This window comes from Acinetobacter nematophilus (assembly GCF_026344175.1).
GTDB classification, from domain to species: Bacteria; Pseudomonadota; Gammaproteobacteria; order Pseudomonadales; family Moraxellaceae; genus Acinetobacter; species Acinetobacter nematophilus.
Window position 1 is genome coordinate 115344 of the sequence record NZ_JAPKMY010000007.1, and the last position, 57671, is coordinate 173014.

Below are 57671 nucleotides of genomic sequence, written 5' to 3' on the forward strand. Positions count from 1 at the left end.
CGGTTATCGCACTCTGTGGTACAAACTGTCTGCATGGGTGATTTCTGCGGTCATTGCTGGGATTGCTGGTGCACTGTATGTCCCACAAGCAGGGATTATTAATCCAAGCGAAATGAACCCCGTCAACTCCATTGAAATGGCTGTCTGGGTTGCTGCAGGTGGACGTGGCACGTTAATTGGGCCAATTCTTGGTGCAGGCTTAATCAATGGGGTGAAAACTTATTTTACCGTAGCCTATCCCGAAGCATGGTTATTGATTCTAGGGGCACTATTTATTGTTGTGACTATTTTTCTCCCGAAAGGTGTGATTGGGCTATTTGAACGTTTTAAAAAAGGAGATCACTAATGTCAGCGCTCTTATCAGACTTAGGTTTAAATGCTCAGCATGGTGGCCAAATTGGTGAAGGCTACGGTCGACCTAAAGCCGAGGGGGCCGATTTTAGCCATGGTATTGCGCTGTACTTAGAAAAAGTCAGCGTATGGTTTGATTCCTTTCGGGCCTTAAACGATTTGTCCCTTTATATTGAAGAAGGTGAATTACGCTGCATCATTGGTCCAAATGGCGCTGGAAAAACCACACTGATGGATGTCATCACAGGCAAAACCCGTCCAACAGAAGGCTCCGCTTTTTTTGGTCAAAACTATGATTTAGCCAAAATGAGTACTGAGCAAATTGCTGAAGCCGGGATAGGTCGCAAGTTTCAAAAACCGACTGTATTTGAAAATTTTACGGTCATGGAAAATCTGTTACTTGCCGCACCTAAAGATAAAACAGTGAAAAAAAGTTTCTTCAGTAAGTTAAGTCCTGATGCTCAGTTGGCATTAGACGAATCTTTACAGCAGATTCGTCTGCAAGAGTTTATCCAAAAGCCAGCAGGCTTATTGTCACATGGACAAAAACAGTGGCTTGAAATCGGGATGCTGTTGATGCAGCGCCCAAAACTGATTCTGTTGGATGAGCCTGTTGCAGGTATGACCGATGCGGAAACTGAACGTACTGCTGAATTGTGTTTGGAATTAAAAAAGAATCATACTTTACTGGTGGTTGAGCATGATATGAGCTTTATCGATACCATCAGTGAAAAAGTCACCGTGCTTGCGCAAGGTGCAATACTCGCTGAAGGCACATTGGCAGAAGTACAGGCGAATGAAGATGTGATTGAAAAGTATTTAGGGCGCTAAGGGAGACGTATTATGTTACAAGTGAAAGACATCAATCAATTTTATGGCGGAAGCCATATTCTCCGCGATGTTAGCCTCAATGCGCCAATCGGTGAATGTTCGGTGGTTTTGGGAAGAAATGGTGTAGGAAAAACCACGTTATTAAAATGTTTGATGGGAATCTTGCCAATTAAGTCTGGTCAGATTCTCTTGGATGGTCAAGATATTGCCAAAATGAGCCCTGAACAGCGGGTGAGAGCAGGGTTGGCTTATGTTCCGCAAGGGCGGGATATTTTTTCTACATTGACGGTAGAGGAAAATATTTTGATTGGCATGGCAAAATTTTCCGGCGCAAAAACCCGTAAAGTTCCTGAGCATTTATATGAAGTTTTTCCAGTCCTCGATGAAATGAAACATCGCCGTGGAGGCGATTTATCAGGGGGACAGCAACAGCAATTAGCCATTGCACGAGCTTTGGCTTCAGAACCCAAAGTGCTGATCTTAGATGAACCGACCGAAGGAATCCAACCGTCAATCATCAAAGATATTGGGCGGGTGATTCGAAAATTAGCAGATCGTGGGGAAATGGCGATTGTATTGGTCGAGCAATTTTATGATTTTGCTGAGGAGCTGGCAGATAACTATACTGTTATGGCACGTGGACAGGTGGTTGCACAAGGCATCGGTGAAGAAATGCCTGAAAAAGGAATTCGCGACTTAGTGGCAATTTAACAAAACCGTGAAAACATTTTGTGCACCTCCTTCAATAAAGGGAGGTGGGTTAAGCCCTGTATTATCGAGGTTCAACTTTCTGATAATAGCCCGTTGATGAAACATTCATACCAAAGCCACAATCGGTCTGTTCAGTTAATTCTTTCACTTCAATAAAATTTCCTAAAGACGGGCTATAAGTAAAATTGATAGCAATTCGACAATTTTTATAACGATAGCCTGCTTTCTTCGCTTGAAGAGGCATTTCTGTTTCAAACTCGCCAATATTAGGACCATAAATTAGGCTTCGAGGTCCCATCCATAAACCAGTGAATTCAATGTGATATTTCTGATCACGCTTTTTAACATTAACCCGGTTCCACTCACCAAAACCTGCATAACTGACATATTCTCCGGTAAAGTCATTATTTGCTTGAGGGACTGCTAACTTTTTTAAATTAAATTGACTGGTTTTTGTGGTTTTGATTTGAAACCATGCTCTTGCCCATAATGGTTTATTGAGTTTGCTATACGTTAAACCCACATTATTATTGGCAATGTCGATGTCATTGTCTGAAACTTGGATGCCCGTCTCTTCTTGACCAACCGACTGACAAAAATCGCTCCAGGATGCTTGCTTTTGAAACTGATCGAGTGCTTTTTTATAGTTTTTCTGGTTATAAAATTTTTGCCCCAATTTACGATATTGACTGAGTTTGGCACAACCCTGTTGTACTTTGGGATCATTGTAGTCATCAGCATAGCTTGATGTATGAAGGATCAGAGCCAATGGTGCCAATAAAAACATTATTGTTTTATTCATAGATATTCGTTCTGAAGTTCAGCAAGATTGTTTATGGTTATACAACAGATTTTGAATAATTTACAAACAAACCTTGAGATTTGTTTTTGCTAAAACGTTCTTCAATTTGTCATACAGTTTGATTAGACGAATTTGCTAGTATTGGGTATTTTGTTTGGACAGTCTTTGCCTAAAACACGACCCACTTCCTTAATTCAATCAGTCTTAGCCTTCATGAAGAGACGTTGGTGATCCATCAAAGTTGAGTTGCATGAAGACTAAATCTCGCCACACACCAAATTTTTGTCCAACTTGAGGCATATAGCCAGTCTGTTTAAATCCGAGTTGCTGATGTAGATAAATCGATGCTGCATTTTCGTGATCGATTGCGGCTACCATCACATGTACGCCTTGCTGTTGGGCATGTTCAACGAGTTTGAGCATGAGACGTTTTCCCAGCCCTTGCCGTGCATAAGTTGGATCAATATAAACAGAATGCTCTACAGTTTGCTTATAGCCATTAATTGCTCTGAAACTCGAATAATCTGCATAACCTGCAATCGCATGTGTAGAGATTTCTTCTACCACAAAAATCGGGAATTGATTTTGTTCTAATTCTAAAAACCAGTGTTGATAATCATCTAAGGTTTTTAATTGACTGTTCCAAGTGGCTAAACCTGTTTTAATTTCTTGATTATAAATCTGCATGATCTCAGGCAGGTCTGAGATTTTCGCAGGACGGATCTGAAAATTCATGAATCTCGATCAAAAGAAAATTTGTCTGTTTATTTTAGAAAGATTTATTTTTAAGGGCAATAAAAAAGCAAGGTTGAAACCCTGCTTTTTTATTAATACATAATCAATCAATTAAAAGTGATATTTCACAAGTGCACTGACATTATTTTCATCTTTACCAGGGACGCCATATTTATTGTGCCATACAGAATGTTCCACACCAAGGTACAGACGAGTATCTGGAGAAATGTGCTTACCTGCATTCCATTTCCATTGTGTGGTCCAGTTCAATTCACTTGAGTGAGCAACTTGATCTTTCTCTGCAGTTGACCAATCTAAGAAACCATCTACGAGAAACTCTTCAGAAGCAATTTTAAATGGAATTCCATAAGTAAATGTCAATTGGTAGTCATCTTCTTGGATTTCATTATTGGCACGATAGAAATTTAACTGTGCGTATTGGAAATATGGAATCGCTAAATCTACACCAACACCATAGAGGTAATTGTTCATATCTTTACCACCTTCCCAAGTGGTTGCGATCAATACATCTTTAATTGGGCCAAGTTCAAGTTTTTTTCCTGAAACTGCACCTAAACTGAGACGTGGTGAAACTTCAAAATAAGTGTCTGATTGACCATCACTGTGAGTACGGTCTGCAAATGCAAAAAAATCACCGTATTTTAGCTTTGCAGCATACTCAAAAGTGATTGTAGATTGTTTTTCATCTGGTGTTAATTCATAGTTTTCACCATACAGACCAGTAATACTAAAATCTTGCCAAACTGGCGCAGCTTGAGCCAAAGTTGCAGTTGAAGCGATTGCACAAACCGCAGCGAGATGTGTAAGTTTCATGAAAAATCTTTCCCCCAAGAAAAGCGCTTCAAGGATACAGATTCCGCGATAAAAATAAAGCTAAAAATAGATGGAATGTAAATAAATATGTAAACATCAAGTAGGGAAGTGTGCTGAAAAGGTGAATCGAAAAATAAATTAAAAATTGAACTTTTGGATTTGATCCATCAGTATAGTTTTATATAGAGTTGATTGATTTAGTCAGGATTGATGCTAAAAAATTTAAAAAAATCATTAAATTATAAAGTAAAGTAACAAGATGTCATTTTTCATATTGTTTTCATAAAAAAGTTAAAAATCCGCTTGCATATTTTTCAATATGGCCTGATATTGAAGATATAAGAACACCTATCTGCAGATCATTAAAAGTGTTCATCTTTCCAATAGAGGAGTTCAGGTTCCAATTTATTGAAGGTGAAAAGCTGTTTTAAACAGTAGGCTTTGAATGAGCCAAAAATATAAGTTTTGCACTGTTTTAGATGAAGAAAGAGGTTTTTTTATGAATATTGAAATCCGTACAGATAAAAATATTAGAAATAGTGATCGTTTAATTACTTACGTACGCGACGAGCTAAATCAAGAATTCCAACGTCATAGCGAGCGTATTACCCAGTTTTCAGTTCATATCAGTGATGAAAATGGGGACAAAGGTGGGGATGATGATATTCAATGTATGATCGAAGTGAAAGCGGCAGGTTTAAAACCGGTGGTAGTAAAACATCGCGCTAAAAATATAGATCTTTCATTACATGGTGCGATTGATCGTGTAAAACGTAGTTTAGAGCATGTTTTGGAGAAAACTGAAAATCCACGTGGTGGTAAGTTAGAACTTGCAGATGCAGATGAAGCATGAGTATAAAAAAGGCCTTCGGGCCTTTTTTTATGAATCAAAAATAAAAATTGCGATGCACTTTGTCATAAGTTAACAATAAATGCCATTTAAACCAAAAAAATGAAGGATTAAATTTTTTCAAAGCTATTTTTAAAATATTCGTCATAATATTGATAGGAATAGAATAGTGAGATCAAAATGTTATCAGCACAACAACAAGTCTTTATACAGGCTTTAGAAGATTTAGACCTTGCTCAAGTTAAACGTTTGCTCGCAGATGGGTTCGACCCTAACTTTATGGAGCCAGAAAAAGGGCCAGCAGTATCTATCTGGTCAGATGGATTATTTAAATGGTGGGAAAAAGTCTGTGATGCTTATGAAGCAGGGGAACCCTTAAGTGCAGAACAGAAAGCTCAAGATTTACAACCACATTTGGATATTTTAGATGCTTTGATTCATGCCAAGGCAAATTTTTATTTATGGGATGCAGAAGAGTGTTATGGTCCTTTATGGGATGCAGCAAGTGCTGCATGTGTGCCCGTAATTCAAAAGCTGTTAGATCATAAAGTTGATCCAAATACCAAAGATGATGAAGGAAAAACCATTTTATCATCGATCAGTGATTTGTTCTTTGATTGTGAATTTGATCAAATAGATTGGTCTCAGGCTTTACCTGAAGAGAAAGAATCTTTAGAGTTACTACGTAGTCGCGGTGCGAAAATGTCCAAAGAATTATCGTAAATTTTGAGTCTTCATATGGCAATTTTAAATAGAATCACATTAGCCCTTGCTTCGAGTCTAAGTATAAGCGCAATGGCAGCAGAATTTTCTTTTGATCGTCCTGGATCAGGTTTTGGAACAGGAATTACTCCAGTAGGTCAATTGGCTTGGGAGCAGGGTCTACCAAGCGCAACCTATACTGAAACTCGAGTAGATGGTGCAAAAGCAAAAACTGTGACCCTCAATGGTGATATGCTGCTTCGTACAGGTTTAACCTCAAGTATGGAGTTGCAGTTAGGTTGGCAAGGCCCAGCTTGGACACAAACCAAGTATAGAGGCATGAAAGACGATGACTCTGGTTTGGGTGATGTTTCTATCGGAATTAAAAAAGCCATTGATTTAAAAGATGATAAGTTGTCTATGGCGATCTTGGCGCAAGCATTGATTGCAACCGGAAATGATGGTTTTTCTGAAGAGGACGATATCTATAGTATTGGCACATCTTTGGATTATCAGTATAACGATTTGGTCAATACGGGTATCACCATGAATTATGCGGTTCAAGATGGGCATTGGTCAGTCACAGCGATTCCTACAGTAGGTTATAAAATTACTGGCAATCTTTCAGGTTTCTCAGAATTCGTTTATTCGAAAACTGAAAGTAAAAGCTATGAATATGGTTTAGGTTCAGGTTTGATCTATGCTGTGAATCAACGTACTCAGCTTGATGGCAGTATCGGTGTAGATTTAAATGGGCGTGATCGTAGCTATAAAGCAGGTTTGGGTATTTCTTATTTATTCTAAGTCATACCGTTCAGAGAAAAAGGAGCAGTTAAATTGCTCCTTTTTTTTGCTGAATTTTATATTTTAGACAGGCGAAAAACTCACTATGCTCTTATTGAAGCGTATATAAATAGAGGAAGATAAAAATGCTAGAACTTTTTATTGGTGATAAAAACTATTCAACTTGGTCTATGCGCCCTTGGCTTGTGATTCAACATTTTAACATTCCCTTCATGGAACGCTTAATTCCTTTTGATCACTTTGATATGGATAGTCAATTTAAACAAAGTATTTTAAAAATTAATCCTACAGGCAAAGTGCCTGCCCTGACGGATGATGGCTTTTTAATTTGGGACTCTTTGGCAATCTGTGAATATCTTGCTGAGAAATTTCCCGAAAAACAATTATGGCCACAGGACATCAAACAGCGCGCACGTGCTCGATCTATGTCTGCGGAGATGCACAGTAGCTTTACTGCACTACGCAGTAGATGTGGCATGAATATTGATGCAGATTTAAAAGAGGTGGGTTTAAAGCTCTGGCAAGATCATTCGTTACAGCAAGATGTAAATCGTATTCTACACTTATGGTCTGAACGCCCACAGCTTGATGGTTTTTTATGTGGTGAACGCTTTGGTATTGTTGATGCATTCTATGCACCTGTTGTGATGCGTTTCAAGACTTATGGCATTCCTGTGCCAGACAACGGCCAGCGCTATATTCAAAAATTATTGACGGTGCCTGCTGTACAGCAATGGATTGCAGAAGCTAAAGCTGAGTTTCGATTTGTAGCATGTGAAGAACAATATCGAACATGATCTGCCTGAACACCAACGTTAAGCGATTTCGTTGATCGGTGCGTGATACAAGCGCACTTGATTACGCCCTGATTGTTTTGCCTGATAGAGTGCTTTATCTGCGAGGTGAATGACTTTACTCACATTGTCATCATCAACAGAAGTGGCGATGCCAAAACTTGCAGTGAGTTGTACATAATGATGATCAAGCGATTCAAGGACTTGATTTTGTATGGCCAAGCGGCAACGTTCAGCGATTGCTTGAGCAACACTTAAAGTGGTTTCTGGTAAGGCAATAATAAATTCTTCTCCGCCATAGCGTGCGACAATATCGGATAGGCGAATATGTGAAACTAATAACTGAGCGACTTGGCATAATGCTTCATCACCAAAGTGATGACCATATAAATCATTGATTTCTTTAAAATGGTCGATATCAATTAGGATAATTACATAATGAGTTTGTGTGGTTTGGATCGCATTAAGTTTTTCATTGAAAAAGCGGCGATTATATAGATTGGTCAATGGGTCTGTTTCACTGAGTTTTTTTATCAAAGACTCTCTATGTCGCCATTGTGAAAGTAAAATTTCACATAAAACTAAACCTGCAATTAAAATAGGAACAATAAAATACAGCATGGAACCTACCCAAAACAGATTGTCATGGCGATTATTTTCAAATATTCGTGTACTAAAGATTGGTGCATAAGGAATGATGTGCCAATAGGTAAAGAACATCATTGAAATATAAATCACCAAGGCGGTTACAAGCTGAATATAGATAATTTTTCGATTAAATAAAATCAGCCCTAAACCTGAAATACACACGAATGCAAACACAGTGGCTGGACTATAAATACCCACTAAAAAGCCATCTGTCAGCATTAGAATAATAAAAATATTGATAACAATATGAGGTAAATAAGTATTTGCCCATTTTTTATCTTGAAAAAAATAGCAAAATGCGATCAGAAAAAAAAGCAATATGGTTGAGGCGGTATTGAGAATCAGTTGTGAGCGGATCAGTGAGATATTCACCCATTGCCAAATTTCTGGATTCAATACAATAAAGACCTTCCATGCGATCCAAGAAAATTGTAAAGCGATCGTGAGAAAAAGGATCAAAATACATTTATGTAAACTGGTCCAATTCATGATGATGTTTGAATCAAATTGTGTTTTCAGTTTTTTAAAAAAAAGATTAATGCCTAAATTTGATTCTGCCATCCATATTTATTCCTCTATTTTGTCAGTCAGTCATAATTGTATATTGATGATATTTACTAAATTATAGTGACTATAATCTAGGTTAACAAAACATTCTTATGCATGATTTGTTAAAAAATTTTATAAAAAAACAAACATTAAAAACAATGCATCAATGATTTAACAAATCTTTTATTAAGATCGAACCCCTGTACTTGAATAAAATTGATGACGATTGGTTTTTGCTACGTGCAGTGCTTCATCAGCCTGTTGTAGGATAGTATTGCTCATGCTGTCTTGTTTCGAAACAGAAACGCCATAACTGCTTTGAAGTGACAAAGTTTTGTTGTTAATTTTAAACTCGTGATTGTTGATCAGATCTGTTAAACGCAATGCAATTTGTTGAGCCTGTGCTTGGTTGACATCACTTAAAATTAAAATAAATTCGGACTCACCATAGCGACCGATTAAATCTGTTTCACGAATATTTTGTGATAACTCCACAGCAATAGCTGCTAAAGCTTTATTCGCCGTCTTTAAATTATATTGCGTTTTAACTGTATTCAAATTATCAACGCTCAGTAAAATAATCCCATAATGAGAGTCACTTTGAGGGTGCAATTCTTTTAAATAGCTGTTAATTGCAAATTGGTTATATATACCTGTCTGTGGATCAATTTCTAACTCATGATGAGTAGAGTTTTTATGAATAAGTTTAGCAATAAAAGAGTGTTTCAACACTTGATTGAATAATGAGTGAATTTTACGCCGTCTTTCAGAATAAATTTTATTACGCATCATCTAATCCATCCATACTTGGATTTTTATTTTGTGATTCTGAGAATGTATCAAGTTATTCAGTCAAACTCAAATTTAAGTTGATGTAAATAATTGATGAATATAAACATAATTTATAAAAGGGTGATTAATTTTGCAGTAAAAGTTAACAATATAAGAAATAGTCTTATTCTCTTTAAACGAGAATTAAAAAATAAGGATTTAGATAAAAGATGAAATATAGCAAAATCGTATTTAAGCTGTTTGTATAAGGATTAATTTTTGTGATTGATAAAAATAAAAACAACAGTGAATTGTGTTGATTCACTGTTGTTTTTTGTTTGAGGCAATATTTTAAGGACTAATCCTGATCAACTTTATGTGCAAATTCTGCGAGATCGGCTAAAGATTGCTTTGCTTCCTCAAACCATGGACTAAACATCTGAAAATTATGCCACATGCCTGTATAGAGCTTGTAATTAACCTGAACATTTGCTGCTTTGGCTTTTTCTTCAAAACGTTGTGCATCTGAAAGCAAAATTTCTTTGGAACCAATTTGTACAAGTGTTGGAGGAAGACCTTCAAAATCTCCAAAAATTGGGGAGAGTGCAGGCAAAGAGCGATCTAAATGTTTGGGCACATAAAAATCAATGCCAGACTCAAGTGCTTCTATAGAGAGCAGTGCATCATGCTTTTGGTTATAACGTAGAGACTCTCCTGTGAGGGTCAAGTCTAGAAATGGAGACATCAGGATTAATGCGCTTGGAAGTTGCTGCTTATTTTCAACTTTAATTCTTAACGTCAATGCCAGAGCCAAATTTGCACCACAAGAATCCCCTGAAACGATGATGTCTTTTGGTTGAATGCCTTGATCCAAAAGTTGTTGATAGACATCGTAAATGGCGTCCCCGGCTTCAGGAAACTTATTCTCAGGTGCAAGTGGATAATCAAGATGTAGCACTTGCATTTGTGTTCGTGCTGCAATTTCGGAAAGAAAAGCACGATGTGTTTTCAGCGATCCTACAAAAAAAGCACCACCATGAATATGTAGAATCATTTGAGTTGATTGTGCTTGAGGTTTGATCTCTTCTGCTCGAATTCCTGCAATCCGTAAAGGACGTATTTGAACATCTTTACGTTGCGGGAAAACGCGTGCAAGTTGTTCTATCGCAAAACGCGCTGTAGCAGGAGGAAGATTAAAGCGGCTTGGAAATTTGAAGCTGGATTTAAGAATAGATTCTGTAAGATATTGTTTCAGGGCTGAGTTCATCTTCACGTTTATTCCATATTGTTAAATTTTCGACTTTATTTTTGTTGATTTACCAACATTTGTTACAAGGGTACACTATATAGTCACATAGAAGAATTGCTAAATTGACGCAAGTTTTTGATACTATAGATTGTCAATTAGACTAGGGAAAACAAAACAATGAAAAAAATTGTACTCGCATTAGGCGTATTATCGGCAACAGTTCTTGCAAACGCTGCAGATCCACTCAATGGAACAGTTTGGAAAACAATTGATGATACAACGAAACAACCAAAAGCAATTGTGAAATTCACTGAACAAAAAAATGGAACATTGACGGCAACGATTCAAAGCATTTTAACACCAGGCGAAGAAAACTCTTGCAGCAAATGTGAAGGACCTTATCACAACAAATCATTGAAAGGCGTGACCATCGTTCATGGCCTGCAAAATGTCGGTGGTAAGGCTTATGACAATGGTACGATTCTTGATCCTAAAAATGGCAAAACGTATAAACTGAAAGGCGAGCTTGCTGGAAATCAATTAAAGTTGCGCGGATATATGGGTATCTCGGCTTTAGGTCGTAACCAAACTTGGGTACGTGCAAACTAAGACGAATGCTTGAACCAAATAAAAAGCCTGTTCACTCGATCAGGCTTTTTTTCGTTTGTTCTGTAGAATGGTCATGCATTGGTTTTTAAGGCTTTGATTTGATCTTCATCATAACCCACCACAAATTGACCATTCTGATCAATCACAGGACGTTTAATCAAACTGGTATGAGTAGTGAGTGTGGCAATTAAGTTTTCATCACTGGATAAGGCAAGCTGTTGTTCCTGTTCACTGAGTTTTTTCCATGTTGTTCCCTTTTTATTGAGAATCACATCTTTTCCTAATCGATCCAGCCATAACTGAACTGTATCTTTGTCGATACCCTGTTTCTTATAATCATGAAACTCATAGTTCAATCCGAGTGCTGTAAGCAGATCAAACGCTTTTTTCATTGAGTTGCAATTTTTAATGCCATAAATTTTCAACATGTCTCAACCTAATTTACAATCGCATCATTTAACTGAAAGAGTATCAAAATTGTCGATCTAAACGGTATAGAATAGATAAAATATTTTGAAACAAGGGCTTTCTGTCATAAAAAATTAATATTGTGAGATTAATCTTTTGAATAAGTTGGCATGAGATCGACTGAGATAAAAGATTTTAAAATAACCAAGCATTAAAAAAGCAAAAATAAAAAAGAGAAAACCCGCATCTAATCATCCTGATTATGCGGGTCTCATTACAACGTCCAATGTCACATCCTTGCAAAATAAATACTCTACATATTTATTTCTTTTCGTCCTACGGCGTCCTATCCCTTTGCTGTCATCCTGACAATGTCCCTGTGCCGTGGAAGCTATAATGCGCTTATTGAGGTGAAGAAAATATACGATAACACGACAAATTTTGTAGGTTTTTACCGTATATTCAGTGTACGAATGTACACTAATTAAGTGAATTTTGATTAAAATCCACTCAAAATGACTTAAATTTTGTAGTCAATCACCACGGGGGCATGGTCGCTATACCATTCGTCTTTATACACCCAGGCGTTGACGGTACGGTCTTTCCAGTCAGGCGAGCAGGCATGGTAATCGATCCGCCAGCCCACATTTTTTGCTCGCGCTTGTCCACGATTGGACCACCATGAATATAGTTCAGCTTCTTTGCGGACTTCACGGAAGGTATCGACATAACCTAAATCATCATAAATATGATCAAGCCAAGCACGCTCATGAGGTAAGCAACCAGACGATTTTTGATTACCCGACCAGTTTTTAATGTCGATACGTTTATGCACAATATTGTAATCACCACAGACAATGATGGATCTGTCTTCATCTCGCCATTGTTTTAAAATTTTTGCATATTCTTCTAAAAAATGATCTTTACGTGCCTGAGCCTCATCACCAGATGAGCCAGAAGGCAGATACAGTGAGCAAATTTGTACCGGTTTATCCAAGCCAATATCAAATTCCGCTTGGATAAAGCGCCCTTGACTGTCTGCAAGTTCAAAACCAAGACCATTGCTGATCGATTTAAAAGGCAATCGACTATAGATCGCCGTACCTGCATAACCTGATTTTTGCGCAGGAAAAAGATGGGTAAACCAACCTTCTGGTTTAAACTTGTCTGTCCATTGTTCATGTGTGATGCGGCTTTCTTGGATACAGATCACATCGGCATCTGACTTTTCCATCCATTCGAGTAAGCCTTTGGTGACGGATGAACGTAAGCCATTTACGTTAATTGAGACAACTCTTAAAATTTTTTGATCACTTGGATAGCTACTCTTTGGTATCATGCGCAGTCATAACCTCAATGTATGAATTTTGGAGCACCTCATGTCAACGCCAGCTCAGTTTAACCCACAAGCTTTTATCGAACTCGCATTATCACGTGGTGTGCTTAAATTTGGTGAGTTTACTTTAAAATCAGGTCGTGTGAGCCCTTATTTTTTTAATGCAGGGTTACTCAACGATGGTGAAGCATTATCGCTTCTTGCTCAAGGTTATGCAGATAAATTAACACAATGTAACAACGTCGAAGTGATTTTTGGACCTGCGTACAAGGGAATTCCTTTCGTTGCTGCGACTGCTGTAGCACTGTCTCAAGTTCACAACCAGAGTGTACCTTGGGGATTCAATCGCAAAGAAGCAAAAGATCATGGTGAAGGTGGTGTATTGGTTGGTGCTTCAGTTGAAGGTAAAAAAGTGTGGATTATTGATGATGTCATTACAGCTGGTACTGCAATTCGAGAAGTTGTCACGATTCTTAAAAATGCAGGTGCAACAATTGCGGGTGTATTGGTTGCACTTGATCGCCAAGAAAAAGGTCAGGGTCAGTTGTCTGCGATTCAGGAAGTTCAGAAAGAACTTGAGATTCCAGTTCATGCTTTAATTACCATGAAAGACCTGATGGCTTATCTGGATGCGAAAGGCGACAAAGATGCTTTAGCAAAAATGGAAGCTTATCGTGTGAAATATGGCATATAAGCTGAAAAATTAGATAAGATAAGGAGCATCAGCTCCTTATTTTTATGGTCAATGAAGGATTAGGTACCATATTCAATGTTAATTCTTGTGATACTCGTTGTTGTGGCGGTGCTGGGCATTATTTTAGCCAAACAGATCGATCAACGACGCTGGCAACGATACCAATTTGAAAGGGATATGTATTTTCGACAATATCCTTTTCAGTGGAAAGGTTTAGAGCAGTTTGAACTGGTTCTAAATATCAATGCGCAAGCGCAAAAAAAATTGATCAATCAACTGATGTTAAGACCGTCAAATGACAGTTATATCAGAAAATCATCCATTCAGCGTGAACCAGAATACCCGAGACAGCATTATACGATCAAAGTGATGGTGCAAGATTTCACGATTGGCTATTTAGAAACAAAGTATGCTGAATTATTTGGAGCGAGTCTCGATCAAACAGATTTTGAAATTGGTCGTCCAATTGAAATAAATGCTGAAATTATTGTTTTTGAAAGGGATGATGAATTTTCCTGTCGCGTAAAATTAGACTTACCACGCAATCCAAAAACTGCATATCAATATTTAATTGAAAATAACCAACAACAATTTAAAGAAAAAAGTTCGAAATAACCAAGATGAAAAGAAGCATAGGGGGCTGTTGCTGACAGTCCTGTATAATAACCTTTTGATTTGAATCAAACAGATACCAATCAGTATGATCAACGTTTTGAAAAAATGATCTTGATGGTACCTTACTCAGCCTTCATACAATTTCGAAATCAACCTACGACCCACGCTAGGTGTATGTTTTGTTTTGATATGAGGAGTAAAGTACGGCAGAGGACAACCCTCATGCAAAATTTTAATGACCTTAAAGTGATGGCATGATCCAGATACAAACAGCTTATCTTTCACCCTTATGTAAATTGAGTAAATAAATACTTTGAGCAATATGTTTTTGATTTTGAAAAGTATGGGCAATACGATGGGTTTGAAACTCTTCGGTGGTGAAATTTAATGTATATTCTTGAATAGCGTCTAAACCCACCAAATGTGTGATCAACTGATTGTGTTGTCTAGAAATCTGGATCTGAAGAGCAAGGTTGAGGTTGTTCTGAAACTGCAAATCCTTATATCCATATACCACAGTGGCATCACTGCCTAAAGGTGTAAAGCGTTCATGTTCCTGATAAATATCTATGGAATGGGAATGCCTTTCGACAATCCCCAAACCAGCTTTTAATGCAGTGATATAGAGTGAAGATGAAATTTGACAAATTCCACCGCCTAGATCTTCTGAAATGACCCCATTCACTAAATTACGACCTGCTTTGTAGCCATTTTTTAAGGTAGGGGCTTTCACCAAATGCCAAAATGAAAAAATCTGTTGTGGCTGAATGATTACGCCATTTAAGGCTTGAATGGCAAGGTCAATATTATGGATTTTATTTGCGAAATAAGCATTTGATTTGATTTCTTGCAATGTTGAAACTTGATATTTCGATGGCCATAAATTTTGCTGTGTCAACGCAAAATCTGCTGAGGAAAATAGATGTTCACGACTATACCTTCGCAACTGCTGGTAACGTAATTTCCATGATTTGGGTAAATATTTTTTCATGTAAAGTTATGCTAGTGGTCGGATGAAAGGGTGGATTGTTTTTCTAAAACAACAGCCAAGTAAGAAGCATATTCTTTTAAAAATGAACGGCAAAGTAGATTATCCAAGGTTTTGAAGAGCGGGCGGAAACGTATGGGAATACGGTGAATGGGGAAGAATAAAAAACCCTGATAGGCAATGATTTTCCACTGAGTGCCTGCAATTTTTTCAATTTCCGACAAGGTCATTTGATGGGCTGCATGCCAGTTGCCCTGTTGGTGCTTGACTGCCTGTCTACGCTTGGCGGAAGGAAAGTCGAAAATAAGTTTCCCCTTTGATTTTAATTTTTGATGTGCCTCATTTAGAAACTGGATGGTGGTTGCATGATCTTGATGCATGATCACATGAAAGCTATAGATAGCATCTAAGCTATGGTTGGCGATGGGTATGTCCGTTAACCGACCTTCAAGCAGTAGCTTGTTGGGATACTTGGTTTTGGCAACTTTAAGCATTTCAGGGCTAAAGTCTACCCCATAGTCGGCATATTCCAATAGGCGACCAGTACCACAACCCAAATCCATACATCGTTCAGGGGATATGTTTTTAAGTGTGTGATTGAGAAAATCTCGTTCCTGTTGGTCTAAATATTGTCCATAACTGTTGTTAAAGCGATTGTTGTCATAGTTTTGAGCGAGTTTGTTATAGTAAGTTTTTATTTCTAATTCAGAATTTTTCGACATCGGGTAGCTCTTTTTATTTGGCGCATGCATAAATTTATAAACTATTTTTGGGGAAATCACACTGTTTGCAATCGATAGGTGTTGCAATTTTTTCCTGGCGACCCTGCGCAGTCATCGCCCAAGGGCGATTTTGCCAAGGTGGAAGATGGCGCATATGTTGGCGGTGACCACAAGAAAGTAAAGCAACATAATGATTTTCTACATCTATTTCAAAACCAATGATGGTTTGCAACATTTTGATCATCTTATTCACAATTATTGCCAATAGTTTAGCGAAATTTCGGAAAAGAACGGCATAATCTCCGCTATACTGCATGCAATCCAAAATTTTATCAGAGTATCAAAATGCGTGTACTTGTTGTGATGGATCCCATCGAAAGTGTAAACCTCAAGAAAGACTCAACTATGGCGATGCTATGGGCTGCGGCACGTCGTGGACATGAATTGGGTTATGCATTGCAACAAGATTTATATATTGATCAAGGCAAAGCATTTGGTTTGATTTCACCTCTTCAAGTTTTTGAAGACTACAATCATTATTATGAGTTGGGTGAAAAGACCAAAGAATCAATTGCTGCCTATGATGTGGTATTGATGCGTAAAGATCCTCCTTTTGATATGAACTTTGTATATACCACGTATATTTTAGAGCAGGCAGAACGGGAAGGTGCGTGGATTATTAACAAACCACAAAGTTTACGTGACTGCAATGAAAAACTTTTTGCAACACAATTCCCTGATTTGCAAGTACCCACTTTAGTCACTTCACAACAAAGTCTGATTCGCGAATTCTTAAAAGAACATGGTGATGTGATCGTTAAGCCTTTAGACGGTATGGGGGGGATGGGGATTTTTCGCTTATATCAAGATGGGGTAAACATTGGTTCAACCATCGAAATTTTAACTGAAAATGGTACACAACCAATTATGGCGCAACGCTATATTCCTGAAATTGTAGAAGGTGATAAGCGCATTTTAATGATTAATGGTGAGCCAGTGCCGTATTGTTTGGCGCGTATTCCACAAAATGGTGAAGTGCGCGGCAATTTAGCTGCGGGTGGTTTAGGTGAGGCGCGTCCATTAACAGAAAATGACAAAGCCATTGCTGCGAAAGTTGGTCCATTTTTAAAAGCAAAAGGTTTGGTCTTTGTTGGCTTAGATGTGATTGGTAATTATGTGACTGAGATCAATGTGACCAGCCCAACCTGTATCCGTGAGATTGATACTCAATTTGGTACCTCAATTGCAGATGACCTGTTTGATGTACTGGAGACGGGCAAATCTGCTTAAACACCATATTCATTGCAATGACATCTTATATTGAGATGATCGATTGATTTTTAAATGCTGCTAAAAAAATAGAGTCGTGACAGACTCTATTTTTTTTGCGTGGCCAGGATAAATCATGCAAAAATAAAAAAAATAACATTGAATTCGACTTTTTTTAGCAGATTAATGACAAAAGTAGTTTAAACTTTCAAAACAGTAGAAAAAAACAATGAAAGGCTTGGTGAAAAAAAGTAAATAAACTTTTCCCCATAGCGGATTGTGATTACAATTGGTTGTTTAAAATATTCGTTAAACATTTATTTTTTGCATTGAAGAATTAGACCGTGACCAAACCTCAGCAAAGCACACCGAAACACGTCATGATGATGGCGGCGGGTACAGGCGGACATGTATTTCCTGCCCTAGCAGTTGCAAAAGAATTGCAACAACAAGGCAGTCAAGTGTCTTGGTTGGCAACACCAACAGGTATGGAAAATCGACTCTTAAAACAACACAATATTCCAATTTATCAAATTGACATTCAAGGTGTGCGTGGCAACGGAATTGTTCGTAAGTTAGCTGCTCCGTTTAAAATTTTAAAAGCAACCTTAAGCGCAATGCGGTATATGAAACAGCTCAAAGTTGATGCTGTTGCTGGTTTTGGTGGCTATGTTGCAGGACCAGGTGGTTTGGCGGCACGCTTATTGGGGATTCCAATTCTGATCCATGAACAGAATGCAGTTGCAGGGTTTACCAACACCCAACTTTCACGTATTGCCACAACGGTATGTGAAGCTTTCCCAAATACATTCCCCCAAAGTGAGAAAATTGTGACGACAGGAAATCCTGTACGAGCAGAGATTACCGGAATTTATAATCCATCCTTTCGTTATAAAGAACGAGAAAATACCCATGAACCCTTACATATTTTGATTGTAGGTGGTTCTCTGGGTGCGCAAGCATTGAATGAATGTGTGCCTGAAGCATTGAAGCAGCTCAATGTGCCATTAAACGTATTTCATCAGTGTGGTCAAAATAAGCAGGACACGACCCAAGCCTTATATGCTAACGCCCCTGACAATATACAGGTTGAGGTTCAGCAATTTATCGAGGATATGGCACAGGCTTATAGCAATGCAGATTTAATCATCTGCCGTGCAGGAGCGCTAACGGTGACTGAGGTAGCAACGGCAGGTGTGGCTGCGATATTTGTTCCATTGCCAAGTGCTGTGGATGATCACCAAACTGCCAATGCCAAGTTTTTGGAAAAAACGGGTGCTGCGAAAATTTGCCCACAAAGTACCATGACACCAGATTCCTTAAAAGATTTACTCACGCCGTTGATGAACCGTCAGTTATTAATGGAAATGGCAGTTAAAGCCCGTCAACAAGCCCAACCAGATGCGACACAACGTGTGGTTGATTTAATTCAAGATTTGTAAGTTAGAGTTGATTATGTCACCAACAAGCCCAGCTGATAAAGCAAAGAACCTGATTAAAATTCCAGAAATGCGCCGTATTAAGCATATCCATTTTGTGGGTATCGGTGGCGCAGGCATGTGCGGCATTGCAGAAGTATTAAAAAACCAAGGTTATAAGGTTTCTGGTTCTGATATTAAAGCATCAAAAACGACAGTACAGCTTGAACAGAACGGTATTAAAGTTTTTATCGGGCATGCAGAAGACAATATTAAAGGTGCAAATGTGCTGGTGGTTTCCACAGCAATTGATCCAGAAAATCTAGAAGTCAAAGCCGCAATTGAAAATCGTATTCCTGTGGTGCGTCGCGCTGAAATGCTGGGTGAGTTAATGCGTTATCGCCATGGAATCGCTGTTGCGGGGACACATGGTAAAACCACAACCACCAGTTTGGTCACATGTATGTTGGCAGAAGAAAATATGGACCCAACTTATGTGATTGGTGGCTTGTTAAATCGCACAGGCGTAAATGCTGCATTGGGGGCGAGTCGTTTTATCGTTGCTGAAGCCGATGAATCAGATGCTTCGTTCCTGCATTTAGAGCCAATGGCTGCGATTGTTACCAATATCGATGCAGACCATATGGACACCTATGGTGGTAGTTTTGATGTATTGAAAGATACTTTTGTCAAGTTCTTACAAAAAATGCCGTTCTATGGTTTGGCTGTGGTATGTGGTGATGATGCCAACATTCGTGAAATCATGCCGCGGATCGGTCGTCCAGTCGTGACCTATGGTTTCAATGAAGATAATGATATTCGTGCGATTGACATTGATCAAACGGGTATGCAGTCAAGTTTCACCGTATTGCGTAAAGGTCGTGAACCTTTGCGTTTAACAATCAACCTTCCTGGTTTGCATAATATTCTCAATGCATTGGCTGCGATTGGTATTGCCACTGATGAAGGTGTATCTGATGCTGCGATTGCACGTGCTTTGGAAAGCTTCAGCGGTGTAGGACGCCGTTTTCAAGTTCAAGGTGAATATCCACTCGATAAAGGTACCGTGAAACTGGTCGATGATTATGGTCATCATCCGAAAGAAGTTGAAGCAACGATTAAAGCCGCTCGAGCGAGCCATCCAGATCGTCGTTTAGTCATGATGTTCCAACCGCATCGTTTTAGTCGTACCCGTGATTGTTTTGATGATTTTGTCGATGTGTTGTCACAAGTCGACCAATTGTTACTATTAGAAGTATATCCTGCTGGGGAGAAGCCAATTGTTGGGGCAGATAGTCGTTCTTTGGCACGTAGTATCCGTTTGCGTGGCGAAGTTGAACCGATCTTAATTGACCCTGTAGAAGGTAATTTACAAAATGTGATACAAAAAGTGTTACAAGCGAATGACTTGTTATTAACACAAGGTGCAGGTAACGTGGGAGCAATTTCTGTAGAATTGGCTCAAAACCAACTGTATTTAAAATAATTGATTTGGCTGTGTTTAAATTTGGATTTGAATACAGCCTTAAAAATTGAAATTGACTAACTTATAAGTTTAAGGATTTAAACGTGTCAAATGCTTCTAAATTCGGCAAAGTAGCGGTATTGCTTGGTGGTAAATCTGCTGAGCGTGAGGTGTCATTAGATAGTGGTAAAGCTGTTTTAGAAGCATTATTACGTTCAGGTGTGAATGCTGAGGCTTTCGACCCGCAAGAGCGTAGTGTGACGGAACTTGTGGACTATGATCGTGCATTTATTGTATTGCATGGTCGTGGGGGCGAGGATGGTCAAATCCAAGGTGCCTTGGAATGGATGAATGTTCCTTATACAGGGACAGGTGTACAAGGTTCTGCGATTGGTATGGATAAAGTCAAAACCAAACAAATTTGGCAAGGTTCAGACCTGCCAACCGCACCTTACCGTATTATTTCAAAAGATTCTGATCTCAATGAAGTGATTGAGAGCCTGGGTTTACCATTAATCATCAAGCCTGTTCACGAAGGTTCAAGCGTGGGAATGAGTAAGGTTGAAAAAGCACAAGACCTGATTGCTGCAATTGAAAAAGCGACGGTACATGATGCTGTAGTGATGGCGGAAAAATGGATTACAGGGCGTGAATATACCATTTCATTCCTAAATGGTTTGCCATTACCCGTGATTCGTTTGCAACCTCCAGCAGATGTAGCATTCTATGATTACGAAGCAAAATACAACCGTAATGACGTGGAATACGGTATTCCATGCGGTTTAAGTGAAGTTGAAGAAAAGAATCTTCAAGCGCTGTGTTTGCGTGCTTTCCAAGCTGTAGGTGCTAGCGGATGGGGACGTATTGATGCGATGCTGGATGAGCAGGGTAATTTTTGGCTATTAGAGGTGAATACTGTTCCAGGTATGACCAGCCACTCTCTTGTGCCTAAAGCTGCAAAAGCAGTTGGTTATAGTTTTGATGAATTGTGTATCGCGATTTTAGCGCAAACACTCACGGAACAAGCTCACTAATTTATGGCTCAACTTCCTGCTTCGATGCGTCGCAAACGAGCGGCGATTACATCAATACACGATAAGCCACCAACACGTCAGGATAAACTGCTGAACTTGGGTAGCTGGTTGCTTATGGTTGTTGCTATAGCTGTATTATTTGCAGGAATCTATGGTCTCTATAAAGTGATTACCGATGCGCGAGTTGCAACACTTGAAGTGCTAGGAACTGGCTCTTCGATTGAATCGCAAGCGATTACACAGCACTTGAAACCTGTTGTGAAAGATAATTATTTTACCTCGGATTTGGAGCAAATTCGAGATAAAGCACTGGAAGTATCGTGGGTAGACCGTGTAGTGGTTTCACGTGCATGGCCAAATGGTATTCGAGTGCGCGTTATGCCGCGTCATGCAATCGCACGTTGGGGAACAGGGCGATTACTCAGTGATGCTGGAGATGTCTACAGTGAAGCAGTGGTGACCAATCATTCCAATTTGCCATTACTTCATGGACCACTCAGCCAATCCAAAGTCATGATGCGCCGCTATAATGAAATTAACCAATTATTTCACCCAGTCAATTTACGTTTAAAAGAGCTTTATCTCACTGAACGTATGACTTGGTTTATGCAGTTTGATTCAGGTCTACGCGTGATTGTTGATCAGGATCAAACCATGAGTAAGCTACAACGTCTTAGTCACTTGGCACAAACAGATTTAAAACCCGTATGGTCGAATATTTCTGCAATTGATCTGCGTTACCGAAATGGTTTGGCAATTCAGTGGAAAAATTCAGTTCCACCTAAAATTACCAACGGTCAGTTTGTTGTAACCAGTAATGACATAGGCGTTGCAGGTGGGATCGTTGCACAGCCATAATATGTGGCTTGAAAAAGAGGCGTAGAGCCAAACATAAACAATGAAGATAATGGTAGCAAAGTGATGAATGAAGCTGTTCCCTCAGTTGTTGCAATTGACATTGGGACACATAAAGTTTCAGTACTGATTGGTAAAGTACATGCCCCTGATAATATTCAGGTTATTGGCATGGCAAGCGCACGTAATAAAGGAATGAATAAAGGCAAAATTGTGAGCCTTGATAAAGTCACAAATGCAATTAAACAGGCCGTTCAAGAAGCTGAAGATATGGCTGAATGTCGTATACATTCAGCATGGGTGTCGATTCCAAGTACTGAATTACAAAGTCATTATGCAATTGGACGTACCCCGATTTCAAATGCCGAACGCACCATCACTACAACTGAAGTGGTACGTGCCCTAGAGTTGGCAAAAGCCAGTCATATGGCAGCCGATCATTATTTGGCGAGTGCTGTACCTTTAGGGTTTGAGTTGGATGACTCCAGTGAATGGGTGCAGAATCCGATTAACTTATCTGCCAATAGTATGACTGCGCATTATCAATTAATGATGATGCCGATCAGTACGATGCAGAACTTGGATCGCGCCATGAAAGGCGCCAATATTTCTGTTGAGAAAATGGTGGTTTCATGTTTGGCAACTGCTGAGGGCAGTTTGCTGAAAGATGAAAAAGAATATGGTGTTTGTCTACTCGATATTGGCGCAGGTACCACCAATATCGCTGTTTATATAGAAGGCCATTTGGCTTTAGCCAGCACCATTCAATGTGGTGGCGAAAATGTAACACGTGATATTGCGACAGTGTTGCAAACCACAACTGAAGAAGCTGAACGGATCAAGTTGCTTCATGGTTGTGTCGATATCCATCAAGTCAAACCTGATCATATGATTCAGTTTGAGGCAATCGATGGTCCGCAAACCATCAGTCGCATAGAACTTGCTGAAATCATTATTGCACGTTATGAAGATATTTTAACCAAAGTGCGCTACGAATTGGAACAGCGAGGCGCCCTGCAAAGCCTGTATCATGGTGTTGTACTGACAGGTGATGTTTGTCAAATTGAAGGCATGGTGACTTTGGCGCGTCGTATGTTGGGCGTTTCTGCACATCTAGGCAATCCACCTTTACAAGTGGTCACCGACGATCAGAACTTACCTTCACTACGTCGTTCAATGTATGCTACAGCGGCAGGTTTACTTTTATTTAGTCAAAGTGACATGCAAGAGGCAATTGAGGAGCCTGAAGTTCAAGGGGGAAGACCATTCTTTGACCGAATTGTGAATGGTTGGAATGCCTTGAATAACAAATTAAAAGGTATTTTTTAGGTGTATTTTTTTTGGGAATATTGTTAGGAAGTTGTAAGTGTTCTAGCCAATACTTGACAAGCTCTGTAATGAACAGCATCCTAAAAACAATTTTTATTATTGAAGATCAAGGCAGTATACGGGCTTAAGTGACTGCCACATTATATTAGGAAATCTAAAGGTCATGGCCTCATTTGAATTTTTAGACGATGGACAAACCGATAACAACGGTCAAGCCCGTTTTACTGTGTTTGGTGTTGGTGGCGGCGGTGGTAATGCTGTACAACACATGGTGCAATCTGACATTAAGGGCGTGAAATTTGTCTGTGCAAATACAGATAAACAAGCTCTGGATCGTATGAATGCGCCTTTTAAAATGCAACTTGGTGAGCAAAGTACACGTGGTTTAGGTGCAGGAGCGAACCCAGATGTAGGTCAAATTGCTGCTGAAGAAAGCCGTGAGCAAATTCGTCAGCATCTTGAAGGTGCGGATATGGTGTTTGTCACTGCCGGTATGGGTGGGGGGACAGGGACAGGTGCTGCACCCGTTGTTGCTGAAATTGCTCAGGAAATGGGAATTTTAACTGTAGGTGTTGTGACTACGCCATTCAATTTTGAAGGTCGTCGCCGTCAGCGTTCAGCTGAAAAAGGGATTGAGGCATTAGAACAACATGTTGATTCTTTAATTATTATTCCAAATCAACGCCTTCTCAGCGTTTATGGTGACATCTCTATGCAGGATGCTTACCGTAAAGCCGATGACGTTTTGTTGAATGCTGTTCGTAGTATTTTTGATTTAGTGGTGCGACCGGGTCATATTAACCTTGACTTTGCTGACTTAAAAACTGCAATGAGTACCCGTGGTTATGCCATGATGGGTGAAGGTAAAAGTAGTGGTCCAGATCGTGCTGAAGAAGCTGCGCGTTTGGCGATTCGTAGTCCGTTACTGGATAATGTAAATATCATGAATGCTAAAGGTGTGTTGATAAACATCACTGGCGGTGCGGATGTGACTTTACGTGAAACAGAAGTAATCACAGATGTAGTTAACCAAATTGTTGACCTTGAAGAAGGTGAAGTGTTCTTTGGTACCGTATTTGATCCAGATGCACGTGATGAAATCCGTGTGACTGTGATAGCAACTGGCCTGACTCGTAACGCAAGTGACGCGACTGAAGCGAGACGTAGAACACATGTAAATAGTGCAGCACAGACACATTTACAACAAGCACATCCTCATGCTGTGGATGAAGATGATATTCCGGCGATCAATAAACAGCGTCAGGAAGAAGGTGTACCTGTGACGGCACCAAGTTCAAGCGGTCGTTCTACGCCAATGAGCATTCAAGATTATTTGAAAAATCAACAGCGTAAATGATTGATAAATATTAAAAATATTTAATATTGTCGAAAAAGGTAGTGAGATTCATTACCTTTTTTGTTTTTTATCAATGGCTAAATGTGCTAACGTATAGCGGATTTGAGAACGAAGACCGAATTAGCATGTTGAAACAACGTACCCTGAAGCGAGTCGTTAAAGCGAGTGGCATCGGACTACATAGTGGACAAAAAGTCATGATTAACTTTTTGCCTCATGTGGCGGACGGGGGTATTGTATTTCGACGCATCGATTTAAATCCGCCTGTTGATATCCCGGCTGATGCCCAGCTGATCCAAGAAGCATTTATGTGTTCAAACTTGGTCAGTAAAGAAACCAAAATCGGCACGATTGAACATGTCACCAGTGCGATTGCAGGTTTAGGGATAGATAACCTGATTATCGAAGTCTCGGCGTCTGAGATTCCGATTATGGATGGAAGTGCGGGTCCATTTATTTACTTACTCATGCAAGGTGAGTTGGTTGAACAAGATGCACCGAAGAAATTCATTCGTATTCTCAAACCTGTTGAAGCATTGATTGATGATAAGCGTGCAATTTTTTCTCCCCATGATGGCTTCCAAATTAACTTTACCATCGACTTTGATCATCCAGCCTTTGCTAAAGAATATCAATCAGCAACCATTGATTTTTCAACTGAAACATTTGTATATGAGGTCAGTGGAGCTCGTACCTTTGGCTTTATGAAGGATTTAGATTATTTAAAAGCCAATAATCTAGCATTGGGTGCAAGTTTGGATAACGCTGTGGGGTTGGATGATACTGGCGTCGTTAATGAGGAAGGATTGCGTTTTGCTGACGAGTTTGTGCGTCATAAAATTCTAGATGCTGTTGGCGATTTATATTTGCTTGGACACCAAATTATTGCCAAATTTGATGGTTATAAATCTGGTCACGCCCTGAATAATCAACTTTTACGCAATGTGAAAAGTGATCCAAGCAGCTATGAAATTGTAACATTTGATGACGAGAAATTGTGTCCAATTCATTTCGTCAATGTGACATAAGTCATTGTGTTCTCTAGATTGTGTTATAGTATAACATTAATAAGTGTGAATTAAGTCATATTTTAAACAGTTTCAAATCTTAATTTTATCTATTCTGTTTACTTTTTATTGCTTGCCAAACGTAGTAGAGCTTGGCTAAGCTTAGGGTCGTTCACGAAACTCGCGGCATTTTGTAACATTTCGGATGTTGCAGGTTGCATTGAGCTTGCCGTTTTATGGGGTTGTAAGGACGTTTCAGTATTGTTATTTTCAATATGTAATCGGACTTGTAGTTTTTGTAAATCACGTAGTTCATTGATTTGTGATAATTGAGAAATATACTGCTTTTGAAGGTAACCGAGTTGACTAATCATGGCTTGATTTTCACCGGTAATCGTCAAAATACCGTATTGATAACAGACAACTCGCCAATTCTCAGGTTGAGGAAGTAGCGGTTGAATTAATTTAGTAAGTTTTTGCCATTCAGCAACTTGCTTTGTAAGAAACGATAAGTTTCCTGTTTTTAAGTGTTGTCTTGTTGGTTGGAAGACGTTTTTGGGTTCAGACATACATAGTTCCTACATATTTATGTCCTATCTTAAGCGCTCGTTTCAACAGATATCAAGGATGAGATCACACAAGAAACTTGACTAAGAACAGTTAAAGAGGTTTTTATGCACACGCGACGTATTTTATTAGCTTTTACTCTAGCTGCTTCAGCTGCTACTGCGACATTTGCAGACTTGATTCAAACTCCAGATCGTTTAGAAAAATTATCCAAGACACTTTCTCAAGGTTCTTACAATCCAGATGATTTAGACCTTCCTGCTTCGGCAAAAATGAATGTCACGCTACGCAGTTCAGATGCTCCAATTGAGTTAAACAACGCAAGTATTGCTAAAAAATACGGTTCTAGTTCAAATTCCACTTCTCGTTATTCAGCAGGTTCTCCATATTCATGGTTAGTGACTCATCCACTTCCAGACATGAAGCGCGTGAGTTCTGACTTTGGTGGTCGTACCATGGGCGGTCGTGCTGAACATCATTCAGGTTTAGACCTTTCTGCACCAAGTGGTACACCAATCTATGCCACAGGTCCCGGTATTGTAACCAAATCAGGTTGGGGGACAGGTTATGGTCAATATGTTGAAATCAATCACGGTAATGGTTACATCACGCGTTATGCACATGCTTCTCGTCTGATTGCTCGTGTAGGCGATCAAGTCAAAGCAGGCGAGCATATTGCAAATGTAGGCTGTACAGGTCGTTGTACAGGTCCTCATTTACATTATGAAGTTGTAAAAGATGGTCAACGCAAGAATCCTTCTTCTTACCTAGCAATGTTGCCATAAAACAATTACACAATTCATTGAGTGGCTATGTTGTATATCGAGGATGATATTCAGTGTCGCGTTGAATTGAATCCTGTATTCAGACTAGCATTAAATTGAATTTATATTGTATAAAAAACCGCCATTATTGGCGGTTTTTTGTTATTTTAAGTGTCATTTAGTCAATAACTATTTAGTTCCTAAATAATACCTACAATCTGCATTCGTCTGTAACGATAACTTAACAGGCCTAAAACATGATACATATAATATATAGAAAACTATTCAAGGAGTAAGTGGAAAATGGCGTATTACGGTGATAGCGACGCTCAGGAAACACAAGAATGGCAAGATGCCTTTGATTCAGTGCTCCAGCATATGGGGACTGAACGTGCTGCGTTTTTATTAGAAAAATTATATCAGCAAGCCATTTCAAAGCATGTTCCCATTCAGCGTCTAAATACTCCTTATTTAAATACCATTCCTGTAGAAGAATCTCCAGCAATGCCGGGCGACCAAGATATGGAACGCCGCATTCGTGCATTGATTCGTTGGAATGCCTTGGCAATGGTATTGCGTGCCAATAAAACAGGTGATGACTTAGGTGGTCACTTGGCAAGTTTCGCTTCATCTGCAACATTATATGATGTTGGTTTTAACCATTTCTTCCGTGCCAATAGTGATAGCTTTGGCGGCGATATGATTTATTACCAAGGACACTGTGCGCCTGGGATTTATGCGCGCTCATTCTTGGAAGGTCGTTTAACTGAAGATCAATTGAGTAACTTCCGTCGTGAAGTGGGCGGTCAGGGGCTTTCAAGCTATCCACATCCTTACTTGATGCCTGATTATTGGCAATTCCCAACAGTTTCGATGGGCCTTGGTCCGATCATGTCCATTTATCAAGCACACATTCAAAAATATTTAATGAATCGTGGTTTGATCAAAGAGGAAAACCGTAAGGTTTGGGCTTATCTTGGCGATGGTGAGATGGATGAGCCAGAAAGTTTGGGTGCGATCTCGCTTGCAGGTCGTGAAAAGCTCGATAACCTAATCTGGGTGGTCAACTGTAACTTACAGCGTTTGGATGGTCCTGTTCGTGGTAATGGTAAAATTATCCAAGAGCTTGAGTCATTATTCCGTGGCGCCGGTTGGCGTGTGATTAAAGTGGTTTGGGGACGCCATTGGGACCCACTGCTTGATAAGGATACTTCTGGTGCTTTGAAAGCACTGATGGATGAAACTCTGGATGGCGAATATCAACGCTACCAAGTCAAAGGCGGTGCGTATACTCGCGAAAAATTCTTTGGCAGATATCCAGAAGCGGCGGAATTGGTGAAAGGTTTGAGCGATGAGGATATTGATAATCTAAATCGTGGTGGCCATGACCCCTATAAAGTTTATGCAGCTTATGCGGCAGCCATGACCAGCAATGGTCAACCTACAGTAATCTTGGCGAAAACTGTGAAAGGTTACGGTTTGTCTGATGAAATCGAAGCAGTCAACAAAACGCATCAAATCAAGAAAATGCAGCTTGATTCATTAAAATATGTGCGTGATCGCTTCAATTTGCCATTCAATGATGAGCAGCTTGAAGAATTGCCATTCTATCGTCCTGGTGAAAACTCGCCTGAATTGAAATATATGAAAGCACGCCGTGAAGCTTTAGGTGGTTATCTACCAGCGCGTCGTAAAGAAAGTGAAGCTTTGGCGATTCCTGAACTTTCAGTATTTGATGGCGTGTTAAAAGGCAGTGGCGGTAAAGAACAGTCTACAACGATGGTAATGGTGCGTTTGATTGCAGCATTGTTAAAAGAAAAAGCGATCAAAGACCGTGTCGTTCCAATTGTACCTGATGAAGCTCGTACTTTCGGTTTAGAAGGAATGTTCCGTCAGTTGGGTATCTATGCTGCACATGGACAAAACTATACGCCTGAAGACCAAGAACAGCTCATGAACTATCGTGAAGCCAAAGATGGTCACATGTTACAAGAAGGGATCAATGAAGCAGGTGCGATGAGTGCTTGGTCAGCATTGGGTACCAGTTATTCAACCAATAACTTGCCAATGATTCCAATGTATATGTACTACTCTATGTTTGGTTTCCAACGTATTGGTGATATCGCATGGGCTGCAGGTGACTCTCAAGCTCAAGGTTTCTTGTGTGGTGCAACAGCAGGTCGTACGACATTGAACGGTGAAGGCTTACAGCACCAAGATGGTCATTCACATATCTTGGCGGCAACCATTCCAAACTGTGTGGCTTATGATCCTTGCTTTGGTTATGAGTTGGCTGTGATTGTGCATGATGGTTTACAACGTATGTATGTCAATCAAGAACGTGTGTTCTATTACTTGACGCTCATGAATGAAAATTACGACCAACCTGCATTGCCTGAAGGTGCTGAAGAAGGCATCAAACGTGGTATGTATTTATTCAATCAAGATGAAAAAGCTACAGTTCAGTTGTTGGGTTCAGGTGTAATTTTACGTGAAGTCATTAAAGCGGCACAGATTTTACGTGATGAATACCAAATTCATTCCAATATATGGAGTGTAACAAGCTTCAATGAGCTAGCACGTGATGGTATGGCTGTTGAAGAATACAATCGCTTACACCCACTTGAAGATGGTAAAGAGTCTTGGGTATCTCAACAGTTGCGCGATACCGATGGTATCGTGGTTTCAGCAACAGATCATATGCGTGCATATAGTGAACAGATCCGTGCTTACCTCCCGGATAGCCGTCCATATGTGACTTTAGGTACAGATGGTTATGGTCGTTCGGATACGCGTGGCAACTTGCGTAGCTATTTCGGTGTAGATGCGGCTCACATTGTGGTGGCAACATTGAAAAAACTGGCTGATGAAGGTGAAGTGGACGCACGTTTAGTGAAAGATGCAATTTCTTCATTCGAACTTGATGTTGACCGTCCAGTTGCATGGTTACCTCAGGCACATCCATTTGTGCAAGAAGTTGCAGCTTATACTGAATCTACTGAGGAGAAATAATGATGCAAATTACAACTCCTGATATTGGTGTAGATAAGGCAACCGTTGCCGAAATACTCGTCAAGGTCGGCGATACCATTGCCGTGGATGACAGTATTGTTTTGTTGGAATCCGATAAAGCCTCTGTTGAAGTGCCGAGCACTTCAGCAGGTGTGGTGAAGCGTATTGCGGTTGCTGAAGGTGATGAAGTTTCAGAAGGTGCAGTATTGATTGAAGTTGAATCTGCTGATGCAACTGCGACAGAAGCAGCTGTAGCACCTGCTCAAGAGCCAGCAAAAGCCCAAGCTGCTGCAGAAGTTAAAACTGAGTCTGCGGCGCCTGCGGCATCTACAAATACGGCATCACAAACAGTTGAAGTGAAAGTTCCAGATATTGGTGTGGAAAAAGCTTTGGTTGGCGAAGTGCTGGTAAAAGCAGGCGATGAAATTGCTGTGGATGACAGCATCGTTGTTGTCGAGTCAGATAAAGCAACAGTCGAAGTTCCGAGTACAGTTGCAGGTACAGTTGAAAGTGTTGTCGTGAAAGAAGGTGACAGTGTTAAAGAGGGTGTGGTGTTGATCACAGTGAAAACTGTAGGTGGTTCAGCATCTTCAACAGCACCGTCCGTTGAAGCAACACCACAGCAAACAGCACCTGTAAAAGCGCAGGAGCAAGAACAGCCTGTAGCGACTCAATCTGGCAAGGTTGAGGTCACTGTGCCAGATTTGGGCGTAGACAAAGCCACTATTTCTGAAATCTTGGTCAATGTGGGTGACCGTGTTGAAAAAGACCAGAGTCTGTGTGTTGCAGAATCTGATAAAGCATCTGTAGAAGTTCCAAGTACAGTTGCAGGTGTGGTCAGCGCCATTCATGTGGAGCTGAATCAGTCTGTGACTCAGGGTACGGCATTGGTGACGATTGAAGCGGAAGGTCAAGCGACTCCAGCACCTCAGGCGAAACCGGCATCCGAGCCGGCGCCAGTCGCAGCTCAAGCGCCAGTTACTGCATCTGCAAAAGAAGCAACGGTTGCTGTAGACTCAGGTGAGAAATTATCAAAAGCACAGCAAGCTGAAAATGCTAAAGTCTATGCAGGTCCAGCAGTACGTAAACTTGCGCGTGAACTGGGTGTTGTACTTTCTCAAGTTCAAGCTTCAGGTCCACATGCCCGTGTGATGAAGGACGATGTTTTTGCTTTTGTTAAAGCAAAACTGACTGCACCACAGGCAGCACCGCAAGCTGCAGTTGCCCAGGTTGCTTCAGGCTTGCCTGCGTTACCGGACTTTAGTGCCTTTGGTGGCAGTGAAATCGCCCCAATGACACGTTTACAGCAAGTGTCTGTACCACAGTTGTCATTGAACAATTTTATTCCACAAGTGACACAGTTTGATTTGGCGGATATCACTGAGCTGGAAGCTTGGCGTGGTGAGCTCAAAGGTAAATTTAAGCAAGACGGTATTAGCTTAACGATTCTTGCCTTTATTGCAAAAGCCGTGGCGTTCTTGTTGAAAGAGGAACCTTATTTTGCAGGTCATCTTGCTGACGATCAAAAGTCAGTGGTATTGCGTAAAGAAATTCATATGGGAATCGCAGTAGCAACACCAGATGGTTTAACGGTTCCTGTGTTACGTAATCCTGACCAAAAATCAATTAAGCAAATTGCGATTGAATTGGGTGAACTCAGTAAAAAAGCACGGGATAAGAAACTCTCTCCAAAAGACTTACAGGGTGCGAACTTTACCATTACCAGCTTAGGCTCAATTGGTGGTACGGCATTTACACCATTGGTGAATTGGCCACAGGTTGCAATTTTGGGTATTTCACCTGCAACCATGCAACCCGTTTGGAATGGTTCAGGCTTTGATCCAAAATTGATGTTGCCACTGTCATTGTCTTATGATCACCGTGTGATTAACGGTGCGGATGCAGCTCGATTTACCAATAAATTGACCAAGCTGTTGTCTGACATTCGTAATATCCTGCTTTAAGTTTTTAAATCGTGGAAAACCTCGCTTTATGCGAGGTTTTTTATCCCTAAATCTGTAATTTTTTTAATATTTGTCTGTCGCTTAAAATATTTAATTTTTAAAAATTGAAATGCATCTACAAAGCATTGTAGAATAGTTGTACTTCATTGGGGAGTAGCCGCTGTTTTTTATCCAAAAGATAATAAACGGGTGATGATCAACATAATTACTCAACAGAGTATGGTCATCATAGCAAAGAACCAATTTAGCTGAAGGCGTGTACTCAGCTATCTTTTGTTGGCAAGACCTTTGATTTATCACTCCGCGTTGGATAGGCGACTATTCATATTGGCTAGCAGGAGGGGTAAGTCATCGGTAAATATTGCTAGCCAGAGACTTTGACATGTTAAATGCCTTCCTCATCTCTTTGGTGGTTGTTGCTTTATCCGAAATGGGCGATAAAACACAACTACTCGCATTACTTCTTGCTGCACGTTTCCGTAAACCTATTCCGATTTTATTCGCGATTCTGCTTGCGACATTGGTCAATCATGGTGTTTCAGCTGTGCTTGGACAATGGATTACCACGGTACTCAGCCCAACTGTTCTGTTATGGATTGTTTCACTCGGCTTTATTGCCATGGCAGGCTGGATGTTGATTCCTGATGAACTGGATGATGAGTCTGAAAGCATCAATAAATGGCAAAAATATGGGGTCTTTGGTGCAACATTTGTGCTGTTTTTCCTTGCTGAAATCGGTGACAAGACTCAGATTGCGACCGTGGCACTTGCTGCGCGTTTTGACAGTATAGGATGGGTTACTCTAGGAACCACACTGGGCATTATGTTGGTCAATGCACCTGCTGTATTTATTGGCAATAAGTTGGCGGATAGATTACCAATTTCTTTAATCCATAAAATTGGTGCAGCGATATTCTTTATTATTGGTGTTGCGGCATTGGTTCAACATTACTTTTTTTAAGGCGATTTTTTCAATGCAGTTTTAAGCTGTGAGTGAATAAGTGCTTTTTCAAGATAAAAACTCAACCCAGTGTTGGGTTTTTTATTATTTTGAGAATAATCACACAAATAATCATAAAACTTAGGTTGTATATTTATTGTAACTTTGAAGAAAACCTTATATGTTGTATGGGATAAATAAAGATTTATTTTAAAAAAGGTTTTGGGGTTCTGGGTATGGCTTTAGATCGCACCACATCGCAAGTTTTGTTTGATAATGGCACACATAAATGTATCAGTTTTACCAGTTTGGTAAAAGGTGAGGGTGTACAAGCCAATCAATTTTTGATTCTCAACAATGAACGTGCTGCAGTTTTGGATCCAGGTGGTGATTTAACCTATGTGCCTTTAACCATGGAGTTAAATAAGTATACACGCCTGCAAAACCTAGACTATGTGATGGCATCTCATCAAGACCCTGACATTATCACCTCGATGCCACGTTGGTTGGTATATACCGATGCCAAAGTGGTGGCCTCTAAATTGTGGGCACGCTTTTTACCCCACTTAAATTCCGCTTTTATGAGTGATCGTATGAAAGGGGGGTGGTTAGAACGTTTGATTGAGCTCCCTGACCAAGGTGGGTCAATTCCTTTAGGCGAAACTCGAATTATTGTAGTCCCTGCGCATTTCTTGCATTCAGTAGGGAATTTCCAGTTTTACGATCCCATCTCTAAAATTTTATTCTCGGGAGATATGGGTGCATCTATCGTTGATGATGCTTCTACACCGATTGATGATTTTAATAGCCATATTCCAAGTATGCGGGGTTTCCATCAACGTTACATGTGTACCAATCGGGTCATTCGTTTATGGGTGAAAATGGTCCGTCAAATGGATATTGAAATGATTGTCCCTCAGCATGGCAAGCCTTTTATCGGAAAAGAAATGATCAATCAGTTTTTAGACTGGATTGAGAATTTACAGTGTGGCGTTGATTTGATGGATGAAACCGTGTTTACCTGTCCTCAATAAAAAAAACTCAAAAAATCTGTTGTGTTTGGATACGACTTTTTTTAGGATTTTCTGGCCAAAATCTTAAACTGATAACGAGAATCTTAAAAAAATGTTGTCACAAATCTCAGCACAGGATGCGTGCTTAAGCTGTGGGGCGTGTTGCGCCTTTTTCCGAGTCTCATTTTATTGGGCAGAGGGAGAAGCAATGCCTCCTGATTATGTAGAACCGTTAACTGCAGTATATTCCTGTATGCAAGGGACCAATCAAAAACAACCCCGCTGTATTGCATTGGATGGAGTGGTTGGGCAGCAGGTCAGTTGTACCATGTATGAACAACGCAGTTCATCTTGCAAAGAAGTGCAGGCTGGAGACGCACAATGTGCCAAAGCAAGGCAGGCGCATAATTTAATTCCCTTGATTGATATTAATGTCATGACACCAAGTAATGATGAAGATTTTGATCAGGTGTGTTAAAAAGCATTTATTTTAATTGCGCATGAAATGAAATTGAGAATGTTTCATGTTCCTTTATGATTCAGCTTAAAGTATCGAATATACATCAAAATGATCAAGAGCATGGTTTCTTAACTGTTATGCTCAAGTGAGCGAACACTGATTGCAGATGGTTTTTCAAAGATGGCTCTGTATTGGCGTTCAACCTGCGAAAGTTGGATTGAATACAAGGAAATATAAAGGCTTAATACTGCTTGAAACCCAAAATATTATAAAGCCTCAGGCATTGAGCATGAATTATCTTTATTCTTCACAATAAAAAATGAAAATTGAACGGAAATTTGTATATAATAGCTCACGGAAATTACCAGCGAGACTGTTATGTTGACCATCGTTCAAGAAGCGTTAACCTTCGATGATGTCTTATTACTCCCTGCCTATTCTACTATTCTCCCAAAAGATGTCTCTCTAAAGACACGCCTCACACGCGGCATTCAACTGAATATACCTATGGTTTCAGCAGCAATGGATACAGTGACTGAGTCACGTATGGCGATTGCAATGGCGCAAAATGGTGGTATCGGTATTTTACATAAAAACATGGATATTTCTGCACAAGCTGCGGAAGTTCGCCGTGTGAAAAAATTTGAAGCAGGCATGGTGAAAGATCCTATCACCGTAACTCCTGAAACAACGATTCGTGACTTGATTGCGATTACTCAAGCCAACAATATCAGTGGTGTGCCTGTTGTTAAAGACGGCAAGGTGGTTGGCATTGTGACAGGGCGAGATACTCGTTTTGTGACCAATTTAGAGCAACCTGTAAGTAACATCATGACAGGACAAGATCGTCTTGTGACGGTTCGTGAAAATGAATCTAAAGAAAATATCCAAGCATTATTACAACAGCACCGTATTGAAAAAGTGTTGGTGGTAGATGATAACCATGCCTTGAAAGGTTTGATTACTGTCACTGATTTCCGCAAAGCAGAATCTTATCCAAACAGCTGTAAAGATGAATTAGGCCGTTTACGTGTCGGTGCTGCTGTTGGTACGGGTGCCGAAACGCCAAGCCGTGTTGAAGCGTTGGTCGAAGCAGGTGTCGATGCGATTGTGGTCGATACTGCACATGGTCATTCCGCAGGTGTGATTGAACGGGTACGTTGGGTAAAAGCAAACTTTCCACAGGTTCAAGTCATTGGTGGCAATATTGCAACAGGTGATGCAGCATTGGCATTGCTTGATGCTGGTGCAGATGCTGTAAAAGTCGGGATCGGTCCTGGTTCAATCTGCACAACACGTATTGTCGCAGGTATTGGTATGCCGCAAATTTCAGCGATTGATAGTGTTGCAAATGCACTAAAAGATCAAATTCCTTTAATTGCTGATGGTGGGATTCGCTTCTCTGGTGATATGGCGAAAGCGATCGGTGCAGGTGCAAGTACCATTATGGTGGGGTCACTCATGGCAGGTACTGAAGAAGCACCTGGTGAGGTAGAATTCTTCCAAGGTCGTTACTATAAAGCTTACCGTGGTATGGGCTCTTTGGGGGCAATGGCAGGTGCAACAGGTTCTGCTGACCGTTATTTCCAAGACTCTAAAGCAGGTGCTGAAAAGTTGGTTCCTGAAGGTATTGAAGGTCGTGTACCTTATAAAGGACCAATGGGCAATATTGTACACCAAATGATGGGTGGTTTACGTTCGTCAATGGGCTATACGGGTTCAGCAACCATCGAAGATCTTCGTCAAAATGCAAAATTCGTGAAAATTACTGCGGCAGGTATGCAAGAGTCGCATGTACATGATGTGACGATTACTAAAGAAGCACCAAACTATCGAGTGGGTTAATCTTTTGTAATATTTTGATTGAAAAAAGCCGTCAGTTTATGACGGCTTTTTTATTTTGGTGTAAAGTATAAACGTGAAAAATTGATGGTTATACAACGCATAATAAGTGGGTAAAAAATGAGTTATTTCGGTACTGACGGGATTCGTGGAAAATTTGGTGAACTCCCAATTACCCCTGAATTTGCACTTAAACTGGGGTTTGCCGCGGGCAAAGTATTAAAGCAAATTAGCCCAAAAACAAAACCTATTGTGGTTTTAGGTAAAGATACACGTTTATCTGGTTATATTCTTGAAGCAGCATTACAGGCAGGATTAAATGCAGCAGGTGTGTATGTACACTTGCTTGGACCATTGCCTACCCCAGCGATTGCGCATCTAACCCGTGCTTTGCATGCCAACTTAGGTATCGTGATTTCGGCGTCGCACAATCCTTATTTTGATAATGGCATTAAGTTTTTCTCTGATGAAGGTAAGAAATTACCGGATACCATTCAGGAAGCGATTAATCGTGAATTGGAGAATGATATTGTCATTGAGGATACTGCGAATTTGGGTAAAAGTGTGCGGGTCAAAGATGCCAATGGACGTTATATCGAATTTTGTAAATCGACGTTTCCTTATCATTTTAATTTACGCCATTTAAAAATTGTTGTTGACTGTGCCAATGGCGCAGCTTACAGCGTGGGTCCTGCGGTATTCCGTGAGTTGGGTGCCAAAGTCATCGCACTCTACAATGATCCTGATGGTTTAAATATCAATAAAGATTGTGGATCAACACATCCTGAAAACTTACAAAAAGCCGTTGTTGAACATCAAGCGGATTTAGGAATTGCTTTTGATGGCGATGCTGACCGTGTTGTATTGGTTGATCGTCATGGAAAGCTAGTCGACGGCGACCATATTCTTTATATCTTGGCCACACAGTCCTCACAGAAGCCAGCAGGTGTTGTGGGTACAGTGATGAGCAACATGGCTTTAGAGCTGGCATTGGAAAAGGCAAAAGTTCCTTTTGTACGTGCAAAAGTGGGTGACCGCTATGTTTTACAAAATCTGGAAGAAAACAACTGGGTCATCGGTGGTGAGCCATCAGGTCATATTTTGACTTTAGACAAAAGTACCACAGGGGATGCCATCATCGCTGCATTGCAAGTATTGACGGTGTTGGTTGAGCAAAATAAAGCTTTAGATGAGCTGGTTGCCGACTTTAAAGCGTTGCCCAATGTGTTGGTGAATGTTCGTCTTGAGCAAATGTTTGACCCATTTGCAGTACCCGCGTTGGTCGCAGAATTTGATAAAGCAGAAACATTACTCAAAGGGCGTGGTCGAATTTTAATTCGTAAATCTGGGACTGAACCGATTATCCGTGTTATGGTAGAAGGTGATGATTTGCAAGAAGTAACTGATTTAGCAAATCATTTGGCAGATGCTGTACGTAAGAATGCTGCCTAAAAATAGTCTCTAATCTGTAGAAGGTTTGGGTTCATGAGTGATGTGATTAAAGATTTAAGCGAGCTTCGTTTAACCTATCAAAAAGGTGAACTACATGAGGAGCAGGTGGATGCTCATCCACATGAACAGTTTCTCAATTGGTTTAATTTGGCTTTAGAAGCCAAACTTCATGAACCTTATGCAATGTCCTTAGCGACTGCAAATGCACAAGGTCGTCCGCATGTGAGAACAGTGTTATTGCGTGGTGCAACAGAAGCTGGTTATGACTTTTATACCAACTATGACAGTCAAAAAGGTTTGGATTTAGCTGAAAATCCTTATGCAGAACTTCTCTTCTACTGGCCTGAGCTGGAGCGTCAAGTCCGTGTCAGTGGTCAAGTCGAGAAAATATCTGAGCAAGAATCTACCGATTATTATCATAAGCGCCCCCGTGATAGCCAAATAGCTGCACATATCAGTACACCCCAAAGTGGTGTCATTGAGAACCGTGAACAGCTCCAACAACGCTTTCAAGCACTGTATGATCAGGTCGCGGAAAAAGACCAACTGACAAAACCAGAGTTTTGGGGGGGCTATCGTCTGCAACCCGACTATTATGAGTTTTGGCAGGGTCGTCCAAACCGTTTACACGATCGTTTAACTTATGAAAAAGCTGATGGATTTTGGAAATTACAACGTTTGATGCCTTAAATGCAAAAAATACAGATTAAACAACGACCCCTTCTGACACGCCCTGATCATTTTCAGGGCGTATCCCCGTTTATTGCTGAACTTTTGGCAAGACGTGGAGTGCAATCTGAACAGGAACTTGATTTAAAGCTGAAATATTTACTTGCACCCAAAATGAAAGGTTTGGAGCAGGCGATTCAGATCATTGACCAAGCCATAGATGAATACAAGAAAATCGTCATTGTGGGGGATTATGATGCCGATGGTGCGACCAGTACCGCACTCATGATATTGGCATTAAATGAAATGGGGGCAAATGTTCAATATCTAGTCCCTGATCGGTTTAAGTATGGTTATGGTTTAACGCCTAAAATTGCCGATTTAGCTTTTGAAAAATTTCAACCTGATTTATTGATCACTGTAGATAATGGTATTTCCAGTCATGCAGGGGTTGATCAAGCGCATTTATTGGGTATGCAGGTCATCATTACCGACCACCATTTGACCACAAAGGAAACACCGCAAGCTGAAGCTGTTGTGAATCCGAATCAGTTGGGATGTGAATTTCCAAGCAAGGCATTGGCGGGTGTGGGTGTTGCATTCTATCTGTTGGCGAATTTAAGCAGTCATCGTGCCAAACTCGCCAAATCCACCGCGAAAATGCAGCAGTATCTGGATTTGGTTGCTCTGGGTACTTATGCTGATGTGGCGAGTCTGGACTATAACAACCGTATTTTGGTGGATGCTGGTGTGAAGCGAATCCAGCAAAACCAATGTCGTGCCGGAATCAGTGCATTATTGGATATCGCAGGGCGTGATCCTGCCGAGTTAAAAGCGTCGGATTTAGGTTTTGTGTTGGGGCCACGAATTAATGCTGCTGGACGTATGGAAACCATGGATATCGGCATTGAATGTCTATTGGCGGCTGACATGCAAACGGCTTATGCTTTAGCACGCCAATTGAATGATTTAAATTTAGAACGCCGTCAAGTTGAGTCTGAGATAAAACAGGAAGCTTTGGCAGAGCTGGAAAATTTACAACTTGATCAAGATCACTTACCAGCGGCACTTGTCATGTTTGAAGAACATTGGCATCAAGGCGTGATTGGTATTGTTGCAGGCCGTTTAAAAGAACAGTTTCATCGTCCGAGTATTGTCTTTGCTGCGGATAAAGATGGCATTCATATCAAAGGGTCTGCTCGCTCGATTGAAGGCATCCATATTCGAGATGTGATTGAAAAAGTGGCAGAACAGCATCCTGATTTAATTAGCCATTTTGGTGGTCATGCAGCCGCGGCAGGTTTAACCATTCAAAAGCAGCATTTTGACGCATTTAAACAGCGTTTTACTGAGCTGGTTGCTCAATCGGATGAATCTCTGTTTCAAGCAGTGCTATGGACAGATGGCGAATTACCTGCTCAAGCCTTTCAACTGCAAACAGTTGATACCCTCGAACAATTAGGACCTTGGGGGCAAAAGTTTCCTGCCCCTGTGTTCGAAGGGCAGTTTAAGGTGATTGATTACCGCTGGCTGAAAGATGCTCACTTAAAATTACGTTTGGCTTTGGCCGATGGGCAAGCTGTAGATGCTATCGGATTTAATGTCCGTGATAAATTTAATTTTGATCCCATGCAGGATCGCGTTCGTATTGTCTATGAGCTGGATAAAAATCAATTCAATGGCAACATAAGTTTGCAATTGAGAATGTTGCACTTGGAGCAATAAAGAAAAGCACTGATCTTAGTTTTGTTCTTTTTCTAAATAGATCTAATCGTTAATTTATTTGATTTTAGCGGTTTTACAGCCCTATCTTAAATTCAAAATTTGAAATCATTTGTTTAGATGAGGCTTTCTTTGTACCTTAACAAACAGTGCTTTTTTACTAGATTTTCGGTTTAAGCATTGAAGAAATGTATTCCCCTTGTTTAAGGCTTAGATTAATATTGATTTAACGTTTATTTATTTTTTTAAAAGAAATTATAAAAATGAAAATATGGATTGCTACAGTTTTTATTCTGCTTTCAAATACGACCTTTGCGAATGTAATAAAATGGAATGAAGACAAAATCAATTGGTGGTCTTATGAAAAAGGGCTGCAAATTGCTGAACAAGAAAAGAAACCCATTTTATTGGTGTTTTATGCAAACTGGTGTGGTGCATCTAAGCGTTATGGAAAAGTTTTTTATGATCAGGAAGTTGTAGATCTTTCGAAAAAATTCATTATGATTAAGGTCAATGTGAATGAAGAGGAGGAGTTAAGTTTAGAATATGGTGTACGCTATATTCCGATGACATTATTTTTAGATAGTCAATCCAATATTCAAACTGATATGCGTAGTAGTTCTTCAGAGCACCCATTCAATTTAAATGAAGAAAATCCTAAGGAATTACTTAGGTTGATGAAAAAAGTACAATACAAATTAAATGAGATTCCGTCTAAACCCAAGGTGATTTTAATGAATGATTGATTCCTGATTTATTTCATTATATGGCTTCTAGGCCTTTGACGTACTACTTAAACAGAAACTGTCCAGTATCCAAGTTGTTGAAAAAACTGTATCTAAAGCAATAAATTTAGAATTTAAAAAACCGCTCATTGGAGAACGGTTTTCATATTTTACAAATAATTAGAAACGATATGCAGCGCGAAGACCATAAGTATTATAGTCATCAGCAAAATCAATAGCGCCCTCTAAACTCACTTGTTGTGTAAAGAATTTTTTCGCACGAATTGTAAAGATATCTTCATCATTTCCATCTACACGGCTACCTGAATAAGCTACCCCCACGCTGAGAGTTTTATCTAGATATAAATCGGTAGCGAGGTTATAGACATCTGTATCACCAAAACTTGCACCACCTTCGAAGTTCATGTCATAACGACCCACTTGGGTTACATATTTAGCACGAATAGTTGGATCTACATCATCATCAACATCATTGTTATAGCCTGTTAAACCAACAGCGACTAAAAGACCTGGAATTGGTAGATAACCTAATTCTGCTGTATACGTTGTATTGTCGAAATCTTCGAAGCCATCTTCTTTGTCAGTTGAACGGGCAATCGTTGCACTCGCATAGAAGTCAGTATTTGGAACAAAGTATTCAATACCTACACCATAGCTTGTAATATCACCAAACTCATAATCGATATAGCTAATCTCAGCATTGACGTTACTTGCACGGTCTAAAAACGCGGCTTCGTTTAATGGATTATTTTTGACTTGAACAGGCTTGAAATAATATTTTCCATCAATTGCAAAAGCAGTGGCTGTATCCCCTTCATCTGGATCAACAATACCCAATGCTCCACCTATTTCAGCTTGATATGCATGAGCAGACCCAAAAGAAGTTGCCAGTAATGCAGCAAATAAAGTTTTTTTAAACATCATGTGACCCTTTTGTTATAAAAGTATTAATTTTTTGTTACAAGGCGAATTGTATTTAATTTAGCCTATATGTCAATATTTAAATATCTGAAAATAAAAAAGTTTAATTATTTTAATTGAAATATTAACGATAAATTCAAGAAAAATTATATTTAAGTCATTTATGTTCATACTTTTTTTATATTCTTATTCTCGTTAAATAAAATCAAATTAACTCTTTATTTTATAGGGATATTTAAATTTAAAATAAAGTATGTTCTTCCTTAATGTTTATGAGAGAAATTAAGATATATTTTTTATAAAATAAATTCATTATTTATCAATATATTGAATCTTATTTTAAATCTTAACTTGCTTAAAGACTTATTAAGATATATCTTATTAATTATAAATTAATCGAATTGAGAAAAATAAAGATGAAATCAGGCCGGCATGAGCATATAAACCATGGTTTTGAGCATCACGAACATCATCCAGAAAAGGGTTATGGTGGACGCAGAGGCCGTTTGTTTGAATCGGGAAAAATGAAGCTTTTGGTACTTCATCTGATTGAACAGCAAGCCAAACATGGTTATGAAATTATCAAAGACATCAGTGATTTGGTCGGTGGTGGCTATACACCCAGTTCAGGTACCATTTATCCGACACTGACCTATCTTGAAGAAATCGGTTTTGTTGTTGTGGAAAATACAGCAGATGATCGCAAGCAATATCACATCACTGAAGCTGGAAGATTGCATTTAAAAGAGCAAAATCAACACATCCAGCATTTGTTGGCGCGTTTAGAAACACGTCGTGAACTTCATGAGAATGACCAGTATGTGGATGTACACCGTGCCATGGAAAATTTAAAAACCGCGTTGCGTTTAAAGCTGAAAGGCAAAGATTTTAATGCAGAACAGGTTAGACAGGTTGCTGAGATCATTGATCAAGCTGCTGTAAAGATTGGGCGTTTATAACATGACATCCAAAAGGTGAGACATGGATATTGAAATCCAACAGAAATTGCGCCAATCAAACTTAAAAATTACTCAGGCGCGAGTGTGTGTATTTAAAGTCTTATCCGATCAAAACGTACCACTGACGGCTAAACAAATTTATCAACAACTTTATCTGAACCATCAGCAAATTAGCTTATCCACCATCTATCGCGTGGTCAGCGACTTGGAAAGAGCAGGTTTGCTGTGTCAGAAACTGAATGGTAGAGATGAAGCGCGCTATGTCTTGATTAACAAATCTGAAGCTGAGTCCTTAAATATTCAATGTGCTGATCTGACGAAAATTAATAAAGCGTCCTTGATTAAATCATTGGAAAAGGTTTTCCAACAATTCAATGTCGATGTTTTAGATATTGAGTTTAGTCCTACATTACATTAAGTAGAGAAATCACATGAAACAACATCAATACCATGTCACGGTACAGCATCTTGCAGATGCAAAAGGTCAAGCTTCAAACTATAGTGAAAACATTGAATTCAATGTAGGAAATCACGACGATATTTTTGAAATTGTTGAACGTTTAAAAAAAGCCGAGTTTTTTGATGAAGAAACAACAAAGGCATTTGCAGTAGGGCTCAAGTTGTTTTTAGAAGTGATGATTACACATCGTGATCATATTTTATTCAAAGATTTTGAACCGGCTGTAAGGCAATTCATGAAAAATTTAAAGCAAAATGTAAAGAAAGAGGCGTGATTAAAAAGTTCAAATCACAAATAAGCTGTAAGGCAAGCTCAATCGGCAATGATCTTGAGTAAAATTCCCAGGTTAACAACAAAATATGCCACTTGGCTGATGCTAATTTTCCTATTGCCCGTGGTTTTACAGGTTTATTGGTCAATCTTGTAACGCCAGTGCCTGAAACGAAAAAGTTCTGCACATGGATGGTTTTGGATCGAGATCAGGCTGAGAGTATTTGAGCAATAAGCCTGAATCTGGAATTACAGCATCATCAGTCGAAGACCACCGACTTTATAACAAAAACCACACTATTATTGTCCTATTCATAGTATTCAGCGTATTAAGATAGCTATAGGTTGATGGATATAAAACCGCTAGGCTAGATAGATTGAAATAGCAGATGTTGAAATAACATCCTGAGCTGATGAGCAACTTTAGGATAACAAAATGACCAATACCAACTATACCGAGATTTCTCATTCTGATGATTGTGAAAAATATGTGAATAAATTTATTCAAGACTTTCCAATCCGTTCAGCGGAAATAGGCAGAGGCACCGTCATTAAGCGCGCATTACCCAGTCGTCAGAAACGTATGATTGGCGCATGGTGCTTTTTAGATCACGCAGGACCCGTAACATTTCCTCAGGGAGATGGATTGGATGTTGGACCACACCCACATATTGGTTTACAGACTTTTACGTGGATGATTGAAGGCACAATGATGCATACAGACAGCATTGGCTCAAAACAATTGATCCGCCCAAAGCAGGTCAATTTGATGACCGCAGGTTATGGTATTTCTCATACAGAAGTTGCGCCTGATACTGAGACTCGAATGCATGCTGCACAACTCTGGATTGCATTGCCTGATGATAAAATCAACATGGCACCTCAATTTGACCACTATCCAGTTTTGCCTGTGGTTGAAAAGGACAATATTGAGTTCACTGTTTTAGTTGGTGAATTTATGGACACTGTATCACCTGTTCAAGTCCATACAGAATTATTGGGTATTGATTTCTTTGCCAAAGAACAGACCAAAACGCGTATTCCACTCAATCCTAAATTTGAATATGGATTTATGGCTTTGGAAGGCAATGCAATCGTGAATGGTCATGAGTTAAATAGTGACAATATGGTGGTGCTAGAACCTGGAATCTCGCAAATTGACGTAGAGCTTCCAAAAGGTTCACGTTTGCTATTGATAGGTGGTGAACCGTTTGAATCTCCTATTTTGTTGTGGTGGAACCTTGTGGGACGTACACAAGAGGAACTGAAGACTGCGACAGAACAATGGATCAATCAAGATGCGCGTTTTGGAACAATTCCTGATTATGATGGCCCACGTCTGGAAGCACCTGCATTTCCAGACAAGATGCGACCATCGAAGTAACCTACCGTATGGGTAATCTTAAGAGACAGATGCAGAGTAAATCATTTGCGTTAAGGGTTTGTGGGTTCATTCTTTAGCGCAAGTGCTGAATTTACAAGCTTTATCTATACAGGCATTTATTAAAAAAATTTAATATGAAAGGAAAATAAAATGGCAATCATCGCAAATGCAAAAGTAAAAACCTATCCGGAACCATGGTCAGGCGAAGTCGTTAGCGGAAAGCATCAACTGATTACGGATAAGCCGGAATCATTTGGTGGACAAGACAAAGGTTTAGCACCTTATGATTTTGTTTGCTCAGGTTTGATTTCCTGTACGATGATTACTTTACGTATGTACGCTCAACATAAAGGTTTTGATTTGGGCGAGTTTACTGTCGAAGCAGATTTTAATGCCAATAAAGAAGGCAAAGAATGGATAGAACGCCGTTTATCTTTTGCCAATGTGCTGTCAGAGGAAATGCATCAAAAAGTATTGGATATTTGTCAAAAAACCCCTGTGACTAAAACTTTGTTAAGAAGCTTAGAAATCAATACCACGATTATTTAAGTGGCCTTGAAAAAATGATTTGATTTGCAAAAGACATTTTGCCGTTCTACAAAATGTCTTTGTGATGTTGTACCTATTGCTGATGATTTATTTACAGCTCATACCATATATTTGTGTAGAAAATTTACCTTGATTCAAGGGCTTGAACTCTAAATCATCAAAAGAATAAAAAGCGGCTCCAGTTTCGCCATCATGACTCAACGTAATGTGGTCAAACTTTTTCACTAATTTACTGTTCGATGTTTTTCTAGCAAAGTAATCAGCGCCCCGAATAGCAATAGTCTTCGCTTTACAATCGACAATAAGCTGTTTAATGACCGATTGATAAGGCTCATCGCTGTTCAACCGGATCGGTTGAGCATATTTTTCGTAGATCACCGCTTGCTTAAAGGAATCACGAATGGTTGTATGCGCCTTGGCATCAAGAAAGACTTGGCCCTGAGGTTCTATAGCCCCCAGCGAAATAAGTTTGGGTTGATAGGAATATGTTTTGGCGCACACCAATAACAGCGTTAAACAGAGTAAATGCTTCATTTTTATTTTCAGTATGGCTGATATTCATACAGATTATAATCACAGTCATTCTAGAGTACACTGATAAAAGTGTTAAAAATATAGCAATACAATTGTTGAAAAGCCAAGATCCATCTATAGTCAGAACACAATAATTGAGGCAATAAAAATGATTACATTACATCATCTGGATCAATCACGTTCATTACGGATTATTTGGGCTTTGGAGGAGCTGGGACTTGAATATCAAATTAAGCACTATAAGCGGTTGCCGACTTTTGCTGCACCACCCGAGTTAAAAGCTGTTCATCCATTGGGAAAGTCACCTGTGTTGACCGATGGAGATTTAACAATTGCTGAATCTGCAGTGATTTTAGACTATCTTCAAACGACCTATGATAGCCAAAACCAGTTTAAGCCCAAGAATCCTCAAGATCTGATGCAATATAACTATTGGATGCATTATGCAGAAGGTTCTTTAATGCCTTATTTGGTCATGACTTTAGTGATGACCAATATGCCCAAACATGTCCCATTTTTGATTCGACCAATCGCAAAAAAAATCTCAGAAGGTGTCCGTGGCGGTTTTATCAATCCTCGCTTAAAAGAACATTCAGTGTTTTTGGAAGATTATTTTAGTCAGCATGACTATGCAGCAGGAGAGTTTTCTTTTGCTGATATTCAGATGAGTTTTCCTGTTGTCGCCATGCAACAACGAACTAAAAACAATACCCCCCATCTTGCAGCCTATGCGGAACGTATCCAACAGCGACCTGCTTATCAACGTGCAAAAGCAAAAAGTGGTGATTAAGTTCTGTTGTGCTAAAAAGTGGACTGTAAATGAATTTAATTTTTTTACCGGGTGCATCGGGGAGTACTGAATTTTGGCAACCTGTCATGCACAACCTGCCAGTGAATCATCAAAAAACCGTGCTTGCTTATCCAAGCTTTGGCGGATCTCCAGATCACCCCGATATCCAAAGCTTTGAAGATTTACAGGACTACGTGATTGCGCAGATTCAACATCCATCGATTGTGATTGCCCAGTCGATGGGCGGGATCTTTGCAGTACAGGCAGCATTGCAGAAACCACAGCAGATTGCAGCATTGGTGTTGGTGGCAACTTCGGGTGGAATTGATTTAGCGCCGTTTCATGTGGCAGATTGGCGAAAAGATTATCAGCAGACTTTTGATGTTCCGAGCTGGTTTGTTGATCATCAATCTTATATGGATGAATTACTCAGTCAGATTTCCTGCCCCGTTCTGTTGATTTGGGGTGATTCAGATCCAATCAGCCCCCTCAAAGTAGGTGAATATTTACATGAAAAAATCGGCAATTCAACCTTGCATGTGGTTGCCCAGGGTGAACATGATTTGGCTTATGTTTTTGCCCATCCAGTATCCGCATTGATTGAAAATTTTATTTCAGAATATCAATCAGTTCAGCATATAAAATAAAAGCATATGGGTGCTTTACCATAAGGATAATTGTGACTCATCCTGTTGGTCTGTGAGTTGGTATAGACCCACGCCAATTAAACGAAATTGAAAATGCTCAGGAATTTGCATTTCATTCAATAGGATTTGAATGACTTGGGTCATTTCTTGTGGTGATTTGAGTGCGGTTTTAAAGCTTTTACTGTGCTGCAACACTTGAAAATTCTTGAGTTTAAGTTTGACTGTTACACCACGTGCCTGCATCTGCTTTTTTTCTAAACTGAGCCAAACCCGTGTAATTAAATTATCCCAATAGATTGCACATTGTTCGAGATTAAAATCGTCATCAAATGTGGTTTCTTTTGAAATTTGCTGTCGTTGCCGTTCTGCCTGTACAGGGCGTTCATCGATGCCTTGAGCATATAAAAACAATTGTTTGCCATATTTGCCAAAATGGTGAATCAAGATGCTTTCTTCAATTTTCTGTAAATCACCTAAAGTTTCTAAATTTAAACTCTTGAGTTTTTCCTGAGTAACTTTACCCACGCCAGGAATTTTTTTTAGGGCTAAATCTTGAATAAAATTTTGAACTTGGCTGGGCTTAATGATGCAAATGCCATTTGGCTTATTCCAATCCGAAGCCACTTTGGCCAGAAATTTATTTGGCGCGACTCCTGCTGAGGCGGTAAGACCCGTTTGCTGATAAATATCCGCACGAATGCGTTCAGCAACTTCGGTGGCACTGGGAATATTTAATAAATTTTCAGTCACATCAAGATAAGCTTCATCTAAAGATAAAGGTTCAATGAGTGGGGTATATTTTTGGAAAATTTCATGAATTTGATAGGAAACATCACGATATTTTTCAAAATTGGGTTCAATCACATAGACTTGTGGACAGCGCTTTTTTGCTTGTGCCATCGACATTGCCGAACGTAAGCCGAATTGACGGGCAGGGTAAGATGCCGCAGCAATCACTGCCCGAGGATGATGTGAAGAAATCACCACAGGCAAGTGCCTTAATTCAGGACGTTCAAGTAGTTCTACAGATGCATAGAATGCATCCATGTCGATATGGATGATTTTTCTCATGAATGACACAGTGTTGCAGCGCTGTGTGTTTATTCTAACCGATCTTGATTTGTTGTAAGTGATGAATTTGGTGTTTGGCACGAATCTGCGACAGTTTGTGTCGAGATGCTGACTTTTTATAATCATTTCTGATCTTTTTAAGCATTTTACGCTCAGCTGTATCCATTGAAGCTACATTGGCTTTGCCAACATACAAACATAGGCGTTACCTATCCATGCAGATTAAACCCGGACTTGAGAGGAGAATGAAATCGATCATCTAAAATGAATTGATTTTGAATTGCTCAAAATACAGTAAGACAGCTATAGTCAATCCATAGAAAAAATGATACAGCAAAATATAATTTTTATTGATTCATAGAATCAATGCTATAGATATACTTTTGGTTATCTAAAGCTTTCATTGCCATGCTTTACATCTAAATTTTAAAAAAGATTTGCGTAGGTGATGCCCCACTTTTCAGAGATGAAAAGATGACAAGAATCTTTCGTTTAACAGGGTTCTTGCGCTGTAAACAAAGCAGTGCTTTGTTTTTGCTCATATACCCCCGCTCAACATGACGACATCCATGTCGCCTCACGATAGCAAGACCATCTGTGAATCAAAAATACAAAGAATCTTAAATTTCATTTACGATTAATGATCTCTATGGATATCTAGGTGGTTTGACTATGATCGACGATTCATACAAATGAATAAGCGGTAGCACCAAAGTCGAGTGGATTATGATGTTGGGTGGGCTAATTTAAATTATTCTGCTTTAAAAACTGTTTCCACTGCTCAGTATCACCATAAAAAACATTTAAATCGACATTTTTAGCAATGCCTTGAATATGGCCTTGATTGGTTTTTTGCCAAAACGTCCATTTCCGACCATCTTTTAAATCGGGTTGATCTTTATATTCACGGATCCAGATCGGTGTATCTTTAAACTCACCAGTAAGTACCATGTTATAAAAGACTTTGGACGTATAGAAAATTGGTTGTTTGGCATAATGTTGATGCAATTGATCATGGATGATTTTGATTTGTTTTAGTAACTGCTCTTTGGTGTAGGTGTTGATGCAGGCACTGTCATACTCCAAGTCGATGACAGGGGGTAAGGCATTGCTTTTGTTGGGTACTGTCTTGATAAAGTTTTGTGCTTGGATTTCACCATCACGACATAAGCGGAAGAAATGGTAGGCCCCTACACGCATGCCACGTTCACGTGCTTCTAACCAATAGTCCTGAAACTTATCATCTTGATAATCTCCACCTTCAGTGGCTTTGAGATAAACAAACTGGTATTGCTGAGGAGATATTTTTTTCCAATCAATTTCTCCTTGATGGTGTGAAACATCAAATCCTTGAATGGCATAATCTTGAGCACCAGCATTCTGCGGATGGAACAATGCCAAGTAGCCGATCGTACTCAATAAACTGATACATCCGATCCGGGTGATGATAGAACGATATTTAGGTTGATGTCTCACAAAAATCATCCTGATGCCAATGTCATGCGATTTCCAGGTTAGTCGTCGCGTTGCAGTACTGATCATGTGTTGATTGTACGCGTTTCGCTTTAGGGTGCGTCATTTGACTACCCAATTGTTCAATAAATTTACATGATGCATATTTTTTGGCACGTGCCTGATATTCAGCAATCCATCTGTCTCGGTCAAGCATACGGTTTTCTTGAACTGGCCAAACCCCTAAACGTAAGGCATCCACACCGATTCTCCACGGTTTAGGGCTGATCCTTGCACGAAAACAGTTTTGGTTTTTGCACATGCGTACATAATTCGGGTCGGCTTGCAGTGCGCTAAAGAACTGCTGAGTTTCTTCACTGCGTGGTTCAAAGACCTGATGCATGACCAAAACGCGATAGCCTTTCGGCGTTTGATAAACGCGTAAATGCCACGATGGATGTTGCATAGAAAATTGACGAATCGATTTTAAAGCTTGTTGTTCGGGTGAGCCCAGCCATTTGTGTTGAATACCCAGTAATATTTCAGCAGTTTGTCGACTAAGTACAATTGAAAAAAATAAGCCTATTGCCAATACCCACCAAGACTTCAACAATACAGCACCGACAATGCCGATAAAAAACAGCAATACAAAACCGAGTAAATACAGTCGGCTGTTTGGTGCGTAATTAAAATCAATATCTGCAAATAAAACATCGGGCGTATTGAGGCAGAGCGCACCATAAGAATTACGTGTGATCACCACATCATCGTGCTGTTGAATAATTTCTTCACGAATGGGCAAACCTTCACTGCCATTATAGGGAATCTTATGGTCAAGTTTTCGAATGTTTTGTCCTGATTTAAGTTGCTCAAGTGCTTCTGTAACCCGTGTTTCCGCATGCATATATGCATCTTGCATACTCATATCTGACCAACCAAAGCGTTTGATGGTGATCTGGCGTTTTTCGGACTGCGTTGTTATTTTTGCTTCCGCCCAATACTTTGGAATAATCATATCCAGCGTCCTTATCGTTTATTTAGTGTTATTTTGCTTCGCTTAATCTCGGGTGTCTTTTGGAATTTGAAAGAAAATTAAAGCGGTAATAATATTGATAGCACCTAAACAGATCAGTGTATAGTGAAAAGCTTGGGTAATATGTGTCTCGGTAAAATATACTGTAAAAGTATTTAATAATGTACCTGCTAAGGCAATACCAATACTCATTGAAAGCATCATAATCATTGACAAGAAGCTGTTGCCGCTACTGGCATCTTGTTGAGTTAAATCTTTCAGCGTCAAAGTATTCATGGTCACAAACTGCAATGAATTGAGCACGCCAAAAATAAAGAAATGGGCAGTCCGCAGCCAAAGTGGCGTGTCGACGTTATGTAAGGCAAAGCTGGCAATACACGCACCGATCAATAAGGTATTGACCAATAAAAATGGACGATAGCCTGTGCGTTGTAAAATAGGGCGGATGATGGGTTTGGAAAATAATGAACCCAAAACAATGGGCGTCATCATGATCCCCGTCATAAAGGGTTCCATCTTAAAAGCCACCTGTAGCATCAGGGGTAAAATGAAAGGCACGGCATTGCCACCAAAACGGGCAAAGAAATTTCCCAATACACCGATAGCATAAATTTTATTTTTAAATAAACGGCTACGAAAGAGTGCATTCTGATGTGTATGCGCGTGATAAGCGTAAATACATGCTGACACTAGACCGATTAAAAGTAAGCTGATGCTGAAGTTTCGAGATATTTCTTTACTGGCAATATTTTCAATACCGAGTGCCATACCCACCATCGCAATGGCTAAAAGAACAAAACCGCTGAAGTCAAAAGATTTCACGGAAGCTTCTTTGACATTGGGCATGGCTTTAAAGGTGACAAATGTGCCTAAGATGCCGATCGGTAAATTGATCAGAAAAATCCAATGCCAAGAGGCATATTCAACCAACCATCCACCCAAAACAGGACCCATCAATGGTCCGAGTAGCCCTGCCAAACTCATTAGGCTCATCGCCGAAAGAAACTGCTCACGAGGAATGATTTTTAACATGGCGAGACGACCGACTGGCACCAGTAGTGCCCCGCCGATGCCTTGAATGACTCGAAATGCAATCAATAAATTAAAATTGTTGGATAGCGCACAGCCTAAAGAGGCCGAGGTAAAAATCACAATCGCGATAAAAAAAGTATTGCGGATACCAAAGCGATCAGCCAGCCAACCACTCAGCGGAATACAGGCAGCAACAGCCAGTACATAGCTGATCACAATGCCATGCATTTTTAATGGATTTTCTTGTAAACTTTCTGCCATTGCAGGCAAGGCGGTATTGATGATCGTGGTGTCCAAGCCTTGCATGAAAAAGCCGATCGAAACTAAAAAAACCAATAAATAAAATTTAGGCTGTAATTTACTGTGCGATGCCGTAGCAGTCATAGCGCTTAAAATAAGTCAATTTTGTGAATAGTTTAAAACAATGCCTCAGCTAAATCTGTATGAAATCGTTGCTATAACAGTTGACTAGAATCATCTACGGTATACGAGGTCAAAAAACTGCAATAAAACTGTCATTTGTTGGTCATCAAATTTACACCCCTCATCTCTATAGTGAATAAAATTTAAACAGCAATGGATTGGCCGATGAACTTAAAGATTTCTGCATTGTGTTTGGCAATGCTTTCTGTGGGGTTGGTTGCGTGTAATGATGACAATGATTCATCCACACCCCCCGTGGTTGAGGAAGCAACACCTGAAAGCATTAGTCTGAGTTTATTGGGGCGTTATGAAACTGGCGTTTTTGCTGAAAGTGCAGCAGAAATTCCTGCTTATGATGCAACCACCAAACGGGTATTTGTGGTCAATGCTAAAAAGGGCTTAGTCGATGTTCTTGATGTATCTAAACCGGATGCGCCAGTGCATATTGGCGAGCTCTCTGCGCGTGAAGCTTTGGCAGAGTCAGAAGTAAATTCTGTGGCAATCAAAAATGGTATTGTTGCGCTTGCTGTTCAAGCCAAGCAAAAAACTGACAAGGGGATCGTAGCGTTCTTCGATGCCAAAGATTTAAAACTGATCAGTAAAGTTGAAGTGGGAGCTTTACCTGATATGCTGACCTTTACGCCTGATGGGAAAACAGTTTTGGTTGCCAATGAGGCTGAACCGAATGAAGATTATAGTATTGATCCTGAAGGCTCAATCAGCATTATCGACCTCAGTAATATTCGTCAGCCAACAGCAACCATTGCTGATTTTAAAGCGTTTAATGATAAAAAAGCTGAGTTGATTCAATCCGGTGTACGAATTTTTGGTCCTAAAGCGACAGTTGCTCAGGACTTGGAACCTGAGTACATCGCAGTGAGCCAAGACGGTAAAACGGCTTGGGCAAGCTTACAAGAAAATAATGCGATTGCAAAAATTGATATTGTGGCTAAAAAAGTCACTGATATTTTACCATTGGGTTATAAAGATCATGGTCTGGCAAACAATGCTTTGGATGTCAGCGATAAAGATAAAAAAATTAATATTCAAGCCTGGCCAGGTCTGATGGGAATGTACCAACCTGATTCAATCGCCCACTATCAAGCCAATGGTACCAGTTATTTAGTGACCGCAAATGAGGGTGACTCACGTGAATGGCTGAAGGACTCAACGGCTTATTATGCTGGAGATCAAAGCAAAGGTTTTGCTGAAGCAATTCGGATGAAGCATTTATTCAACGTTAAAGGTTTCAATAATAAAGGTGATTATCCTGCGCATTTGAGCAATCTTGTCGCAGGTGTAAAAGGGGCTAAATTGGATGCCACAGTCTTTGCATACTGTGGAGCAACAGCAACTCCAGGTTTATGTCGCGAAGACGATCAATTGGGGCGTTTAAATATTGCATGGAATATGGGTTATGAGACCAATACCGATGGTTCTCCAAAACTGGATGCCAATGGATTATTGACCTATAACAAACTGTATAGCTATGGAGCTCGTTCATTTAGCATATGGGATACACAAGGTAAACTGGTTTGGGACTCAGGCAGTGAGTTCGAACGTAAAGTGGCTGAATTATTGCCGAATTACTTTAACAGTGATCATGAAGCAGCAGTTTTTGATGACCGCAGTGACAACAAAGGACCTGAACCAGAAGGTTTGGCTTTAGGAACGATTGGTAAGAAAACCTTCGCATTTATTGGCTTGGAGCGTCAAAGTGGGATCATGGTTTATGATATTAGCAATCCACTAAAACCTGTTTTTGTACAGTATTTTAATAACCGTACTTTTAAACAGGATCAAACTTATATCAATGCTAAAGATGAATCTATTTTGATTGAAAAAAGTGATTTGGGGCCTGAAGGACTCACTTTTGTTTCTGCCAAGGATTCACCAAACGCTAAACCGATGCTGATTGTGGGTAACGAGGTCAGTGGTAGTACAGCAATTTACCAGATTAATTTAAAATAGAATTTTAAACGTATCCCTTCGTTTTAAAGAGTGCTTTGGCACTCTTTTTTATTAGATTTTCAACGTCCACTGTCGTAGTTTTGATTAAGGAAATCCTTCTGGTATTGCAAGCTGGCAAAGTAGAAAGAATATACCCGCTATGAGAAAAAGCCATATTGAGTTTTTTCTATTCAAACGATTAAATATTTGGATTAATCTAAAAAATTCTGGAAAGATTAAAACAAGAAAAGCAAATACTAGAAATAAAAGACTCAAGTATCCTGAAATTAAAAAGATTTCATAAGTATATTTTCCAAACATATTTCAACCTATTATTTAATTTTACTATCTAGAAAGCCTTTGTCTTTTGTATCTAAAATTAAATGACCATTTCGATAAACAACTCTACGCATCCACATATAACTTTGCTCGCTAATTTTTGTTGATGAGCCATTAATTAGTGGATTTGATTGAGTCGTATGTCCAATCACATAAGATTTTATTTTTCCTGAATTATATAAATGCCTTGAAAAAGCGGCAGATAAATTATTAGAATCGTGTGGATCTTCTGCGGTATTGCAACCTTGTATTTCAATTTTGGCATCATTCATAAAGCCTTTAAAATTAACCTTTTTAAGGTCATTTACATCAAAATTTGCACTTTTGAATAATCCTCTAATCCATTTTAAATCATAAATACTCTATTTAATTCGGTCATTGTCAGTATCAGACTCTCTTACAGAAACCATCCACAAATGATTTTGCCCCCCATGTGTAAAAATATCTAATGATTTAATACTATTTTCAGGCTGCCTATTAATTAAGTCGATAAGATCTTGATATATTTTTATCTCACGAATAAATATATTGTATTTGTTTCCGTCTCGGGCTTTATACATTCTTTGTAAGTTATTAGCAGTAGCTTTAAATGTGTTTATATCACTTTTACTGTAAGCCCCACCCCAAACAATAATTCTATTTTTTCGTTCGACTTTAATGTCTTGAGTTGACCCTGGTTTGGGGTTTGTATTAGCTGTACCTGTTGGGTTAACCATTTTTATGGTTCTCCATCATAAATTCAGCGTCATCACCCAGCCATATTTCTAGATCATTTGCTGAATTTGTAATTATACGTGGAGTTTTTCCTTCAGAATCGGTGTATCCGTTAAATATTTGCCCATCTTCTGATTTGATATAATACGCTGTGTTAGGTATGAAATTACCTTCATGATCAACAGCAACAATTTGCTCATCGAATACATCTGCAAAATTATTGTTCGTAGATGTTGAGTTCTTAGCATTGTTTCTGCCAATACTTTTACCACTTTCACGAACTGCAAGACTTTGATTCGGGAGGAAAGTAGCGCCACATGTTGTCTTATCTCCAGCCATTATTGCTGTGCTTGTGCCAACAATAAAGAAACCCTTACCTAACGATATTGCGCTAGTCATCACTTTACATTTTGGACAATAGTGTTTCATTCCTTCGAGATGAATGGCTTTACCATCTATAAGAAATGAGTGGTCCGCTTCAACAACAATGCCACCGTGATCAGTCTTTGCACCTGATGTTATAAAAGCATTCATTTTTAATTATCCAGTATTATTAAATTATCTAGGAAGTTTTTCTAAATTTTGATTGATATATATTTAAGTATAAAATCAAAAAAAGCTTTTGATTGATATATTTATGAATTAATTCAATATTTTATAATTATACTTTATAGCCTTGATTCTATCTTTTATAACTAGGTTGCAATTACGAACACAACCATTTCAATATTGGTAACATGATCTAAATTTGTAGATCCCATAAAATTATTGGTTGTGATAATTTTGTTAGTCGCATTGTATGTACATTTTCAACGCCCACTGTCCCAAAACTTAATATGTATAAGGGAGAGTGGGAAGCATTATATCTATAAATTACTGATCTAAACCTAACCACTTTCTTTGATGATAGGCACTATCCCAAAATAACCATTCTAACTCGGCACCTTTGGTATAAGCCTGATGCATTTTCTCAAGTGTCAGGGCATCACAATGTTCAGCAATACGGTCAATGGTTGCCAAAACATTTTTGACTGCTTGATTAAACTCTTCACCTGAATAGGTATCGATCCATGCTTGATAAGGATTGTTGGCTACAGATTTGTTGACAATGTCTTTACCGACTTCAGCATAAATCCAGAAGCAAGGCAGCAGCGAAGCCAATACCACTGGATAGCTTTCAGACCATGCTGTTGCAGTTAAAAAAGAAGTATAGTGATGGCAAGCAAGCGTCAGTGGTGTGTTTTCAAAATCCGCTTTGCTGATGCCGAAGTTTTGCATAAATCCATCATGCAAACTGCGTTCAACCACAATGGCTTCTTTCGCGCCTTGTGTAAATTGAATGATATCGTCAGCATCAAATGCTTTCGCACCGCATACAGCCAATGCGCGTCCATACGCGACTAAATAATGGGCATCCTGAATTACATAATGACAAAATGCGTCTTTATTTAATGTGCCTGTAGCCAGTTCCTGATTAAATGGCAAAGCTAATGTTTTGTTATATAAGGCAAGATTACGTTGCCACAGCTGTTCAGAAAAGCGCATGTTATTTTCCTATACAATCATTCAAGCGATTAAAGTCATTTTTAACTGACAAGACTATAACAACTCTAGGTAGGTTTAGGTATTTGAATGCCGAAAATTCAACTGAGTTAGCATAAAAATATGACAAAGAACTTTTGGAGAAACCTGAAAAAGTCGTCATAATATGCGCATTAAAAACCCAATTTTTATTTCAGTGTTCTGATTAAAAACTATTCTCCGTAGGTCGTATTCTCATGATGAAACATTTTGGTTTCTCAATCTTTTTTACGGTTGTGTGTTTGGCTATATCTGCATATTGGGGTTTTACCCATGGTCCAAATGCAGGTGTCCAAGCCATGCTGTCAGCACTGACCATTACCGCGATTTTGGCTGTCATGGAAGTCTCATTGTCTTTTGATAATGCTGTGGTGAACGCTTCGGTGCTACGTAACTGGGATCATTTTTGGAAAATGATCTTTTTAACGGTGGGAATCTTGATTGCTGTTTTTGGCATGCGATTGGTTTTCCCTGTTGTGATCGTAGCGGTCACCGCGGACATGGGCATGCTTGAAGTGGTAAAAATGGCCTTGAATGACCCGATCCAGTATTCAGAAAAATTATTGGCACACCACGCAGAAATTGCTGCTTTTGGTGGGGCATTCTTATTATTGGTTTTCTTAAACTTCTTCTTGGATGAAGGCAAAGATACCCACTGGTTTAAGTGGCTTGAA

General features: G+C 39.5%; 61 protein-coding genes and 1 riboswitch (2 of these 62 cut by a window edge). Of the genes, 39 read left to right on the top strand and 22 right to left on the bottom strand.

From position 1 onward, the window contains the following. The 3 genes in view from urtC to urtE are tightly spaced (at most 12 nt apart) and all read left to right on the top strand, a layout consistent with a single transcriptional unit that may run on beyond the window. On the top strand, positions 1-346 hold the final stretch of the coding sequence (gene urtC, locus OSH00_RS13670; protein WP_266130875.1) for an urea ABC transporter permease subunit UrtC. Its footprint begins 725 nt before the window's first position; 346 of the gene's 1071 nt are visible here — the last part of the coding sequence; its start codon lies beyond the left edge, outside the window; its stop codon occupies positions 344-346. After that, the gene (gene urtD / locus OSH00_RS13675; RefSeq protein WP_004826035.1) at positions 346-1182 is read left to right on the top strand and encodes an urea ABC transporter ATP-binding protein UrtD; all 837 of its coding nucleotides are present in this window, start codon (positions 346-348) and stop codon (positions 1180-1182) included. Before urtC ends, urtD begins: the two co-directional genes overlap by 1 nt. 12 nt (positions 1183-1194) lie before the next feature. Continuing rightward, a complete protein-coding gene (gene urtE / locus OSH00_RS13680) occupies positions 1195-1893 on the top strand; it encodes an urea ABC transporter ATP-binding subunit UrtE (RefSeq protein WP_266130876.1) in 699 nt (232 codons plus the stop codon). 61 nt (positions 1894-1954) lie between these two features. On the opposite strand, the gene OSH00_RS13685 is transcribed toward urtE, so the two are convergent. From OSH00_RS13685 to OSH00_RS13695, 3 genes are all read right to left on the bottom strand, one after another. Further along, positions 1955-2695: a hypothetical protein gene (locus tag OSH00_RS13685; protein WP_266130877.1), complete on the bottom strand. Its 741-nt coding sequence runs from the start codon at positions 2693-2695 to the stop codon at positions 1955-1957. Positions 2696-2899: 204 nt separating this feature from the next. Then, positions 2900-3430, bottom strand: a complete 531-nt coding sequence (locus OSH00_RS13690; protein WP_266130878.1) for a GNAT family N-acetyltransferase — start codon at positions 3428-3430, stop codon at positions 2900-2902. Between the two features lie 111 nt (positions 3431-3541). Beyond that, positions 3542-4264 carry an outer membrane protein OmpK gene (locus tag OSH00_RS13695; protein WP_266130879.1) on the bottom strand — a complete coding sequence of 241 codons (723 nt, stop codon included), beginning with the start codon at positions 4262-4264 and terminating at the stop codon, positions 3542-3544. Between the two features lie 499 nt (positions 4265-4763). Between OSH00_RS13695 and OSH00_RS13700 the strand changes: the two genes are divergently transcribed. The 4 genes from OSH00_RS13700 to OSH00_RS13715 all read left to right on the top strand — a co-directional run bounded on the left by OSH00_RS13700 (position 4764) and on the right by OSH00_RS13715 (position 7417). After that, positions 4764-5117, top strand: a complete 354-nt coding sequence (locus tag OSH00_RS13700; protein ID WP_004826046.1) for an HPF/RaiA family ribosome-associated protein — start codon at positions 4764-4766, stop codon at positions 5115-5117. A gap of 177 nt (positions 5118-5294) precedes the next feature. Then, positions 5295-5837 (top strand): ankyrin repeat domain-containing protein, encoded by a 543-nt coding sequence (locus OSH00_RS13705; RefSeq protein ID WP_266130880.1) that lies wholly within the window; start codon positions 5295-5297, stop codon positions 5835-5837. A 15-nt stretch (positions 5838-5852) separates the two neighbouring features. Continuing rightward, entirely contained in the window at positions 5853-6620 is a 768-nt protein-coding gene (locus OSH00_RS13710) for a transporter (protein ID WP_266130881.1), read from the top strand. A gap of 125 nt (positions 6621-6745) precedes the next feature. Next, positions 6746-7417: a glutathione S-transferase family protein gene (locus OSH00_RS13715; protein ID WP_266130882.1), complete on the top strand. Its 672-nt coding sequence runs from the start codon at positions 6746-6748 to the stop codon at positions 7415-7417. Between the two features lie 18 nt (positions 7418-7435). Here the strand turns inward: OSH00_RS13715 and OSH00_RS13720 are convergent, their stop codons facing one another. The 3 genes from OSH00_RS13720 to OSH00_RS13730 form a co-directional block, all read right to left on the bottom strand. After that, positions 7436-8623, bottom strand: a complete 1188-nt coding sequence (locus tag OSH00_RS13720) for a GGDEF domain-containing protein (protein ID WP_266130883.1) — start codon at positions 8621-8623, stop codon at positions 7436-7438. 174 nt (positions 8624-8797) lie between these two features. Beyond that, entirely contained in the window at positions 8798-9400 is a 603-nt protein-coding gene (locus tag OSH00_RS13725) for a GGDEF domain-containing protein (protein ID WP_266130884.1), read from the bottom strand. Positions 9401-9740: 340 nt separating this feature from the next. Continuing rightward, the gene (locus OSH00_RS13730) at positions 9741-10649 is read right to left on the bottom strand and encodes an alpha/beta hydrolase (protein ID WP_266130967.1); all 909 of its coding nucleotides are present in this window, start codon (positions 10647-10649) and stop codon (positions 9741-9743) included. Positions 10650-10808: 159 nt separating this feature from the next. On the opposite strand from OSH00_RS13730, the gene OSH00_RS13735 reads away from it, so the two are divergent. Further along, on the top strand, positions 10809-11240 hold the full coding sequence (locus OSH00_RS13735) for a DUF2147 domain-containing protein (RefSeq protein ID WP_196076160.1): 432 nt from the start codon (positions 10809-10811) through the stop codon (positions 11238-11240). A gap of 71 nt (positions 11241-11311) precedes the next feature. Here OSH00_RS13735 and OSH00_RS13740 read toward each other — a convergent pair whose 3' ends face one another. Together OSH00_RS13740 and OSH00_RS13745 are read right to left on the bottom strand one after the other, a co-directional pair. Continuing rightward, on the bottom strand, positions 11312-11668 hold the full coding sequence (locus OSH00_RS13740; RefSeq protein ID WP_266130885.1) for a Spx/MgsR family RNA polymerase-binding regulatory protein: 357 nt from the start codon (positions 11666-11668) through the stop codon (positions 11312-11314). A 500-nt stretch (positions 11669-12168) separates the two neighbouring features. After that, positions 12169-12987 (bottom strand): exodeoxyribonuclease III, encoded by an 819-nt coding sequence (locus tag OSH00_RS13745; RefSeq protein ID WP_266130886.1) that lies wholly within the window; start codon positions 12985-12987, stop codon positions 12169-12171. 40 nt (positions 12988-13027) lie between these two features. Here OSH00_RS13745 and pyrE point away from each other — a divergent pair, with 40 nt between their 5' ends. Then, positions 13028-13678: an orotate phosphoribosyltransferase gene (gene pyrE / locus OSH00_RS13750; protein WP_266130887.1), complete on the top strand. Its 651-nt coding sequence runs from the start codon at positions 13028-13030 to the stop codon at positions 13676-13678. A 75-nt stretch (positions 13679-13753) separates the two neighbouring features. Then, positions 13754-14293 carry a hypothetical protein gene (locus OSH00_RS13755; RefSeq protein ID WP_196076163.1) on the top strand — a complete coding sequence of 180 codons (540 nt, stop codon included), beginning with the start codon at positions 13754-13756 and terminating at the stop codon, positions 14291-14293. Positions 14294-14567: 274 nt separating this feature from the next. Here OSH00_RS13755 and OSH00_RS13760 read toward each other — a convergent pair whose 3' ends face one another. From OSH00_RS13760 to OSH00_RS13770, 3 genes are read right to left on the bottom strand one after another with little or no spacing between them, the layout of a single operon-like run. Next, complete coding sequence (locus OSH00_RS13760; RefSeq protein WP_266130888.1) at positions 14568-15284, bottom strand: VanW family protein; 717 nt, start codon at positions 15282-15284, stop codon at positions 14568-14570. A gap of 11 nt (positions 15285-15295) precedes the next feature. After that, positions 15296-16003, bottom strand: a complete 708-nt coding sequence (locus OSH00_RS13765; protein ID WP_266130889.1) for a class I SAM-dependent methyltransferase — start codon at positions 16001-16003, stop codon at positions 15296-15298. 34 nt (positions 16004-16037) lie between these two features. Continuing rightward, positions 16038-16238 carry a DUF3565 domain-containing protein gene (locus OSH00_RS13770; protein WP_266130890.1) on the bottom strand — a complete coding sequence of 67 codons (201 nt, stop codon included), beginning with the start codon at positions 16236-16238 and terminating at the stop codon, positions 16038-16040. Between the two features lie 110 nt (positions 16239-16348). On the opposite strand from OSH00_RS13770, the gene gshB reads away from it, so the two are divergent. The 8 genes from gshB to lpxC all read left to right on the top strand — a co-directional run bounded on the left by gshB (position 16349) and on the right by lpxC (position 25758). Further along, entirely contained in the window at positions 16349-17293 is a 945-nt protein-coding gene (gshB, locus tag OSH00_RS13775; protein ID WP_196076167.1) for a glutathione synthase, read from the top strand. A gap of 323 nt (positions 17294-17616) precedes the next feature. Continuing rightward, positions 17617-18714, top strand: a complete 1098-nt coding sequence (gene murG, locus OSH00_RS13780; protein WP_266130891.1) for an undecaprenyldiphospho-muramoylpentapeptide beta-N-acetylglucosaminyltransferase — start codon at positions 17617-17619, stop codon at positions 18712-18714. 13 nt (positions 18715-18727) lie between these two features. Further along, a complete protein-coding gene (gene murC / locus OSH00_RS13785; protein WP_266130892.1) occupies positions 18728-20176 on the top strand; it encodes a UDP-N-acetylmuramate--L-alanine ligase in 1449 nt (482 codons plus the stop codon). An 83-nt stretch (positions 20177-20259) separates the two neighbouring features. Continuing rightward, positions 20260-21189: a D-alanine--D-alanine ligase gene (locus tag OSH00_RS13790; protein ID WP_266130893.1), complete on the top strand. Its 930-nt coding sequence runs from the start codon at positions 20260-20262 to the stop codon at positions 21187-21189. 3 nt (positions 21190-21192) lie between these two features. Then, the gene (locus OSH00_RS13795) at positions 21193-22047 is read left to right on the top strand and encodes a cell division protein FtsQ/DivIB (protein WP_266130894.1); all 855 of its coding nucleotides are present in this window, start codon (positions 21193-21195) and stop codon (positions 22045-22047) included. Between the two features lie 63 nt (positions 22048-22110). Beyond that, the gene (ftsA, locus tag OSH00_RS13800) at positions 22111-23373 is read left to right on the top strand and encodes a cell division protein FtsA (RefSeq protein WP_196076172.1); all 1263 of its coding nucleotides are present in this window, start codon (positions 22111-22113) and stop codon (positions 23371-23373) included. Between the two features lie 163 nt (positions 23374-23536). After that, entirely contained in the window at positions 23537-24730 is a 1194-nt protein-coding gene (gene ftsZ / locus OSH00_RS13805; protein ID WP_266130895.1) for a cell division protein FtsZ, read from the top strand. 125 nt (positions 24731-24855) lie between these two features. Then, positions 24856-25758 carry a UDP-3-O-acyl-N-acetylglucosamine deacetylase gene (gene lpxC, locus OSH00_RS13810; protein WP_196076174.1) on the top strand — a complete coding sequence of 301 codons (903 nt, stop codon included), beginning with the start codon at positions 24856-24858 and terminating at the stop codon, positions 25756-25758. Positions 25759-25856: 98 nt separating this feature from the next. On the opposite strand, the gene OSH00_RS13815 is transcribed toward lpxC, so the two are convergent. Further along, complete coding sequence (locus OSH00_RS13815; RefSeq protein WP_266130896.1) at positions 25857-26306, bottom strand: DUF721 domain-containing protein; 450 nt, start codon at positions 26304-26306, stop codon at positions 25857-25859. Between the two features lie 105 nt (positions 26307-26411). Here OSH00_RS13815 and OSH00_RS13820 point away from each other — a divergent pair, with 105 nt between their 5' ends. From OSH00_RS13820 to OSH00_RS13870, 11 genes are all read left to right on the top strand, one after another. Continuing rightward, positions 26412-27089, top strand: coding sequence for a M23 family metallopeptidase (locus OSH00_RS13820; RefSeq protein WP_266130897.1), 678 nt, complete (start codon positions 26412-26414; stop codon positions 27087-27089). Positions 27090-27371: 282 nt separating this feature from the next. After that, entirely contained in the window at positions 27372-30080 is a 2709-nt protein-coding gene (gene aceE / locus OSH00_RS13825) for a pyruvate dehydrogenase (acetyl-transferring), homodimeric type (protein ID WP_266130898.1), read from the top strand. Positions 30081-30082: 2 nt separating this feature from the next. After that, complete coding sequence (locus OSH00_RS13830; RefSeq protein WP_266130968.1) at positions 30083-32044, top strand: 2-oxo acid dehydrogenase subunit E2; 1962 nt, start codon at positions 30083-30085, stop codon at positions 32042-32044. Positions 32045-32180: 136 nt separating this feature from the next. Then, positions 32181-32338: riboswitch (yybP-ykoY riboswitch) on the top strand. An 88-nt stretch (positions 32339-32426) separates the two neighbouring features. After that, positions 32427-33005, top strand: a complete 579-nt coding sequence (locus tag OSH00_RS13835) for a TMEM165/GDT1 family protein (RefSeq protein WP_196076178.1) — start codon at positions 32427-32429, stop codon at positions 33003-33005. Between the two features lie 215 nt (positions 33006-33220). After that, entirely contained in the window at positions 33221-34018 is a 798-nt protein-coding gene (locus OSH00_RS13840) for an oxygen-binding di-iron domain-containing protein (RefSeq protein WP_266130899.1), read from the top strand. Positions 34019-34109: 91 nt separating this feature from the next. Then, complete coding sequence (locus OSH00_RS13845; protein ID WP_266130900.1) at positions 34110-34475, top strand: YkgJ family cysteine cluster protein; 366 nt, start codon at positions 34110-34112, stop codon at positions 34473-34475. Positions 34476-34835: 360 nt separating this feature from the next. Beyond that, entirely contained in the window at positions 34836-36302 is a 1467-nt protein-coding gene (guaB, locus tag OSH00_RS13850; protein ID WP_004826103.1) for an IMP dehydrogenase, read from the top strand. Positions 36303-36419: 117 nt separating this feature from the next. Then, complete coding sequence (glmM, locus tag OSH00_RS13855; RefSeq protein WP_266130901.1) at positions 36420-37751, top strand: phosphoglucosamine mutase; 1332 nt, start codon at positions 36420-36422, stop codon at positions 37749-37751. A gap of 33 nt (positions 37752-37784) precedes the next feature. Then, on the top strand, positions 37785-38441 hold the full coding sequence (pdxH, locus tag OSH00_RS13860) for a pyridoxamine 5'-phosphate oxidase (protein ID WP_266130902.1): 657 nt from the start codon (positions 37785-37787) through the stop codon (positions 38439-38441). After that, on the top strand, positions 38442-40145 hold the full coding sequence (recJ, locus tag OSH00_RS13865) for a single-stranded-DNA-specific exonuclease RecJ (protein ID WP_266130903.1): 1704 nt from the start codon (positions 38442-38444) through the stop codon (positions 40143-40145). 260 nt (positions 40146-40405) lie between these two features. Continuing rightward, positions 40406-40888 carry a thioredoxin family protein gene (locus OSH00_RS13870; protein WP_266130904.1) on the top strand — a complete coding sequence of 161 codons (483 nt, stop codon included), beginning with the start codon at positions 40406-40408 and terminating at the stop codon, positions 40886-40888. A gap of 159 nt (positions 40889-41047) precedes the next feature. On the opposite strand, the gene OSH00_RS13875 is transcribed toward OSH00_RS13870, so the two are convergent. Then, positions 41048-41809 carry a putative porin gene (locus tag OSH00_RS13875; RefSeq protein WP_266130905.1) on the bottom strand — a complete coding sequence of 254 codons (762 nt, stop codon included), beginning with the start codon at positions 41807-41809 and terminating at the stop codon, positions 41048-41050. Positions 41810-42225: 416 nt separating this feature from the next. Here OSH00_RS13875 and OSH00_RS13880 point away from each other — a divergent pair, with 416 nt between their 5' ends. From OSH00_RS13880 to OSH00_RS13905, 6 genes are all read left to right on the top strand, one after another. Continuing rightward, positions 42226-42768, top strand: coding sequence for a PadR family transcriptional regulator (locus tag OSH00_RS13880; RefSeq protein ID WP_420909522.1), 543 nt, complete (start codon positions 42226-42228; stop codon positions 42766-42768). 22 nt (positions 42769-42790) lie between these two features. Next, positions 42791-43186: a Fur family transcriptional regulator gene (locus tag OSH00_RS13885; RefSeq protein ID WP_266130906.1), complete on the top strand. Its 396-nt coding sequence runs from the start codon at positions 42791-42793 to the stop codon at positions 43184-43186. A gap of 13 nt (positions 43187-43199) precedes the next feature. Beyond that, positions 43200-43502 (top strand): DUF3861 domain-containing protein, encoded by a 303-nt coding sequence (locus OSH00_RS13890; protein ID WP_196076186.1) that lies wholly within the window; start codon positions 43200-43202, stop codon positions 43500-43502. A 92-nt stretch (positions 43503-43594) separates the two neighbouring features. Then, the gene (locus OSH00_RS13895) at positions 43595-43726 is read left to right on the top strand and encodes a hypothetical protein (protein ID WP_266130907.1); all 132 of its coding nucleotides are present in this window, start codon (positions 43595-43597) and stop codon (positions 43724-43726) included. A gap of 208 nt (positions 43727-43934) precedes the next feature. Next, positions 43935-44882: a pirin family protein gene (locus OSH00_RS13900; protein WP_266130908.1), complete on the top strand. Its 948-nt coding sequence runs from the start codon at positions 43935-43937 to the stop codon at positions 44880-44882. 150 nt (positions 44883-45032) lie between these two features. Beyond that, positions 45033-45431, top strand: a complete 399-nt coding sequence (locus OSH00_RS13905) for an OsmC family protein (protein WP_266130909.1) — start codon at positions 45033-45035, stop codon at positions 45429-45431. Between the two features lie 87 nt (positions 45432-45518). Here the strand turns inward: OSH00_RS13905 and OSH00_RS13910 are convergent, their stop codons facing one another. Next, the gene (locus tag OSH00_RS13910) at positions 45519-45965 is read right to left on the bottom strand and encodes a surface-adhesin E family protein (protein WP_266130910.1); all 447 of its coding nucleotides are present in this window, start codon (positions 45963-45965) and stop codon (positions 45519-45521) included. Between the two features lie 148 nt (positions 45966-46113). Between OSH00_RS13910 and OSH00_RS13915 the strand changes: the two genes are divergently transcribed. Then, positions 46114-46755: a glutathione S-transferase family protein gene (locus tag OSH00_RS13915; RefSeq protein WP_266130911.1), complete on the top strand. Its 642-nt coding sequence runs from the start codon at positions 46114-46116 to the stop codon at positions 46753-46755. 29 nt (positions 46756-46784) lie between these two features. After that, on the top strand, positions 46785-47402 hold the full coding sequence (locus OSH00_RS13920; RefSeq protein ID WP_266130912.1) for an alpha/beta fold hydrolase: 618 nt from the start codon (positions 46785-46787) through the stop codon (positions 47400-47402). 15 nt (positions 47403-47417) lie between these two features. Here OSH00_RS13920 and dinB read toward each other — a convergent pair whose 3' ends face one another. The 4 genes from dinB to mdtD all read right to left on the bottom strand — a co-directional run bounded on the left by dinB (position 47418) and on the right by mdtD (position 52374). Beyond that, entirely contained in the window at positions 47418-48473 is a 1056-nt protein-coding gene (gene dinB / locus OSH00_RS13925; protein ID WP_266130913.1) for a DNA polymerase IV, read from the bottom strand. A 741-nt stretch (positions 48474-49214) separates the two neighbouring features. After that, positions 49215-49958 (bottom strand): glycoside hydrolase family 25 protein, encoded by a 744-nt coding sequence (locus OSH00_RS13930; protein ID WP_266130914.1) that lies wholly within the window; start codon positions 49956-49958, stop codon positions 49215-49217. A gap of 13 nt (positions 49959-49971) precedes the next feature. Then, entirely contained in the window at positions 49972-50940 is a 969-nt protein-coding gene (locus OSH00_RS13935) for a hypothetical protein (protein ID WP_266130915.1), read from the bottom strand. Positions 50941-50982: 42 nt separating this feature from the next. After that, on the bottom strand, positions 50983-52374 hold the full coding sequence (mdtD, locus tag OSH00_RS13940; RefSeq protein WP_266130916.1) for a multidrug transporter subunit MdtD: 1392 nt from the start codon (positions 52372-52374) through the stop codon (positions 50983-50985). 204 nt (positions 52375-52578) lie between these two features. Between mdtD and OSH00_RS13945 the strand changes: the two genes are divergently transcribed. Further along, complete coding sequence (locus OSH00_RS13945) at positions 52579-54384, top strand: choice-of-anchor I family protein (protein WP_266130917.1); 1806 nt, start codon at positions 52579-52581, stop codon at positions 54382-54384. A gap of 311 nt (positions 54385-54695) precedes the next feature. Here OSH00_RS13945 and OSH00_RS13950 read toward each other — a convergent pair whose 3' ends face one another. The 4 genes from OSH00_RS13950 to tenA form a co-directional block, all read right to left on the bottom strand. After that, the gene (locus tag OSH00_RS13950; RefSeq protein ID WP_266130918.1) at positions 54696-54974 is read right to left on the bottom strand and encodes a hypothetical protein; all 279 of its coding nucleotides are present in this window, start codon (positions 54972-54974) and stop codon (positions 54696-54698) included. 90 nt (positions 54975-55064) lie between these two features. Further along, positions 55065-55418 (bottom strand): hypothetical protein, encoded by a 354-nt coding sequence (locus OSH00_RS13955; RefSeq protein ID WP_266130919.1) that lies wholly within the window; start codon positions 55416-55418, stop codon positions 55065-55067. Continuing rightward, a complete protein-coding gene (locus OSH00_RS13960; protein WP_266130920.1) occupies positions 55411-55950 on the bottom strand; it encodes a PAAR domain-containing protein in 540 nt (179 codons plus the stop codon). The genes OSH00_RS13955 and OSH00_RS13960 overlap by 8 nt, the downstream gene beginning before the upstream one ends. 339 nt (positions 55951-56289) lie before the next feature. Next, positions 56290-56961: a thiaminase II gene (gene tenA, locus OSH00_RS13965; protein ID WP_266130921.1), complete on the bottom strand. Its 672-nt coding sequence runs from the start codon at positions 56959-56961 to the stop codon at positions 56290-56292. Positions 56962-57197: 236 nt separating this feature from the next. Here tenA and OSH00_RS13970 point away from each other — a divergent pair, with 236 nt between their 5' ends. Continuing rightward, on the top strand, positions 57198-57671 hold the 5' portion of the coding sequence (locus OSH00_RS13970) for a DUF475 domain-containing protein (protein WP_266130970.1). The gene runs 609 nt beyond the window's last position; the window shows 474 of its 1083 coding nt (coding positions 1-474); it begins with the start codon at positions 57198-57200; its stop codon lies beyond the right edge, outside the window.

Excerpts from the sequence above, each read along its gene's own strand:
- OSH00_RS13740 (WP_266130885.1), bottom strand. The coding sequence starts at position 11,668 with ATGTTGAAAATTTATGGCATTAAAAATTGCAACTCAATGAAAAAAGCG.
- OSH00_RS13915 (WP_266130911.1), top strand. The coding sequence starts at position 46,114 with ATGATTACATTACATCATCTGGATCAATCACGTTCATTACGGATTATT.
- OSH00_RS13765 (WP_266130889.1), bottom strand. The coding sequence starts at position 16,003 with ATGTCGAAAAATTCTGAATTAGAAATAAAAACTTACTATAACAAACTC.
- OSH00_RS13845 (WP_266130900.1), top strand. The coding sequence starts at position 34,110 with ATGTTGTCACAAATCTCAGCACAGGATGCGTGCTTAAGCTGTGGGGCG.
- pyrE (WP_266130887.1), top strand. The coding sequence starts at position 13,028 with ATGTCAACGCCAGCTCAGTTTAACCCACAAGCTTTTATCGAACTCGCA.
- OSH00_RS13760 (WP_266130888.1), bottom strand. The coding sequence starts at position 15,284 with ATGAAAAAATATTTACCCAAATCATGGAAATTACGTTACCAGCAGTTG.
- gshB (WP_196076167.1), top strand. The coding sequence starts at position 16,349 with ATGCGTGTACTTGTTGTGATGGATCCCATCGAAAGTGTAAACCTCAAG.
- OSH00_RS13715 (WP_266130882.1), top strand. The coding sequence starts at position 6,746 with ATGCTAGAACTTTTTATTGGTGATAAAAACTATTCAACTTGGTCTATG.
- pdxH (WP_266130902.1), top strand. The coding sequence starts at position 37,785 with ATGAGTGATGTGATTAAAGATTTAAGCGAGCTTCGTTTAACCTATCAA.
- OSH00_RS13735 (WP_196076160.1), top strand. The coding sequence starts at position 10,809 with ATGAAAAAAATTGTACTCGCATTAGGCGTATTATCGGCAACAGTTCTT.
- glmM (WP_266130901.1), top strand. The coding sequence starts at position 36,420 with ATGAGTTATTTCGGTACTGACGGGATTCGTGGAAAATTTGGTGAACTC.
- murC (WP_266130892.1), top strand. The coding sequence starts at position 18,728 with ATGTCACCAACAAGCCCAGCTGATAAAGCAAAGAACCTGATTAAAATT.
- ftsA (WP_196076172.1), top strand. The coding sequence starts at position 22,111 with ATGAATGAAGCTGTTCCCTCAGTTGTTGCAATTGACATTGGGACACAT.
- tenA (WP_266130921.1), bottom strand. The coding sequence starts at position 56,961 with ATGCGCTTTTCTGAACAGCTGTGGCAACGTAATCTTGCCTTATATAAC.
- OSH00_RS13820 (WP_266130897.1), top strand. The coding sequence starts at position 26,412 with ATGCACACGCGACGTATTTTATTAGCTTTTACTCTAGCTGCTTCAGCT.
- OSH00_RS13795 (WP_266130894.1), top strand. The coding sequence starts at position 21,193 with ATGGCTCAACTTCCTGCTTCGATGCGTCGCAAACGAGCGGCGATTACA.
- OSH00_RS13770 (WP_266130890.1), bottom strand. The coding sequence starts at position 16,238 with ATGTTGCAAACCATCATTGGTTTTGAAATAGATGTAGAAAATCATTAT.
- OSH00_RS13930 (WP_266130914.1), bottom strand. The coding sequence starts at position 49,958 with ATGATTTTTGTGAGACATCAACCTAAATATCGTTCTATCATCACCCGG.
- OSH00_RS13815 (WP_266130896.1), bottom strand. The coding sequence starts at position 26,306 with ATGTCTGAACCCAAAAACGTCTTCCAACCAACAAGACAACACTTAAAA.
- ftsZ (WP_266130895.1), top strand. The coding sequence starts at position 23,537 with ATGGCCTCATTTGAATTTTTAGACGATGGACAAACCGATAACAACGGT.
- aceE (WP_266130898.1), top strand. The coding sequence starts at position 27,372 with ATGGCGTATTACGGTGATAGCGACGCTCAGGAAACACAAGAATGGCAA.
- OSH00_RS13870 (WP_266130904.1), top strand. The coding sequence starts at position 40,406 with ATGAAAATATGGATTGCTACAGTTTTTATTCTGCTTTCAAATACGACC.
- OSH00_RS13950 (WP_266130918.1), bottom strand. The coding sequence starts at position 54,974 with ATGAATGATGCCAAAATTGAAATACAAGGTTGCAATACCGCAGAAGAT.
- lpxC (WP_196076174.1), top strand. The coding sequence starts at position 24,856 with ATGTTGAAACAACGTACCCTGAAGCGAGTCGTTAAAGCGAGTGGCATC.
- OSH00_RS13720 (WP_266130883.1), bottom strand. The coding sequence starts at position 8,623 with ATGGCAGAATCAAATTTAGGCATTAATCTTTTTTTTAAAAAACTGAAA.
- urtE (WP_266130876.1), top strand. The coding sequence starts at position 1,195 with ATGTTACAAGTGAAAGACATCAATCAATTTTATGGCGGAAGCCATATT.
- urtD (WP_004826035.1), top strand. The coding sequence starts at position 346 with ATGTCAGCGCTCTTATCAGACTTAGGTTTAAATGCTCAGCATGGTGGC.
- OSH00_RS13880 (WP_420909522.1), top strand. The coding sequence starts at position 42,226 with ATGAAATCAGGCCGGCATGAGCATATAAACCATGGTTTTGAGCATCAC.
- dinB (WP_266130913.1), bottom strand. The coding sequence starts at position 48,473 with ATGAGAAAAATCATCCATATCGACATGGATGCATTCTATGCATCTGTA.
- OSH00_RS13705 (WP_266130880.1), top strand. The coding sequence starts at position 5,295 with ATGTTATCAGCACAACAACAAGTCTTTATACAGGCTTTAGAAGATTTA.
- OSH00_RS13745 (WP_266130886.1), bottom strand. The coding sequence starts at position 12,987 with ATGATACCAAAGAGTAGCTATCCAAGTGATCAAAAAATTTTAAGAGTT.
- OSH00_RS13955 (WP_266130919.1), bottom strand. The coding sequence starts at position 55,418 with ATGGTTAACCCAACAGGTACAGCTAATACAAACCCCAAACCAGGGTCA.
- OSH00_RS13830 (WP_266130968.1), top strand. The coding sequence starts at position 30,083 with ATGCAAATTACAACTCCTGATATTGGTGTAGATAAGGCAACCGTTGCC.
- recJ (WP_266130903.1), top strand. The coding sequence starts at position 38,442 with ATGCAAAAAATACAGATTAAACAACGACCCCTTCTGACACGCCCTGAT.
- OSH00_RS13875 (WP_266130905.1), bottom strand. The coding sequence starts at position 41,809 with ATGTTTAAAAAAACTTTATTTGCTGCATTACTGGCAACTTCTTTTGGG.
- OSH00_RS13685 (WP_266130877.1), bottom strand. The coding sequence starts at position 2,695 with ATGAATAAAACAATAATGTTTTTATTGGCACCATTGGCTCTGATCCTT.
- OSH00_RS13695 (WP_266130879.1), bottom strand. The coding sequence starts at position 4,264 with ATGAAACTTACACATCTCGCTGCGGTTTGTGCAATCGCTTCAACTGCA.
- OSH00_RS13960 (WP_266130920.1), bottom strand. The coding sequence starts at position 55,950 with ATGAATGCTTTTATAACATCAGGTGCAAAGACTGATCACGGTGGCATT.
- OSH00_RS13755 (WP_196076163.1), top strand. The coding sequence starts at position 13,754 with ATGTTAATTCTTGTGATACTCGTTGTTGTGGCGGTGCTGGGCATTATT.
- OSH00_RS13905 (WP_266130909.1), top strand. The coding sequence starts at position 45,033 with ATGGCAATCATCGCAAATGCAAAAGTAAAAACCTATCCGGAACCATGG.
- OSH00_RS13910 (WP_266130910.1), bottom strand. The coding sequence starts at position 45,965 with ATGAAGCATTTACTCTGTTTAACGCTGTTATTGGTGTGCGCCAAAACA.
- OSH00_RS13885 (WP_266130906.1), top strand. The coding sequence starts at position 42,791 with ATGGATATTGAAATCCAACAGAAATTGCGCCAATCAAACTTAAAAATT.
- OSH00_RS13725 (WP_266130884.1), bottom strand. The coding sequence starts at position 9,400 with ATGCGTAATAAAATTTATTCTGAAAGACGGCGTAAAATTCACTCATTA.
- OSH00_RS13890 (WP_196076186.1), top strand. The coding sequence starts at position 43,200 with ATGAAACAACATCAATACCATGTCACGGTACAGCATCTTGCAGATGCA.
- OSH00_RS13935 (WP_266130915.1), bottom strand. The coding sequence starts at position 50,940 with ATGATTATTCCAAAGTATTGGGCGGAAGCAAAAATAACAACGCAGTCC.
- OSH00_RS13730 (WP_266130967.1), bottom strand. The coding sequence starts at position 10,649 with ATGAACTCAGCCCTGAAACAATATCTTACAGAATCTATTCTTAAATCC.
- OSH00_RS13710 (WP_266130881.1), top strand. The coding sequence starts at position 5,853 with ATGGCAATTTTAAATAGAATCACATTAGCCCTTGCTTCGAGTCTAAGT.
- OSH00_RS13835 (WP_196076178.1), top strand. The coding sequence starts at position 32,427 with ATGTTAAATGCCTTCCTCATCTCTTTGGTGGTTGTTGCTTTATCCGAA.
- mdtD (WP_266130916.1), bottom strand. The coding sequence starts at position 52,374 with ATGACTGCTACGGCATCGCACAGTAAATTACAGCCTAAATTTTATTTA.
- OSH00_RS13690 (WP_266130878.1), bottom strand. The coding sequence starts at position 3,430 with ATGAATTTTCAGATCCGTCCTGCGAAAATCTCAGACCTGCCTGAGATC.
- OSH00_RS13840 (WP_266130899.1), top strand. The coding sequence starts at position 33,221 with ATGGCTTTAGATCGCACCACATCGCAAGTTTTGTTTGATAATGGCACA.
- OSH00_RS13920 (WP_266130912.1), top strand. The coding sequence starts at position 46,785 with ATGAATTTAATTTTTTTACCGGGTGCATCGGGGAGTACTGAATTTTGG.
- OSH00_RS13945 (WP_266130917.1), top strand. The coding sequence starts at position 52,579 with ATGAACTTAAAGATTTCTGCATTGTGTTTGGCAATGCTTTCTGTGGGG.
- guaB (WP_004826103.1), top strand. The coding sequence starts at position 34,836 with ATGTTGACCATCGTTCAAGAAGCGTTAACCTTCGATGATGTCTTATTA.
- OSH00_RS13700 (WP_004826046.1), top strand. The coding sequence starts at position 4,764 with ATGAATATTGAAATCCGTACAGATAAAAATATTAGAAATAGTGATCGT.
- OSH00_RS13900 (WP_266130908.1), top strand. The coding sequence starts at position 43,935 with ATGACCAATACCAACTATACCGAGATTTCTCATTCTGATGATTGTGAA.